The following is a 49,763-nucleotide window of genomic DNA, read 5'->3' as shown; positions in this document are numbered from 1 at the left end:
GAAAGGCACCGACCTGTCACGCTACTCGCAGACAGACTTGAACAAGATCGCGTTACGATTGAATCAACGGCCGCGGAAGACCTTGGGATTTCAGACGCCAGCGGCTATATTGGACGCAGGTGTTGCGCTCACCGGTTGAACTCACCGCGATATTCTTTGCGCGGGAGTCGCCATGAAGTACCAATTCATTCAAATCCATCAGCACCACCATCGAATTGGACGGCTCTGTCAGGTGTTGGCCGTCAGTCGGAGTGGGTACTACGCCTGGCGCCACCGTCCGGCGAGTCCGCGCGCCCAGGCCAACGCTCGGTTGGTGGAACGGATGATCCAGCTCCATCGGCAGCTGAAGGAACGGTATGGCGCGATCAAGCTGTGGCGGACATTGGTGGCAGCCGGAGTGCCCTGTGGGCGCCATCGGGTGGCGCGACTGCGTCGTCAGCAGGGGTTGCTCGCCAAGCGGACCCGGCGATTCCGCGTGATGCACGCGCGCCATGAGTTCGCGCCGCCGGCGCCCAACCGGCTGCAGCAGCGGTTTGTGGCCGCAGCTCCCAATCGCATCTGGGCCGGCGATCTGACCGCCATTGCGACACGCGCGGGCTGGGTGTATTTGGCCGTGATCCTGGATCTGTACTCGCGCCGCGTCATCGGCTGGGCCATGAGTCCACGCCCGGATCAGCAGGTGGCGCTGACGGCGTTGCAGATGGCCCTCACCCACCGACGCCCACGACCGGGGCTGATCCATCACACGGACCAGGGGGCCACGTATACAAGCCTGGCCTACCAACGACAGGTGAGGCAGGCGGGGCTTGTGGCGAGCATGAGTCGGAAGGGCAACTGTTACGACAACGCCGTGGTCGAGAGCTTCTTCAGTACGCTCAAGAATGAATTGGTGCATGACCAGGACTTCTGGACTCGCGAGGCGGCGCAGGCTTCAGTGTTTGAATTCATCGAAGTGTTCTACAATCGACAGCGGCTCCATCAGGCTCTCGGCTATGTCAGCCCAGTGCAGTTTGAAGCCGCTCATGTGTCCTAACTCAGTGTCCATGAAATCGGGGCCAGCTCAGTTCCATTCGATCTCGCGGTCAAGGGGGAGTGGGAATCATTCTGAGCAAACAATAAAGACGCTTTTGATATCTCGCGTAGCCTGGCGTCACGAGATGGGCTAATCCGGGGCTGATGTTCTCCATCTGCCTGTTTCTGAAGCTTACGGATACACGACTACTGCCCCACATTCGGATAGGGAATGGGCACGGATCCTCCAGGCGCTGGGGTGTTGTTCGTATCGGGAAACGCGAGGCTCACGCAACGGACCTTGTAGAGTTTGACGTTGCCGGAGTAGTTGCCTGAGAGCGGATCCCGCGGATACGTCGGTGAGAGTGTCATCCATTTGGGATTCGGCGCGTTGGGCGTCAGATTCGTCACCTGTACATCGACCGGCCGAGCTTTTATGGTGCGGACCCACGACAGGCCGAGGGCGGCTGGCGAATACGTGAAGGTTTGACCTGCTGAGACGTATTTGGTCACCGTTTGGTTACCTGCTTTGAACTCGACGGCGCATTCGTTGGCAGCCCAGCTCATGAAGGGTGCGTACAGGAGGCTGAAGCTGAACAGGACAGCAACCTTGATCCACCGGAGAGGGTATTGACGACAGTTCATGGTGTTCTCCTTGTACATGCGGCCAAGGCCTGGCTACGTGGCCAGCCGTTGTCCATCACAGAAATTCCGGCACGATTTTCTCGCAATACATCTCCGCCTGGACATAGCCCGGTTTGGAGGGCAACCGTACGACGCTCAGAATACCCAGACCGAACAGTTTCAGTTTCAGGGAGGCCTTTGACGGGTTCTGCGGACTCATCCATTGAATGAGTCCGTTCCGCTCTTGTTCCCCGCCGGGGAGCCTTTTGACGATAACATCGTTGTGCCAGGTGTAGAGATCACTGGCCTTCGATTCCGGGAGCTGGAAGCGGAGGGTAGACAATTCCCGAGGGGTCGCTCCCTGATAGCCTCCGCCCTGGGGAGCCGGAATGAGGTTCATGGAGAGCACCATCGGGTCGATGCGCGTCACGTCGTTGATCGACAGGCTTTGAATGCTGAGGGTAAACAAGTGTTTCAACGGCCCCTTCGACGGGTCGGCCTGCAAAGGGGCGATGTTCCAACTTGCTCCGGGGTGCCACTCCGCCTGCTGAATGGCGAGAGTGATGCGCAGGGGAGCGGGCATCTCCGATGCGCGATCTGCCTCGGGGAAGACAATCTGTTTGACGAACGCTCCGGCAAAGGACATATGGCTGCTGTAAGAATTGGGAAGCACGTTTCCAACCCCGCCCGATGGGCCGCCCCGGATGTGGATGCCTCCGCCGACAGGTGGAACTTTTCCCGCCAGACTGTCGAGCAGCCAGACGTTGATCGCCGCCCCTTGCACCGGCAGGTAGTAGAACACGATATCCCGGTACTGAATGCGTGAAGGCTTCTTCGGAAAACTGCCGTCTGCGGCTGCAGGATCGGTTATAAACTGAGCGACGGGTTCGCCTCCGTAAAATCCGAATACTTGTACGGGGGGACCGGTGCCCAGGCTTAACGCATATTGCTGCGGCGATTGAAACAGGTTGTAGTCCGGCGATGTGCCGGAACCAGAGGGCGGTGGAGGGGCTGTCGCCGAGGGAAGCGAGGTGGCCTCCAGGGAGAGATCCTGGATTTCAACCGCGGCAAGGGCTGACGTGGCCCATCGGTGTGCCAGCCATGGGAGGGCCGCCGCGGCGATTCCAAGCGATCGGGCCTGCGTTAAGAACTTGCGGCGGGAGAAGCTGTTCGGCGGTTTGGTGCCGATCGTTTCCGGATGGTCCATAGGTGCCCTCCATCAGAGCCTTTTCATTGCCTGCCCCTGCTCAAAAGACTTGCGGCACGATCTTCTCGCAATACATTTCCACGGCCAGATACCCTGGCGTATTCGGAATTCGTATCGCACGCATGCCCCCAAGTTCTGTCGCTACAACGAGATGTACGAGTCTGCGAGTGTGTGGCACCTCCATCTTTCTTTGCCTTCCGGAACGTCCTGTCAGTCGGGTCGGAATTAAGGAAAATTCAAGCCGGGAGGGCCCACCAATTGGATGGAATCAAGGATCAACCGTACCCCATGGTCGTTCGTGGCAGTGTTGCCGCATTGTAATCTGGTCCACATCGGGAGGAGAACGGTGAACAATCCCCCTGACGTTCCGTCATAGGCGAGGGTGTTGTCGGGTGTAAGAATAGGCAGATTGTGGCTTGTGATGGAATAGCCGACGCCATTGCTTCCGCCCGGCCACGATTCGGGGTTCAAGATGATCGCGGCGCCCCGGTTGAACGGCTCTCCCATGTGAGAGGGCCCTCCGTAGGTACAGCCGTCTCGGCTGGGGCAGACTCGACACGTGCTTTCCTGGACCCCCGACTTGGCCGTTTTCCAGGTCAAGCCGAGAAGGCGAGTTCCGTTCGGAAGGAGCCTCACTTTTGATTGGAATTGGCAATCCGGGCCGGCCGGCCCGCTCCGAACATTCAGTGATAGGTCGTTGTTGCTTTCGACGACACCCACCGGATAGGAAACTGTCGAGGGAGGCCCGAAATTGTTCATCTTGACACCCATAGAAGTTCCCGAGCAGACACCAACAGCTCCGGTATTTTCAAAGCCCAGCAGATTCTTCCATGACCAAGTGTTGGAGATGGTGTACACGGTAGGTGCCGCAATAGGTACGCCGAGATAGACGACATCGAACGTATTGCCGAATACCCCATTCTGTTGAGCCAGTTGAACGCGGGCGCGCACCGCGCAGTTTCCATGTCCCGGGGATGTTCCTTGACCCTCAAACCATCCGGCGATCATCAGTTCCGCGCGTCCTTGAGAATCGATCAGAGGATAAGAGGCATTGACTTGGAACGGGTTCACTGGGCTTTTATGTTGCTTCGTCTGGAAAAAGCAACCCGTATAGCCCTGTTGCCCCGCTGCCATCAGCGGGGGCTCAAATCCGAGCACTCGAATTTGCTTATAGGGAGTCGCGGCCCCTCCATTCATCGTAAAAGTCAGCTTGAGTATAAGGTTCAGGTAGGGAACCGGCTGGGCAGGCCAGACAGATGGCAGCATTGTCGAGACGGGAAAAACCGCGGGGGAGATGGTATAGGCCGTTATCTGAGGGGGAGTTAGCAATGTAGTCTGCTGCACCGTGAGGTGCTTGCTAACTTGAGTTTGAGACAGGGTTTGAGCCGGAGCAGCGGCTCGTGACCGGAGACCACTGATCGAACCGATGGCTTCCAAGCCTGTTCCATCGGGAAGCAGGATGAGCAGATGTACGTCGTCCGTGTTTTCGAGGACTGACATTGCGACAGATTGTTCTAGCGATTCTGTGTGCCGCGTTTTAAAAGCCTGCAGTAACCATCCGTCGGTTCGAGCGCGATCATCAGCAGGCAGGACTCGAATCGATGTGTCGGCTGCCTCAATCGCGTAGGACCCTGCGTCGAGCACGACGTCCGCGCCTTCTGCCGTCGAGAAGTGGGCCGGTTGGTCCAATTTCAGCGTTGTGTCAGCCAAGGCCTGGCTGACGATTGATGCCAACGATGACACCAAGGCCATGACGATGAATACGAGTCTCGCTGTTGTTCGTGTTCGCATGAGGCACCTTTCTGTGTCCGAAGGCAACAGGTTGTAAAAAAATCAAAACGCCTTATTCTGCCTGATGTTGTCCCGGATGTAGGGGTACCGCGCATCCGTGGTCTTCATTCCGCCCCCACAAGGGCCCCCGTTGACGAAACACTTATTCGACGGCATGAACCAGTGCGCCACGATGCTGGCTTGCTGTTCGATGTTGTACTGCCCCCAGGATTTTCCGACGGTATAGGCATAGGCGGCGGAGACATCTCCTCCGTTCTGAATGGCGCTCAATGTTTGATGTGCCGCGGAATTCAGGGTGATCGGCACGAGGTGTTGCGCTTGCCAGACATGAGTCAGTTCGTGGATCAAAAGACGCCTCCGGTCGTCGTCCGCGGCAAGGTTAGGGTAATCTCCGCCAACATTCAGCATGTAGAGCGGCGGGCTATTGGTCGTCCAAGGCCTCCCGCCGAGGCCGAGTGTGTTCGTTACCCTCACCATGCTGTAGTTGAGGGTGTTCTGAAACACGCTCTTCGCCACTGCGATTTCATCTGGTAGAAGCGTGCGCATCTTCGGGACTCCCCTTGATTCAACACCTTCATTGTCGGGAAGAGCAGAGACGGACTCGGTTTGAGTGGCTGGTTGACCTGTACTCTCGGGAGCAGGGTCGTTAGCCAGCGCGGCCGATGTCATGGTGAACATAAATCCTATTAAGAAGCCTGATAACCATGGGCGCATAGGGTCCTCCTTCAAGACAATGTGATGGTCGGTAATCTTTCCGTCCTCATGCTCGATCGCTGAACTACTCGTTCGCTCTAAAGCAGAGCCCGGTTAGTTCCCTAGAATTGTCCCGCTTCCGGTCAGCACCTTCCCGTTGCCGACCGCGCTGCCGACCGTCGCAAGTGGTTTGGTGCCGCCGTTCATTGTGATCAACGGGGCTTTCAGATCAAGCGGGCCTTTCCCCTCGACGAGCACTCCTCCATTGCTTTGTATGGCCACATTTTGGCCGGCTCCGATGGAGACGCCCTTGGCGGCCTGAATGACGAGGGAACCATTGCTGTGAATGGTGACGGCGCTTGGCGTGATATTCACAATCGCCTGCAATGCGGACACCTGCATCTGCAGTGCTTGAATCTGTTGCTGCATTGCGGCAAGCCGCTGGTCCACCGTGAGGGGAGGGATGGTCGTCCCTGAAGGCTGCGCGGGCTGCTGAACTATCATGGATGAGTTCGGGACCGCCCGCTCGGTCACCTCGTCCGCAGCACCAGCAACAGCCGGTAGAACTGCAACGATCCATGTCAATGCTGACGCCAAGAGGATGGGTCTCATAGGGGTCTCGCTTTCGTGTTGGGTTGGGTATGACGATTTGAGAATACCATCGCCGAGGAAGGCTTGTTCCGAATATATCGATGGACGCTGATGACCATACGAATCACCTCACCCTCTCATATTCCGAATGATGGCGTCTGCGGCAGCGGACATTTTCGCCGTGATGTTGGCGCGCGCTTGCATGAGTTGATTGATTCTCGTCATGGCATCTTGGAGGGCAACGGACATGTCCTGACTGGCCTGCCCAAGCGCAGCCTGTTGTTTGCGGAAGTTTTCTGTCAGTGTGCGTCGTTGTGTCTGATTATGCACATCTGCTCGTAGCCGGATCTGCTCAACCATACTCCGGACGTCGAGCGGCTGTTTGTTCTGAATGCGTCTTGTGACAAAGGTCTTCCAGGCGTCGAGAATCTGCTCATCCGGTTTTCCGTCGGCCATCATGACACTGATGGGCTCAAGTTCAGGGCTGAGCGGGGTGATTCCGATATTTGGATAGGGAACTGGAATGGATGCCGGTGCGGCTGGTGTCATTTGTGTCCCCACAGGCGATTGAGTGGTTGATGGCGGGGCTTGCGCGGGATTGAATTTGGCTTCGACGGTATAGGGCCGGTCCATTCTCAACGTACAAGGAGCCGTCCCTCGGCAGGCGCCACCCCATCCGGCGAATGTGGAGCCAGGCGCCGGGACGGCTGCAAGGACGACTGGAATTCCCTGCGGATAGGTTGCTGAGCAGGCAGGAGGGCAGGCTTTGGCCGGCGGCAGGGTCACTGTGCCGCGCCCATCTCCTACTATGCGTACTGCAAGGGGTTGCATGATTGGCGGAGGCGGTGGGGCGGGAACTGAAACGCGCGGGAGATTCAGTCCGCGTGATTCAATAGAATCTTCCGTCGCGGCTTGTCCGGAATCGCTCAAACTGGCGAGGCTGAGCAGGCTCATTGACGCGAGCAGGAGAATTTGTCGTGTCGTAGTCATAGCGCACTCCATCGCTCCGTGAAGAGCGATCATTGTAGATGGGATTACAGGTTGATCTTCATCGTCTCGCAATACAGATCGACCTGCACCATGCCGCCGGCCTTTTGCGATGATCCGAGGATCACCGGTTCCGGGGCATAGCGAACAATGCCAAGCCCGTCGAGCTGCACGGAGGCTGCGACCTTCATTGACTGGTCCATCCATTCCAGGAGACCTTTGCGCTCGCCGCCAGGCTTTGCTTTCACGACCAGGTCATCGAACCACTGATAGAAAGGACCGGCATCGGCTTCCGGGAGAATGACGCTGACGTTGGCGCAGTTCCAAGGGCCCAGCGGATTCTTCGGCTGGCGAAAGTCTCCGACTGAATTGCTGCCGGTGAATCGACGGGTAATCAGCGGGTGCACTTTCGCAATGCGTCCACAGGCCTGTTCCAGTCCTTGCACGTTCAGCCGGAAATTGCTCGAGAGGACATTCGCTTGTTTCGCGCCGAGCGGGGCCTTGAGAGCGCCTCCTGATGGTCCGAGAAGTTGGGTGCTTTGCGGAGTGAGGCGCAGAAACAGCATGGCCTGGGTTGTGTCTGCCGCCGAGGCTTGGGGGACCACCACTTCCGAAAGAAGTGTGCCGGTAAACCCCAGTCGCTTTATCTCTTTGCCGTCCGGTCCACCGTAAATGATGGCCCCGTTCTTGGCCGATGGACCCGGTTTGCTCAAGGAGTTGGTGAGCCAGTCGCCGAGCGCTTTCGAGCCGGTGCCCATCGGCAGGGTGACCAATAGATCCTCGTATCGAACCGCCCCCGGTCGCTTGACCGCGATCCCTTCCGGGCCGACCGGCTCCGAAATGACGTCGGCCACGGCATGACCTCCTTCAACGGAAAACAGAGGGATGGACTGACCATCGAGTTCCAAGGCCAGGCTGGTCGTTCCAGCGTAGACACGGGTGTCCACGGCGGCCTCCGCATCGCCGGCCCATCCGCCTACGAACTTAGGCAGACCGAGGAGTACGGCACCGCCAGCCGCGAGGCCAGCGGTGCGGAAGAGATCCCGGCGGGACAATCCCGACTCGACATTCTTGGAGGGATGATCCTTGGACTTGCTCATAGAGACTCCTTCTCAGTGATAAATGCTATTTCCCGTTGTCGTTCTGTGTTCAGCACGATCCCCCTTCACATCCCTCTTCCTTTCAGGGCACCATAAATTCACAAGGCCCCTTTTTTAATCGCAAGCTTTCTGTGTCTTGAACCACCAGACATAGACTGCGTTTTGCCAGGCAGCGATATTGGCCGGTGGTGCGGCCGGGCGCCCTGGCCCTCCTGGGAGCTGCACATTGCCCTGTTGATTTGGGTTGATGGCCCACAAGATCAGCTTGTCTTGGGTCAGATGCTGGAATCCCGACGCTCCGCCGGCATTTTGCTGCGCCATCGAACAGAGTTCAGCATTGGTTCGGTTGCGGAAATCCATGGCGGCAGGAGCCGCGTGCCAGCCGGGATTGATGGTGCCTTGAGCAGGTAACAAGTTGTTGGTGTGGCAGTTGGCGCATCCGCCACTGTTGTCCATGTTGGCGTTGACTTGCGGGTGATTGCTGGGCAATCCCCCGTTCGGATTGTTCGTCGGATCGTTTTGGAAATTCTCGGTGGCGACCGCGTGGCAGTTGACGCAGCGGGGATGCCGAAATGTCGGTGCGATGACCGTCGAAAAGAAATTAGGCACTCGCATGGATCTCCATGAGGTCAGAAGCTGGCTGCAGCGGCGGCCCTTGTTGGGGAAATTGCGGCAGTTGGCGACCGTCCATTTGATCGCCGGGCCGAGCCCAAGAGGCAGGTCCACCGCCTGATTGCTCACTCCAGGATTCAATGACATGCTGAGGCCTGGAGGATTCGCGACGGTGGGGTTGCTCATTGTGAAGACGGATATCTGGTTCGTAGGGATGCCATCCGGAAGGACGATCAGTTGCGGTCCTGCGTCCGCCTGCTCATGGTTGGTCCATTGGAAGGTGACGCGTCGGTTGTTCGGGATGATGGAAGGAACATTGGGAGAAAGTGTCGCTGAGGGCAAGAGCACAATGACTTGCTGGAAAGGAGAAGCTTGCCCACATTGCGTCGGGTTCGGACCGGTGCAAGATTTCACTTCCCATTGAATTCTTCCGCCCTGGAATCCGTTGGGAATCGGAAGAAAGAACTCGATGGTCTCTCCAGGCGTGGCTGGAGGGAGCGGTTGGGGTGCGCTTGGATTGATCCTTGCCGTGACGGCAAACATCGACTGCAGAGGCGGGTTGAATTGATCCTGGCAGATGTTCCCTGGCGCTCGAAAGCAAATATGGTAGAAGGTGGCGCCGGCGACATGGGTAAACGCCACCCGTGCTCCATCGCCAGTTGATATCGCGTCGCTGCCCGGCACGTTGGGAATACCGTTGGTGAGGGGGCGAAGGAGTGTCGGCGGTGGAAGGGGATTCTGCGCGAGGGCCGTGGACGTTCCAGTGATCAGAGTGAAGAGTCCGCCTAATGCCAACAGCCATGCCAAGCATGATTTCATCGTTTCCTCCTCAGTGAAGATCGCTCTCCGGCAATCCCATGACTGCTTCCAGTGCACCCAAAGGATAGTCATCTTCATTTAATCGGTTGCGGGGGCCTGCTTCCCACATACGTGATAAAGGCTGGCTTGCCGTCTTTCCCCTTCACCAGGTATGCGTCAGCAGGTAATGGGAATCGAGCTCCCTTCGGCTCTTGTATGACCAGGATACCTTTTATTCGCGTCACTAACGCTGATCCCATGGTGGCCTGTTGGCCTTCCCTGATCTGCAACGCGGCTTTAGGGAAGTGGATCTTTTGATGACTATTTTCCTTGTCCTTGGCGTAACGTTTCTGGTCAGCTGGCTGGGTATGGCAAGCATTGCAATTGACGATTGGGATGCACTGGCCTCCTCCGCACAGGATGGCTGAATCAGAGCCACCTGAGACTCGTCCCACTTGTTTGATGTTTCCAAAAAAACCAACCTCGTAGATGTAGGTATCGGCTGCCGCCTTGACAGCCGTGAAAATCGCCAGTATTGCGAGGGCCAATAGGATCGTCCTTCTCATGGTTGCCTCCTTCTCAGACGGATGTAAGTTTTCGTTGGAGAAGCCAAGGATACCGGCGGACCGGATCCACCGAAGACCCTGAGGTGTTCCGACCACAGGCGAATGTCATGACTATTCATGTGCCCTCCGGGATCTGGTGAATGATTTAAGTGAAGTGATCTTTGCTGGATTGCTCGTCAGAGCCCGCGTGGATCGTTCGAGGACTTCCAGATGGGTGCGGAAATTCACCCTGGCGGCAGGAATTCCGCATACGATGCTCTTGACGACGAGTGGTGCTGGACTGGTGCGCATCAACGACCCCTCAGCGTGACCTGAAACAGACGAGCGAATCTGTGAAGTCAGTCGAGCGGATGTTGGAAAAGGTTCAATTGGGGAGCGTGCAAGAGCGGGGAAGAATGGTTTGATAGAGGGGCAGCCTCTCAATCTGAGCCTCCGTACCGGCCAAACCTGTGTCTGCAAGGCGCGACAAGGGTATGCGACAAACAGGGGCCGGGTCAATCACGGAATGGGAAACACAAGCAAGAGGGCCTTCGGTGCGATTGTTTGGGGAATACGCAGCTACAGCGTGAACATGTTGGTTCACAGGATGGCGTTCCTTCGCACCCTCCTCCGGACTTTCGGCAGACTGGCATGACAAGGTTGTCTCAGGCAGTTGCCCCCCACCGCTCACTAATCTGATTGCCGCTGCGCGCCGGTGTCAGTCCGGTGTTTCGGGGGTCGCAAGGTGTTGGTTTTCGAGCGGTTGCTCCCCCCTGGCCCGGTTCACTGCAAGCTCAGCGGAGACGCCAAGCCATACACGACTAATTGGAACTTCTCATTGGCCGTCGAGGCGCCGTCTCTCCGTGTCGTCAGCAGAGTGCGTCCCCCTGAGTCTTTGTAGATGCCCATGACGAAGCCGCTCGTCGTTTGAAGGGCATAGGTGCAGTTGCCCTGATCGAGCACTCTGAATTTCTCCCAGGCTTGTACCTGCTTCGCATCGGTATGGAAGATCGTCGAGTAGCCCTCGAGGCAGGCGCCAGATAACCCTACGTCGCATTTTTGATATTTCTGAACTTGTCCCCCTCCGCCGAGGGCGGTAACGAAGTTCGCGCCGTTTGAGGTCTGCAGTGCATAGGTTCCGTCGCCTTGCCTGATGAACTTGAATCGGGTCTGTGGCCCTGCATAGGAATCGAGCCAAAGGTCTCCTTGTGCTCTTCCCGCTGCAAGCTCTGCTTTGAGAAACGATCCATTCGCCGCCAGGATGCCGTACTCCAGTCCTGAGCCGATATCGCCGCACTTGACGACTCGAAACTTCTCCCAATCCTGGATTTGCTTGGCGTCGGTGTGGAAGGCATCCGCGTATTTACCTCCGGCCCCGACGGCTGTGACGTAGGATCCTTTGAAGGTTTGAAAGGCATAGTAGCTGGGTGCAAAATTGTTGACGCTGAGGTCGAGCAGACGAAACCGTTCCCAATCTTTGGCTTGCGTTGCATCGGTATGAAAGGCGCCTCCGGTGAGTCCCCCTCCGTTCATGGAGGTGAGATAATTGCCGCGGCTGGTTTGAAAGCTCTTGTCGTGGGGGGTGTTGGGGTACGTCAGTGCGATGCGGAATTTCTCATAGGCCCCCGCGGACACCGAGGCGGTGACGAGGACGGGATCAGCTGTGCGTCCGCCCCCGTCAAGTCCGGTAACGTAGTAACCTTTTGTGGTGCGGAAGGCGAACTGGCCCGGCAGCGCTGCTATGGCTTGGATGGGAGCGATATTGAGCATAGCCAGGTTCTGGCCCAACAGCTTCGAAGACACTCCACGTTCTTGCACCTCTGTTCCGATTCCCTCGGATGGAGCGAGTTGGTCGGGTCCCGGCTCGTCTGGAATCACGGGGACTTCCATCGGCGATTCCGTGACCGCTTGGGTCACGGCAGGAGGTCGCTCCGCGGTCGAGCACCCGGCGATGAGGAGGCACAGGCCATATATGAGTCTCGGTGTGAGTATGCGGATATTCATATGCTTCCTTCTCGCGACAAGTGTTGTGGCAATAACTGCACAGGGACTGATCTCATTACTTGGTCGTTCCACTCGATGGTGTCGGTGCTGTGGGTGCCTCTGGGCTTGGCTCGGCTGCCTGACCCTCCTCGACGCCGCGACGCATGATCGGGGCGTTCATGCCCGGTTGTGAGTACGGGGAACTCTTCCGTGTCGGTTGCATCGGCTGAAGCACACCGGGACGGACCGGTTGGCTCACACCCCCGAGGTTGCCACCGGGCTGGCCCGACGAGCGGGCCGGCGTGCAGATGATGTAGCCGTCCATGCACAGATCCTTGCAGCGTTGGATATTATTGTCGATGTCGATCATTGTCTTGTCGCACTTGGTCTTGCAATTGGCCAAGTCCGCTTTGCACTCTTTTTCAGTCTTTGGAGTGCTTCCGGTGTTCGGCGCGGCGATGGTCACCGGTGATGTGGCCAGTCCGGCGATTCCCAACAGCACGGCCAGCCCAAGGGCTCTTACGGCGAAGACGCTCTGGTTTGTTCTCATGATTCTTCCTCTCGCAGCAATAGTGTTCATCATTTGTTCTCTTGCGGGGAACTCAACTCTCCGGCATTCCAGGCAGTCTCGGTTGTAGGCCCGATCCATTGAAGGAGTCAGACCATCCGGCCTATTCCTACTTTCCTGCTTCCGTAGGGACTGTCGGTGACGGAGTTGAGGAATCTCCCTCGACCCCGCGCCGCATGATTGGCGCATTCTGTTGTTGGAAGATCGACGGATTCTTCGTGACGGGGTTTCTCCCGGGTTCGAGCACGGTGGCACGGGGACCTAAGAGGTTCTTGAGTGCTCCGCTGATGGCACTGTTCGTGGGATTGGTTGGGCTCGCACAGTTATACGTTCCATCCCCGTTCGGCGGGCAGCACATCCAATCGCCGCAGGTCCCGTCGGAGTACTTGGGCCGGATGAGCAGATCGTTGGCCCCAGGACAACTGTGTCCCTGGCCGTCGCCAGACGTTTGGTTGCACTGGTCTCTGATGATGGGGAGGGCAGCTACTGGACTCACGATTCCAAGCAAGCTGATGACCCCTAATACCCCCCAAAGGCTTTGTTGCAATATGTGCATGGCCTCCGTCCTTTCCAGTTCGATCGTTGTTGGTTCGGCTCAGTCTGCATCCCGAGAATGAGGCACAGGGTATCTATGGTTTGGCTCCATCCGCTGGGTCAAAAGGACTGGGTTGTTCCACGATCGGTTCCGCGGATTGCTCTTCCTCAATACCGCGACTCATGATCGCCATGTTCCCTCCTAAGTTTCCAAGGGTCCCCGCGGTCAATACGTTCCCGATCTGGCAGGTGAATTCACGGGACGCTCCTGCTGGAAGCACCCCGAAGAAGCTGGCGGTGTTTCCGGAAGCGGGAATTGTTTGCACCTGGGCTGCACCGTTCACGGTCGTCCTTACAGTGAGGCCGGAGAGCACCGGCACCAGCTTTCCCACGTCTCCCTGGTTCTTATCCAAGTTGCACATGACCGTCTGCGTTTGACCGGTTTCGCACATGTTGCCTTCCTCAACGCCGACCACATTGAGCGGGCCCCATATCGTGGGATTCGGGAGGCAGCCGAGACCCATCACGCCGCGTGCCGTCCGGCCACCCCAGCGGACCCGGGTGTTCCAGTTGTCGCTCTTGCCCATCGTTTGGAGGATCCACCCCCGGAAGGCAAAGACGTCGGTGAACACGGCTTCACCGGAGGGCGTCATGCAGGTGCCGACTGAGCCTTGCGAGGCTACCCCGCGCACAATCGCGCGGCCGGACTCGACCGTCACGAAACCCGATCCGCTATCTCCCGGGCACAACGAAGCACCGGCAGCAATGGCCTGAACAAAAAGTTTTGTCGGGGAGTCAAGTTGGGAGACGGGGCCGCGGAAGATAGCGGCTTGTCCCGCAGGGAGTGTGCCTGTGTGACTGAACGACGCAACCGTCCCCACCATCCCCGGGTTGCGCGAAATTCTCGGCAATCCGACAGTCTGAAGGTAAGGGCTGATCGTGAATGGACTTGCCAGCTTAATCAGTGCGATGTCGTTGGCCTGATCGTTGCTCGGCGTGTAATTTGGGTGGATGAACACGCCGTCGCGCCGAGCCCCAACAGCAGCAGGCGCGCGAGTTTCCGTGCTGACGGAACCGGTGTAGGGATCAGTCCGAGTGTATATGAGCTTGCCAAATCCGATTCCGGGCGTGACGCAATGCGCGGCGGTCAGAACCCATTCTGCATCGAGGAGCACCCCACCGCAGCCGTTCATCCGCACAACCCATGGGTATTTGTAGTTGGGCTCAAAGGTGCCGCCTACAACAGGCAAAGGTCCCGTAGGCCCCGAGGCAGCAGGGGCAGGCGGTGGTGCGACCGGGGTCATGGTGGCACCTGGTTTTCGGAAGACTTCCCTATCTCGAATTACCGCGCGCTCCTGGACGTCGGCAGGATTACCTTCCGGCTTCTGCATGTCCGGGGCGCTCGCGGTAGGCGCTGACGACTCGGCAGCCCATCCGAGCGCGGCAGAACTAATGCCAACGACTCCTGCGATTAGCAAAAGACGGAAAATCCTAAATGTTGTCCGATGGCTAGTCATATTGCGCTCCTGTGAGTATGAGATGAATTGCGATGCTGCTTGGTCACTTGGTCGTGTACGATCTTGCCACAAGGTCCTTCAGTCCTTTCAGGTCCAACACTCCCGGGAGGAGTCCGGTAGAGACAATGAAACCGGGTGTCCCGGAGATGCCGAGGCCACGTGGGAGAGCTCAATGGCGATCGCTCGTATTCCACGCCCCATAGCTGCCATGGCAACCACTCCGGCCGGCAGTTCTTTGCCGCGCCTACTTTCCTTTTTCGGTAGGCACCGCCGGCTCAGCCGGCTGCTCGCCCTCGACGCCGCGCCGCATGATAGGCGCGTTCGTTCCCCCTCTTTGGAATGGGGAAGTTCTTGGTGGAGGGTTCGTCGGCGCGACCTGGAGCTGGCCTCTCTGAGTTTGTCCCGCTCTACCTATGGCACTCTTGGCATCATCTTTTTCGATTTCTTCACACTCCGTGCCCGTCTGGGTCTGAACGCAGCACATGTAATCTCCGCTTGGTAAACACCGAATCGTATGCCCTGGACTGTCGGCACAGGCGTTCAGTCCTTTTTCTCGCCCTGTGGCTGAGCAAGTCGCCCCTTGTTTTGGTACAGCCAGGCTGATTCCGGACGTGACAAGCAATGTGGTGAATCCGACGGTCAAGGCTAGGAACAGGGTGTTGCCCTTACCGTGTGCTGTTCGGCGCATGATTCTCATGGTGTCTCTCCTTTGTGTTATCGACTGATGGAGCAGTTATCAGGACCTTTCTCAATTGTTCGGCAAGACTGGTCAGATGGAGCAGACCCATCTCTTTGGCATCGCCGTTCACTGTCCTTTCTCCTTCGGCGCAGTTGTCGACGGCTCCGGCTGCTCGTCCTCGACGCCGCGCCGCATGATAGGCGCGTTCACTTGGGGAACGGTTTGCTGGAGTGCCTGAGTTCCACCAGGTTTGTAGCCTCCACAATTCTTTAATGTTCCCGTGCTCACTCCTCCGGTTTGCGAGTTGGTGTAGTTGCAGGTCTTGCCAAGATAGACTCCGCATGACACCCCGGCGTTGTTGTTGAAGTGCGAAATGCTGCCGACGATATCTCCCGGAGCCACGCATCGGCAGGCGCATTGGTTGTAGATCGGTTGCTTGGGCTTGGCGAAGCTTTCGGTTGCAAACGCCATGACGGCACCGAGCCCTACGATCAGGGCAAAGAATATGAGGTGCTGCTTCCGGCCTGTCCCCAGTGTTCCGATTGTCATGATCGTCTCCGTTATTTAAGGTTGAGAGACCAATGCTATCGACGGTGTGAGCTTGCCTGTGGAATCAGGGCTTTGAGCTCTTTCAGGTCCAACGCCCCCCCCGCACCAATTCCATGCCGACGATGAGCGCCGGTTTGCTTCTGGGAAGAATGTTCGCGGCCCGGTCACTTAGACGGTTTCGCACCTTCATGCTCTTTCAGCCACGATTCCGTCAGCCACGACGGCACCGGAGTCTCTTCACCGACATCCTCCGCGCCTTCAACGCCACGGCTCTGTATAGATCCAGGTTGCGGAGTCATAGGAGTCAACTGTTGAAGCGGCTGCCTCATGGCGGCGGACCCGGCCGGCCTTCGGCAATTGAGAATTTGTCCTGAACCGTTACTGACCGTGCAACACTTCTGTTGACCTCCCTCGCAGATCATGACGTGCGTATAAGAATTGCCCTTCATAATGTCCTGTTCAGCCTGGCTAACGCATGAACTGCCGAAGCCGGTGTTGAGATCTTCCGTCGTACATCCGAAGACGCTGGGTCGTTTGGGCTTGGCTGAGACATCGGCCGGCAGGCCATATGCCCAAAAGAGCAATCCAAAAACAATTGCAGCCGTAGTCTGTTTCTTTGTCATAGAGGCCTCCATCTAGTGAAATTGGGTGGTGTTGTCATAGAAAGTGCTGGCTCTATCATCGAGCATTCACCCCGCCTATTGAGGATGACATTCCCGCCCGCGCGATTAAGTCCTTCAATCCCTTCAGATCCAACGCTCCCGGCACGAGTTCCGTTCCGACGATGAAGCCCGGCGTTCCACTGATGCCAAGGTCTTTGGCCAGGGCCCGGTTGCGGTCGATGATTGTTTGAAGATCGGGTGTGGCCATGTCGGCATCCAGCTGTTTAGCGTCGAGCCCGACTTCAGTGGCGATGGCCAAGATCGATTCTCTGGTTATGTCGCCCTTGGAGGCCAGTAAGGCTTCATGGAAGGCCTGGTGCTTGCCTTGGTTCCTCGAGGCGAGGGCCGCCTTTGCGGCGAGTTCCGAGGCTTCGCCTAGAATGGGGAGATCTTTATAGACAACGCGTACGCGCGGATCTTCCTGCTGCAATTGGGTCACGGCGCTGGCGGCGCGCTTGCAGAAGCCACAGCGATAATCGAAGAACTCCACCAGAGTGACATTGCCGGAGAGATTACCGCTGATAGGGGAGCCCGGATCGTTGAGCAACTCATTTTGCTTGGTGGCGAGGGCGGCCTTCTGCCGTGTCTTCTCTTCCGCTTCTCGTTTGGCCTCCAGTGCCTGGAGCGATTGTTCAATGACCTCCGGATGCGTTTGGATGTAGCGCTCGATGATAGGGTCGAGAGACTGGTGGTTGGCCTGATGCGCGGGTGTCGCTGGTCCCGCGCAGCCGATCATCGTTGCCAGGCCAATGACAGCGACTGTAGTGCAGAAGTGCTGTAGGCGATGGAGGAACATCTGAGATTGCATGATCATTCGTGGGGCTCCTGTGATGAAGGATGGTCCGGGACCGGTGGAATAGGACATTGTTTTCCCTGGGTGTTGCCGGGCGAGCGGACGATCCGGCTGAGAAGAGCGGTCACGACCCCATTGGATGGAACCGTGCCTTCGCAGTCGGGAGCCTTGCCTTGTGAAACGGGTGCGGGAGTGCTCGACCAGCCGGCGCCATTGTTCTTCGATGCGGCATTCAAGGATTGTGAGGCTTGTGAGTCGGTGATAGCGGCAGGAGGGGAATCCGCCAACGTAAAGGTCGCGTGACCTTCCGTCAGGAGTGCCGTGAGGATGATGGTGAGGATAGTCGATAGTTTCATGTTTCTTCCTGCTGTGTGACGACAACCGCGATGCGTTCTGGGGGTACGTCGAAGGGATGGTCGGGAAGGTTCAATGAACGAGAGCGTGCTGAGGAAAGGAGGAGCGCAGACTGCGTATAGGGTCTCACTCTCAAGCCTAGCCTCCGTGCCGCCGAGAAGATCGACCAAATTTCACCTCTGCGAAAATCTGGCGAGGGCGATCAGGATAGGGGAGAAAGGGGCAGCGGGTCAATCACGGAAATGGGGAATGCCAGCACAAGGTGCGTCTCGCTGTGGTGTGGAGCGAGTTCGAGCGGCGAGTCAATGAGTTTGTCGCCTGAGTCATGAAGCTCTGGCGACGTTCTGCGCCATAGTTTGCAGCTTTTCTTCGTCGCTGCAGGAACGGCGACGGTCCACCGGTTCAGCGCACGGAAATCCCTTCGTACCGATAGCCTTCGGTGCGTGTGCAAGGAGGAAAGTCACAGATCTTTGGAACATGGATGATTCGAACGTCTCGGGTAAATCCGAGGGGGCCGCGGACTTTTTCAGCTTGGACGGCCAATTCGTAATCATGCGCCGCATGGGGGCTAATGAATCTTTTCAGACGCGGAGGTTGGATCGCACCGGGAAAAGGGAGATTCGGTGGGCAGAGGCCACCGCCGTCTGGAAGATATCCCCCGCCGCAATCACCGAGAGGTGTGCACATCGGAATGGATGGTGCAGCGGCATTGAGACTCAGGCCGGGATCCGCACAATTGTCGAGGCAGCGGAGAGTCACGGCGTAGGACGCCTCAGGGTCAACATTGCAGACCGCATAGGGGATTTCCCAGCTATTCATGTGAGGGACCTCCTGCACACGAGTGGATCCTGTCGCGATGAACGGTTTCGGCGGCGAGCCAGGCGTGACATCAAAGGATAGTTCAAATTTGTTATTGGTCAGGAATTCGCTCCCTTCCCCGGCAACATTCGCCATATCCACCTCGATGGCAAGGGCTGACCGCCCACTGCGAACAGGAAAAAGACTGATGCCATCACGATACACCGCTCCGGGCTGAAGCGGAGCGATTTGTTTCTCCATGACGACCTTTGATCCATTGGCGGACCTGAATATGCCTTTGACCGAAAAACGTGGCGCCGCCACCGGACCGATATTGGCGATCTCTACAATGACCTTTCCGTCAGAATTCGTCGCAAGGGGGCCTCGGTCGAGCGTCAGCGATCGAACCTTGAGCCGATCGCCCGCCCGCACCTCATAGGGGAGCTCCTGAACTTGATTGAGGCCCGCTGTATTTCCGGACACCTTCCACAGGATGGCGAGACGAATAACGTATTGCCCGATGGGCAAGCGCACGAAAGCGTCCAGCGCGCAGGTGGGATCCGCTGGCCCTTGCCAGGTGCTGCCTGTCCCGTTGGCCGGACGCACTGACAGCGCACACATCTTCTCAGCAATCGCAGCCGTCCCCGTGGGAACGGGCTTCAATGTAATTGTGGCGCTATCGACACCGCGCGTGGGCGGACTTACGTCGATCCGATAGGGAGCCACGGCTTTCTGCGCAAAGTCCCGAGCGGGCATCCGGTTATTTGCAACGCCCTGAGCCTGTGCGACTGTCTGGTCGAGGATCGTCACATCGCCTCCAACGAATCCCCACACCAGTAGCCCAATAATCAGACGTTGAATCATCGTGATCGTGCTCCCAAATGTGAGTCGGTTCTTGCCAAGAAGACGTTCAATGTTATCAAGGGAGACGCCATCACATGGATCGTTGCCCTCGTGCGTGCGATCTTCATCTGAACACCTTTGAACATCTTAGGCTCTCTACTGGATGCGATTGAGCAAGCGAAAAGGATCGGAGTATCAGAAACGTCCCAGGGCCTTCTTTGCCAGGGTCTTGAGCTTATCTTCGTCGCCGGGCGATTCTCTCATGGAGAGTTCGATGGTCACGGCGCCTTTTTGATGAAGAAGTCCAGAGAATCGACTCCATGATTGCCACGGTCCATAAAGGCGTCCTCGCCGAATCCTTTTAAGGTTACCGCTTTCTTGGCATATTTCCGTCCGCGCTCCAATCCCTCGGCGGGAAACACCCAGACCTCCATCGAGTCTTTGCCGTTCGCGAATTCGTAGATGCACCAGGCGGCGCCGCCTTCGCGCTCCAGCTTTGGATTGCCCGTCATCTTGCCGACCGTCTGCTCGGCTTCAGCCTTGGTGACGAGACTGCACGGGTCGATGCTTGGAGGTGCGGCACCAACCGGTAAGCTAATTGCCAGAGATGATAATGAAAGAACAGCGAACGCCAGCGCACATGGACACCTTGCCGAATTCATACGGTCTCCCGATTCATGATGCACTTTATGAAGCCAGTCAGACAGGTTCCCCTTGTCACGGGTTCTTTCCCGGTTCTACCGGCTGATCCATAGGCTGACTGCCGTCTGTCCCTTGTTCACCCTCGATCCCACGCGGGATGATGAGCTTGGGTGGGGGAATGGGTCGGAGCTGGAACGGGCGTTGTATGCGGAGATCCTCCAAGGCGCTGACAGGGTTGTCTCCGGCCGGCCCTCTGAGAACCAATTCAGTGAGGCTGGCATCCCGCTCTCGATCACAAAATTCGGTGCCTCCCTGCGCTCTCGTTCCTGACAGAGCAACATAACCGTAGATTTTTCTCACCCAGGAAAATTCTCTCGTCGGCGATTGCTGGCAGCCGTGCGGACAGCCGCTCTGGCCGAACTTCTCATACACCATGACCGTATTGTTCCGATTGGGATCGAGCGGACCGGGTGGAACGTAATTGGGAAAGTTCGGGTGTTCGGCTTTGCTTTGCTCAATCGTCCAGAAGGGTCTCAGAAGCAGAGGTCCCCCAAAGACTTCAAATTTAGCCGTGACCTCCTGGTCAAGTCTGTTCTTGTCGCCCCCCAAGGGAGCTCTCGGATTATTAAAATTCTCCGGCCACAGGCTGTAAAACCCTGGTCGGCACCGATCGGCGCGTTGGAACACATTCATCTGCGTTCGGAATTCGTACCCCCGTGCTTTGGCTTCCGTGACAAATTGCTCAAGAGCCGGTCCTTTGAGCGTGTGAGTCTGGAAGTTGGACGGCGCCAGGACTACCGTCACCAGTTGGGTTCGACGAGCCACGCACCCATTGCTGTACCGCCGGGTTTGGACATAAATGGTATGGTTTCCGTATCCCGGTTCGGTCAAAGTGAAGTTGATGGTGGCCGAGGTTGAAGCCGGATTAATAACCGGCGTCCACTTCACGTTCTTCTTCGTGAAAGCCTCTCCGGGATCGAGCCAGCCTGACGGATTTGAGCCGGCAAGGACTTCTTGCGGGGAGAATTCCGTAATCCGATAGGCGTTCGTTGAATTCTTGAAATTCAGCGTGACGGCGACTTCCCGATTGGTGACGCGCGTTCCGATAGCCGGCAGGAGCGAGGCGATTGTATCGCAGGGATCCTCGGCCGGAGTGGTTGTCGTGGCCGTCGTTGTGCCGCAATCAATCGGGAACGGCTGAGTTTGACCTGGGGGCAGCCGGAGTTGCCGCACCAGCTGCTGCCCATTGGCCATGGCGACAGTCTCTTGCCGGTTCTCGTATCCATCTTTCTTCGCATAGACCGTGGTTTGGCCCGCAGGGAGAGAGGTCACGTAGCGCCCGTCCTGGTCGGCTTGCCTCTCCATCACCTGGTTTGACATCTGCAGGCAGAGTTTCGCTCCGGGCAGGGGAACGTTATTCGTGTCGGAGACGATGATTTCGATCGAGCCAAATCCGGTTTGGGCACCGGCCCTCGTATTCGAAAGCATCAACACAAGACAGAACGACAGGGCACAGACAAAAAACAGATATCCTCCCCGACAAGACCGTGTGAATCTCATACGTCGGCTCCTCCCATATTCCGATTCCTTTCGTACATCCGCCTACCGATCGATCAAGTAAAAGCAGGCCTCGTTACGGCTCCTTGTCGCCCTCAGAGGCGCATTCACCCTGTGATTGCCTTCTGTTCCTGCGATGCATGACACTCTCCGGGAACCACGATTGACGCGAGAGAAGGCGCCTCGCGTTCTCAGCCCTTGCATTACAACCATGAGTCGTCTGTTCATGCGTCAAGGTTCAAGCGGTTGCGAGCACATGGGTTTGAACGGGAAACGGCTGAGTTAGTGATTCGTGTTTGCTTCAACACAGCCTCATGAGTCTTGGCGTCCAGTCGTCTGACGGGGGTAGAGCGTGTCCCCTCAAGTCTATCTTCCTTCAGGGTGATGGAATTGCCCCAGGCGTAGTGCCTGGAGCATTTCCACTGTTTCTCTGCCTCTTGTCTTCTTGACCGAAAAGGTTCGGCCTACTTTCCGATATTGCCGACCAGCTCCTCCTGTACGCTTTTTCGTTTGGCAGAAATGCAGCAGGGATTTCCCGTCTGAGCCGGCACCGCTCGCTTGAGATAGCATTGTCCTGCCGAGGTGCCGGCTGGCGGTTTCACAAAGGTGAAGGCCTGACAGGTATTATCAGCCGAACAGATCACTCGACAGGCTTCCGGGCTGACCGTGGTCCGATGTCCGAAATCTCCACCGGGACGGTCGGTGTTGTATTCAAGATGGAATGGTTCGTTCTGCGCGGCGGTAATATTCGTGGTGAGCTGCACAATCTGTTGGCGCTGTGAGAGGAGTGATTGGAGGTTGATCATCTCAAGCTCGGATTCTCGTTGAACGGTGCCGACGGTGCTCAGTGCCCCGGCGCCGACGCGAGAACGGGACATCGCTTGCGAGGGGCTTGCCGGGGGCCGCTGTCCAGCGACACCGTCGCCGAATTGCACCTGACCGGTTGTCTGATCGAGTTGGTAGGCGAGGTGATAGTGCCGGCGTGGCCGGACGAGGTCGCGTGACTGAATACCGCTCAGGGAGCCGGCGGCATCGAGCGCCGTGCCATCAGGAAGCAGCAACACCAGATTGCGGGCATCTTCGTTGAGGGCTAGCAGGAGAGGAAATGGTTTTGATACCTCGATGTCATGTGTCGTCAGGGCTGCGGCAAGGAGGAACGGCCGGTCACCCTTTTGGGGAACCAGCCGAAGTTGCGATTCCGTCGTCTGCTCGACTCGATACTCATCCGGCTCGACAACGACCGCCCCGCCATCAATTGTGGCAAAGTGCACCGGTTGTTCCATCATGATCATGGTCGACGGGATCGTCGTTGACGACGATTCGGCCTCGGCGGAATGGTCGAAATGTTGCGCCGCGCATCCGGCGATCCCTACCGCCAGGAACAACGCGAGCAAGACCTTCCACTTCACCATGGCACCCTCCTCGTTGACAGTGAGTCGTGACCACGCCTTCGTAGGTCCCAAGAAATTACTTCACGGTCGTCTGTAATGCATCGGTCCATGAGTTGGCCACCTTCGCCTCTGTCGCTGCCGGCATGGTGCATTTCTTTCCGCGCACGCCGTACGCAAGAGTATCCGCCAAAATCGGAATGGTCCCTGGGAGTTTCTGTCCTACAAAAATGGACGAGATGTCATAGGCCCGGGTAGACCTCTTTTTTTTAAGGAACAATACAGCTGCCGCGTGGCCCGGTTACAATCGACCCGCTTGGGGGAGATGACGTGTTAGGATTTGCCCCTATATAGGGGGTATTGGCACACTTCGGAAGCTGGGCTGGCGCTGCGGGTCCGGTGCGCGGGCCTGCGGCCGGTAAGGCGATCACGATACCATCGATCACTTCAATCTGAAATGTGGTGCTTTGTCCCTGTGGGTTACGCACGGCAAGAATTCTCTGTCCACGTTGTGTGGCTTGGAAGGTTTCCAGATAGACCTCAATGCAGCTGCCAGCCGGACAATCAACGATCTGTGAGCCCACGCCGGGGATGCGTCCCGGTCTCACGGGGATATCGGGTGGGCCGGCAGCAATGCCGACTGTTGCTCCAAGAAGATTTTTCCCTTTGATTTGGAGTTCATGAAAGGCGGATGGCTCAGAAGTGCTGGACGTGGGTGTGGTGCGGACGCAAGGTTTAGCCGCTTGGTAGGTTTGCAGTTGCCGCGTGTCACACGGCGGACGGCGGGTGAACTTGAAGGATTCGACCACAGGGACTGTTGAGGGAATCGGGGCAGCAGAGGCTTGGATCTTGTTGAATTTTGCCTCCACTGTGAAGCCCCGATCCATTCTTAATGTGCAAGGCGTTGTGCCACGGCAATCGCCGCCCCATCCAGCGAAAGTCGAACCCGGTGCGGGAACAGCGGTCAAGACCGCCGGTACACCTTGCGGATAGCTGAGTGAACAGGCGGGAGGGCAGTTGTAGGCCGAAGGCATGCTGACGACTTTTCCTGCTCCCTCGCCGGTGGTCCGGATATTCAGCGGTTGCGTAGCAGGGGGTGGCGGCAGCGTCGGTTTCGGTAATGTCAGCCCGCGCGATTGGACATCGGTTTCAGCCTGAACCGGCGGGCTAGTTTCTTCGGCCCGAACCTGGTTTATGGCCATGATGGCCAATGCCATGAAGACTCCTGTCGCAATCAGAGCTGCCCCTCTCTGTGCCCGTCTCATGTCGCCTCCTTCGCGAATTTGTACCCTTGTCGCGCGCTTCTCTGGTACTGAGTCGAGCGAACGCTGCGAAAGGTTCAATTCTTTACTTCGCAGGAGTCCGCAATGCCTCCATCCACGATTTAGCCGCCTTCGCATCCGTCGCCGCCGGCTTGGTGCATTTCTTTCCGCGCACGCCGTAGCTGATGGTATCGGTCCGGATCGGGCAGGTGCCGAAGGGGGTGCCGAAAGACACGACGCCTTCAATGACGGTGAGGATGCTCTGGCCGTCGTCCTGGACTTTCAGATTGAACTCGGTTTCTTTGACCGCCGCGGTGGCGACTGGCGTTTCGACTTCAAACCGCTTGGGGCCGCCATTGGTCTTGGCCCAGACTTCGCCTTGCTTCAAACGGAGAATCCGGACGACGGGCATGTCCTTTTCCCAGCGTGACAGGAGCTTAAAGCTTGTGTTCTCATTGAGGGCGACCGTGACGCCGTCGACGAATTCGATCATAGCCTGACTGCTGCTGTCGGTCTTGACGATATCGCCTTCGTATAGCGGCACGTTGCCCTTTCCCTGCAATCGTTGCTGCACGCCATCAGTGCGAACGATCACGAGCTCACCGATGGCATTGGTGGCGTTCCCGACCGGCGCATTCTGCGCGTGGACGAGTGGGCTGAGACTGAGGCACAGGATGGCAGTGGTTGCTGATAGTTGTCTTAGGGTCATGACCGTGACTCCTTCTTCTATACACTCTTGTCGTTAGTGGTTCGGTTGGTTAGCGTGACACAACGACCCGAATGGGCTTCCGTCCCACCGGGACTGTCGCGATGGTCTGTCCCGTGCCGGTGTCGATGACACGGATTTCGTTGCCCTTGTCATGGGCGACGAAGAGACGCGTGCCTTCCTGATTCGACCAGATGCCGTTGGGCCCTTCGCCAACCGCGATCTCATCGACAATCTTGAGTTCTTTCGGATCGCCCGCCAGGCCGATCACCTTGTTCAGGCTTCCGACCGTCACATAGGCCAACGGGCCCGTGGTCCCTTTGTAAGCGAAGGCAATCTGCTGGGGCTTATCGCCGACGACGAAACTTCCGACCTTCTCATGGGTCTCAGGATCCAGGACGTAGATGTCGTTTTGTCCCGTGTTCACACCCCAGACATGCCCGTCTCGGGCAACGACCATGAAGTGAGGATTGGCACCGACGGGAATTGTTTTTACGGTTTGATGGGTGGCCGTGTCCACGACGCCGACGCTCTTATCTCCCTGGCCGCTCACGAAGGCAAATCGGCCATCGTGTGAGAAGGTGAGTCCGGTCGGGCCTTTGCCCACAGGGATCGTTCCCAGAATTCTGAAGGTCTTGGTGTCGACGATCGAAATGGTGTTCTCGCCGATGTTCGCCACCCAGAGTTGGGCATCGTCGTTGCTGAGGGCTACGACATGGCACCGTTCGCCGGTATAAATGGACGCGATGGTCTCACGCTTGACCGTATCGATGACGGAGACGCGGCCGGAGGCCAGGTTTGACGCATACAGCCGGCGACCGTCCCGACTCACAGCCAGGTCATGGGTTGAGTGGTTCAGGGAAGGAATGGTTCCGATCGGCTGAAAGCTGGTGGCATCGATGACGCTGACGTCGTTGGTGCTTTCGTTGGCGACGTAAATCCTGGGCGGTATGGATTGCACGGTGTCCTGCTTGAGGGCATACGAGCCGATCTTTGCAGGCTGCAGGGAATCGGCGCAGCCGGCGAACGTCATGGCGAGCGGTGCAATCAGCAGAGAAAGAAGACGATGATATGATAATGGCCTCATGATTCCTCCATTGGTAACAGTCATGCTCTTTATTAGTGCACCTGGCCGAGGACCAGCTGGCCCTCGACTTCTCCCTTTTTAACCGGATGCTGGTTCTGGCCGGTCGCTTCCGGAACTTTCTTCGAGACGTAGCTGTAGGCTTCATCCACGGTGACGATGCCGTCTTTGTCGGCATCGGCTTTGCCCTTCAATCCCTCGAGGAGATAGTAGGTGAAGACGCCGTGACCCAGGTCTTCCCGTTCTTCGCTCACTTCGCTCGCCTTGCTCGCGGTCAGCACGACGCGGCCTTTGCCTTTTGAGAGACGGGAGAGGAACGTCTCTGAGACGACGGCGCGGCGTGACGCCGTCGCAAATGTCCGGCCGGCGGTGGCCCCGCTATAGCAAGAATCCGAAATGAAGATGATGCGTTCAGGGCTGAGGCGTTGGAAAATCGTTTCAACTTCGCGCATGGGTAATCCCGTAGAATAGAGGTCGCGCGGATCGGCGTCGTAGGGAACAATGTATTTTTCGAGTCCGTCGTCGTCACCGGCCGAAGCGTCGGCTTCCGGTGCGCCGTGGCCGGCATAATAAACGATGACCGTGTCTTTTTCTCCCGCCTTCCGCTTGAGCTCCGTGCCGAGTGTTCGCTTGAGGGCCATCAGCGTGGCATGGTCGTTGAGGAGCAGGGTGATTTGCTCTTTGGGCACGCCGATGTGCTGTGTCAGATAGTCATAAAACGCGAGCGCATCTTTGTCGGCGTAGCGGAGCGGTTGCACGCCTTTATATTGTGAAATCCCGATCACGACTCCCCAAATCTTGCCGCGGTCCAGGACTCGGTTGACGGTGAGAGTGCGGCTGGCTGAAAGATTCTCGTGATCGACGGCGGTGATGACGATCTGATTCTTTCCTTCGTGCAGGACCACGCGCTCGGTGAATTCGAGGTTCGTCTGGATCGCGGATTCACCCGGCTTCACGGTGATCCCGCGGCTTTCCCGTTGGGTCACGACCTGTCCGTTTACACGAATTTCGACGCGCGCGACGCCCCGTTCACTGGCGGCGGCACCGGTGATGCTGAGGCGGTCGGTGTTGACGTCCACACCGTCGCTGGGGGTGGCCAGTGCGATGACAGGCGGCGCCTTCTGGAATAGTTTGACGACGGGAGCGCCGCTGATCGCGGGTATCGGAATTTCTCCCTTGGCTTGTAAGGGAGTCTCTACGACATCGCGTTTGGCGATCCAGCCGGTCTCGCTGCCGGAGATTTGCACCCGATACCACTCATTCAGTTCGCCGGTCGCCGCAAGCGCCTGGTCTTTGACGGCTGAGGCGATGACGCTGGTTTCCGTTCCCGCGCCGCTATGGATTTTGGCGGCGGCCGGGCCGATGGTCACGAGCTTATTCGTGGCCACGACCTGCGGCGCGAGCCGGTGATCGATCGCCATCTTGACGGTCTCATCCAGCGAGCTGTTGACACTCCGCTCGCGGATAAAGAGGCGGAGGGGCAGTTGGTCGTCTTTAATATCGCGTCCGACGAACAGATTGACCCGAGCTTGCTTGGTTTCGTCCGGTTTCAGAACGCCCAGATCGAGTTGGCTTTTTCCAAGTCGCAGGTGCTGGGTAGGCGGCACGGAAAGATCGACGGTGGTGTGCTGGGCCACGGTCGCGCCGACGTTCTTGATGGTCAGGAGCACATCGACCGCTTCGCCTTTTTGGATGCGGCCGTCGCCGTTTCCGACCGAGGTGCCAGACCCATCGTCGAGGATCTGCACAGTATAGGCAAACCGCGGACGGGGAAGTCCTTTGAGGGCCAGGATCGCCTTCAGCGGCTCCGGCACAAAGCTATTATATTCTTCGAATACCAACCCAACCGGGATATCGCCGTCCGGATGGTCGGAGGGAATTTGAACGGTGACGGAATCTTCTGCGGACTGACCGCCCTCAAGTCTTCCAAAATAAAAGAGGTGGCCATCAAGCACCGGGTCGGCACTCTTCGTTTTTGCCTGGAAGCGGTAGAGCGGTCCCTTTCCTTTGTTCCGTGCGGTGAGCGTAAGGGTTACGGTACCTCCTGCGCGGAGTTCCATCGGGTGAATGGCCAGTTCCGTTTCCGGAAGGGGCGGAGGAGAGGGGGGGGCGCCTATGTCATTCCCGCGCTGTTTGATCTTGTCATGCAACATGGCGGTGACGGCCGCGGGCACGACCGGTTGGAGCTTGACGGCTCGATCCCGGCCGCCTGAAACCAAGACGGTGCCATCGGGAGACAAGGCGACCGACCAGACCGGGCCTTTGTGGCCGCTGAGTGCATAGCGCTCATTGCCGGTGCCCACATCCCAGACACGCAGCGTTCCGTCGGCGCCTCCTGAAACCAGCGAGTGCCCATCGGCGGTGAAGGCAATGGTATTGACGTCGCCCTTGTGGCCACTCAGGGTCAGATGTTCCTGTCCTGTTTCCAGATCCCACAGGCGGATCGTGCCGTCAGATGAAGCGCTGGCCATGAGGGAGGCGCTCGGCGAAAAGGCGAGGCTTCGAACGGCGCCGGTATGACCGGCGAGGACGCCGCGGCGCTGCGCCGTCGCCAGGTCCCACAGATGAATCTGCATGTCGCTGGTGCCGGTGGCGAGTAGCTTGCCATCGGGCGAAAAGGCAATCGCGAACACAATGCCAAAGGCTCCCCTGACGGACTTCAGCTCCTTTCCTGAGCCGGCGTCCCACAGACGAAAACTCCCGTCGTTGCCACCCGTTGCGAGCATCTTGCCGTCTTTTGAAAAGGTCACAGAGCGAACGGCTCCAAAGCTGGTCGTGACGGCCTTCAGTTCTCGTCCGCTGTCGACCTCCCAGATTCGAATCGAGGTATCAGCGCTGCCCGAAGCCAGGACCTTGCTGTCCGGTGAAAAGGCCAGGGCATGAATGGAGCCGACGTGGCCGCGGAGGACGCGCAGATCGCGCCCGGTCTCGGTTTCCCATAGGCGAATGGTTTGATCGGTTCCGGCCGATGCGATCAGGCGTCCGTCTGGCGATGAGGCAACCGCCAGCACTTCGCTACTGTGGCCGGCTAAGAGGCGGGGTGCCGTTTCTGTCGCGCATGTGACGGTGGCAGGGCTGCTCACCAGGATGATGAGTAGCCACAAGAGAAAGAACTGCGACCTGCCCAGGACTTCGACCGGGTGCGGTCTAGTCATGAGAATCTCCTTGCCAGAGCGTCCGCCATTGTCCGGTAGGTCGAGTGTCAACTGCATTCGGTTCAACTGAGGGGGGTAGTCTATGTACTCTATTGGATCAATGTCAAAGGCCAGCGGCCGAACCCTTCTTAAGGAGGGCACGGCAGATTGATCCTCAGCGGGGCCTCAACACTTGACGGATGGGGGTGAAAAGCATAACACTTGCAACGCAATTATCGTGTTTCGATGGTCCCGTTTCAGGTCTTTTGAACGAAGTGCTCCGTATCCCTGGTTTTCTGCGCGCCCGTAGCTCAGTTGGATAGAGCAACGGCCTTCTAAGCCGTAGGTCGCTGGTTCGATTCCAGCCGGGCGCACCACGTTGGTCAGCCATTCATGCGTAGAATCTTCCGTCCTCTTCCTCTCGCTGTCATCGGTGGCGTCGCACTGCTGCTCTATACACTGCTCGGCTTTTTCCTGCTGCCGTACCTCATCACGACCTACGCGGTGCCGAAGGTCGCCGAGACGATTCGCCACCCGGTGGTCGTGAGAGAGGTGGCGGTGAATCCCTTTGAATTGTCTTTGCGGATCGCCGGATTGGAAATTCGTGAGCCCGATCAGACGCCCATGGTCGGGTTTGAGGAGTTCTTCGTGAATTTCCAGGCGGTCTCGTTGTTCCGTCTGGCCTACGTATTCGATGCCATCCGTCTGACGATGCCTTATGTGGCGGTGAAGGTGGCGCCGAACGGCCACCTGAATTTGCTCGACCTGGTTCCTCCGGATGCGCCCGCGGACCAACCGCCTCCTGCCAAGACGCTGGAGCAGCCGGGAGGAATTCCTGCCGTACAGATCGGGGTGTTTGAGATTGCCCAGGGCATCGTGGAATTCCGAGATGAATCCAAACCCAGGCCGGTGGCGATCGATATTGTGCCGATCGGCATTGTGCTGAGGAATTTTCATACGAAGCCGGGTGGAGACAATACCTATTCGTTTGCCGCGGAATTGGCCAAAGGAGAAGTGCTGGACTGGAAAGGCACCATCACCTTGGAGCCGATTCGCTCTGAGGGCACGTTGGCCTTGAGCGGAGTCAAGATCCCCACCGTCTTTCAGTCTGTGGAAGGCCAATTCAATTTCGACATTCCCACCGGCACGATCGATGCGAAGGTGCCGTACCGGCTTGATATGGGGGCGGCTCCGATGGACTTCACCGTCTCGGAAGGGTTTCTGCACCTCGCGGATGTCAGCCTGGTTGAAAAAGGCGATGTGGATCCGGTGATCTCCGTCCCGGCGTTTGGAATCGACGGCATTCAGGTGGATCTGCGGCAGCACAAGGTGTCAATTGCATCGATCAGCGTGGCGAACGCTTCGGACCGGGTTTGGCTGAATCCCGATAAGAGTCTGAATCTGCAAGCGCTCTTCGCGCCACTCGAGAGCGCGCCGGCGGCCGGGAAGCCTGCTCCGGCATCCTTGCCTAAAGAGCCGGCTAAGGAAGCTCCTCCCTGGTCGGTGGCCGTCAAAGAAGTGCAAATCAAGAATCATACGATTCGGTTTGAGGATCGCTCTCTTCCTTCCACCATGCAGGCCAAGGTCGTCGTGAAATCTGCGCGGTCACATGATCTGGCCTGGCCGATCACAGGACCGATTCCGCTCACCGTCGACCAGACCATCAATGACACCGGCACCTTCACGCTCGATGGTCAGATGGTGGCGTCGCCCTTTCAGGCGGACTTTACGCTGGCATTGAAGAACCTGGGATTGGCGCCGTTCGAACCCTATCTGGAGCAGGCGACCCGCGTCGGAATCGACGACGGGGCGTTGGATATCGAGGGCTCCCTTCATCTGGCGGTCGAACATCCGAAGGCTCCGCTGATGACCTTTCGGGGAAATCTTGGCGTGAAATCGTTGGCGCTGGTGAACCGGGAGGAGGGGCTCCCGTTTGCCTCCTGGAAGCATCTTCTGCTGAAGCAGATTGCGCTGACCGTCGATCCGACGACGGTGGCGTTGGACGAAGTCGGACTCGAGCAGCTGCGTGTTCAACTGGTGGTGCAGTCGGATGGCACGATGAATCTGGCGCACCTGGTCAAAGCCCAAAAGGAGACTGAGGCGAAGCCGGCGCCAGCGCCTGAACCGTCTCCGGGCAAGTCAAAGCCGGCGCCAGAGATCACGATTAAAACGGTGAAGCTGATGAAGGGGGCCGTCACGTTTCAAGATGACTCCATCGTACCGTCGGTGCGGACGGGGCTCGAAGAATTGACCGGGACGGTGAAAGGGTTGTCCTCGAAGCAGGTGGCGAAGGCGGACGTCGACTTGTCGGGCAAGCTCGGCCGGGTGGCCCCACTACGGATTGTGGGCAAGATCAATCCGCTCAGCGAGGACGCGTACACTGACCTCTCAGTGAAGTTCGACAATATCGATCTGACCACGGCTGGTCCCTATAGCGGGAAGTATGTGGGCTATTCCATCAGGAAGGGCAAGCTCTTCCTGGATCTAGCGTACAAGCTGTCGCAGCATGAGCTGGAGGCGGAGAACAAGGTGCTCATCGATCAATTGGGCTTTGGTGAGAAGACCGAGAGTCCCGATGCCACCTCGCTGCCGGTTCCCCTGGTCGTCGCGCTGCTCAAGGATCGAAAAGGCCAGATTGCGATCGATCTGCCGGTGCGCGGAAATCTGAAGGATCCGGACTTCAAGTACGGGAAGCTCCTGTTGAATACGGTGCTGAATCTGCTGGGCAAGGCCGTGACTTCGCCGTTTGCCCTGATTGGGTCGCTTGTCGGAGGCGGCGGTGAAGAGTTGCACGCGATCGACTTTGTGCCCGGCCGCAATGACCTTTCGGAAGCCGAAACGAAAAAGCTGACGACGCTGGTGACGGTGCTCACGGAACGTCCGGCTCTGTCCTTGGATGTGGCAGGCATGGCCGATAAGCAGGTCGATGGGCGGGTGCTGGCCGAAGAGCAGTTCCTTGAGCGGTTGCGGCAGCTCAAGCTTGAGGAGGCCGGTAAGCCGGCAGGCAAAGAGCCGGTTCCTGCACCTGCGCTCTCACCGGAGGATGAATCACGCCTGACGATTGCCTGGTATGCCAAGCAATTCCCTCCGATGGCGGGTCAGCCGGACGCGCCGCCGCCCTCAACGGCTGAGATGAAAACTCGCTTGCTCCAGACGATCACGATCGAAGAGGGGACACTCCGCCTTCTAGCCCAACGCCGAGCGGAACGGATCAGGGAGTGGCTCACGCAGCAGGGGCAGGTCGAAGAGGCGCGAGTCTTCATCCTGGAGACAGGGTTCAAGGACGGGAGCGGAGCGACCGTGCCAACGCCCCTCGCGCTGGCCGCGCACTAGGCTAGGCGGCGCCACGCCTTGTTAGCGCTGGAGTGGCTACATCGAGGCAAGTGGCTACTTCGAGTACCGCATCCGGATGCCCTGCAAGAGCGAGAGCTCGATCTCTGAGGCGGAAAGCTCTTCAGGAAAGAGGACGCCGGAGATCTTGCAGGCGTTGATGGAGGCGCCCCGCAAGTTGGATTGGCTGAAATCGATGCCGCGAAGATCGGATTGGCGGAAATAGCAATCGCTGAAATCCAGCCCGGTGGCATCCAGGCCGCGGAGATCCAGGCCTCGCAGATCGCAGCTTTTCAAGTCGCACTTGTCGCCTGCGGATTTCTTGACGTTGAACTCCTTAATGCAGCCTTCGCGGAGCAATTTGTACATCGGGTCGTTTGAGATCCGCAGTGCGATCGGACTAGGCTTTGCCTGCTCCATATATCCTCCTATGCCGGTGGGCTCTGGCCTATATCGGATGCGGCAGGTGAATGCTTAAGCGGAGAAGGCCTGTTGGTCTGCCTGACGGGGGAGGGGTTGAACTCTTTGGTCTGAACTCAGTAATGTAGAGCATTAGGCGTGTTGTTCAATAAACGAACTTGTAGGTCTCTGAGTTAATGAAAGGAGTGTCATATGGCGATCCGCTTAGGAGATGAAGCCCCGAATTTTACAGCCGATACGACCGAAGGCCCGATCAACTTTCACGAATGGCTTGGCGGAGGGTGGGGGATTTTGTTCTCGCATCCGAAAGACTATACGCCGGTCTGTACGACTGAATTAGGGACCGTGGCCAAGATCACTCCTGAGTTTAAGAAGCGGGGAGTGAAAGTCATTGCGGTCAGTGTCGATCCGTTGGACTCCCATAAGGGCTGGATCAACGACATCAACGAAACTCAGCACACCACGATGAATTATCCCATCATCGCCGATCCGGATAAGAAGGTGGCGACCCTCTACGACATGATCCATCCGAATGCGATCGACAACATGACTGTCCGTTCGGTGTTCATTGTCGGACCCGACAAGAAGGTGAAGCTGACCTTGACCTATCCTGCATCATGTGGCCGTAACTTTGATGAGTTGTTGCGCGTGATCGATTCGCTCCAGCTGACCTCGAAGTTCAAGGTCGCGACTCCGGCGAACTGGAAAGATGGCGAAGATTGCATCATCACTCCGGCCGTCAATGACGCGGAAGCCAAGACTCTCTTCCCGAAGGGGTTTAAGACAGTGAAGCCGTACCTGCGCTATACGCCGCAACCGAATAAGTAACGAGCGTCCATATGTGATGCAGGGGGCGGGAGGTGCTGAGCATCTTCCGCCCTTTTGTATGGGGGCGATCAGTCTGGTGAAACGCTAGACCAATAACAGACCAGCGGTACGGGCGTTTCTCCAGCCGGGACTGTCTAAAAATGTGACGAAATCGTTCGCTGTGCCTGGAAAGCTGGCTTGTATGTCTCGAACCCAGGGATAAGGTGTTGTTTTATTCTTGCGCGGGGTCGCTTGCTTGATGACGGTTTGAAACCACTGCCCCTGTGAGTGGGGGAGCTGGATGACCGCCTTGGCAAATCGTCCTTGCAGTGTCAGTTTGACTTGTCGGGTTTGTGTCACTGAGACCGGCGGATTGCCGAGCCACACCAATCGGCGTTCAAGCGGTAGATGGTCAGGCTCTATTCGTTTGCGGAGAAGGCTCCGTACCCAGGTCTTGGGGACGTGCGGCTCAGGTACGTCATGGTCGAACCACTGCCGAACATCCATCGTGAGCCCTCGCCCTTCCAGAAAGTTCAGCATGGAGCGACGCAAGCCTTCGCCCAGCCAGGCCGGTGTCTTTCCGACAGGGTCGCGGTGAATCAGATCGTTATCAGCAAAACCTTCAAATGTCGGTCCGAGGATGCGGAGTCCATGGGCTTTGGGGTCAAGGCCGACCGGGCTGTGGGCCGTCGTGGTAAAGCGATGCCAGAAGGCCGATTGCATCAGGTCCGCTTTGAAGAGTTGCCGCACGCGTTCGAGAGCATCCACTGCCTCTTGGATCGTTTCCGAGGGGAATCCGTACATGAGATACGCATGAATCATAATGCCGGCCTCTTTGAAGGCGGCCGCAACGAGTGCGGTCTGATCGACGGTGATCCCTTTTTTCATCTTGTCGAGCAGACGATCCGAGGCCGCTTCCAGTCCTGCTGTCACGGCGATACAGCCGGAGGCGGCTAAGAGTTTGCATAGATCCGGTGAAAAGGCCTCTTCGAACCGGATGTTTCCCCACCAGGTGATCGCGAGCTTCCGTTCCAGTAATCCCAGTGCCAGCGCCTTCAGCGCCGCAGGCGGGGCGGCTTCATCCACAAAGTGGAATCCGCGTTGCCCGGTTTCGGCGATCAGTTGCTCGATTTGTTGGATCAGCCGTTCGGTTGGCGTCATTTCATACCGGCTGATGTAGTCGAGCCCGACATCGCAAAACGTGCACTGCTTCCAATAACAGCCGTGCGCGACGGTCAGTTTGTTCCAATGACCTTCGGACCAGAGGCGATGCATGGGATTCGTGCTGTCGAGGATTGTCAGGTAGCGATCCAGCGGCAAGCCCCGATAGGTCGGACATCCGACGTCATTCATGCTGAAATTGGACACGGACCGATCGTCGGCGAAGCGGACGTGATGCTCGTCTCTGTAAAACGTCCGGCAGAGCCTGGTTCGCGGGCGTTGGTCCGCAAGATGTTCGAGGAGCGAGAGAAGCGGTCGTTCCCCGTCGTCCAAGGTGATGAAGTCCACGTAGTCGAACACGCGAGGATCGCGGACACGACGCAACTCCGTATTCGCATAGCCGCCGCCGAGCACAATCGGGAGGTTCGGCCTCCGCTGCTTCATCGCCTGGGCAATCCGAAATGCGCCGTAGAGATTGCCGGGAAAGGGGACTGACAGACCCACGAGGGTCGGATCCACACGGTCGAGGTGTGGCCACAGGGCATCCAGCAGGAATTCATCCGTCAGGCTGAGCGGCTCGGCGAGAGCCGAGGCTAATCGGTCGAATGAGGATGCGGAGTGAGCCAGATGTTCGGCGTAGCGGCTGAGGGCGAAGGATGGGCTGACCGTGGCTTGGACCAGGTCGGCGAGGTCTTCGAGATACAGCGTGCCCCAGTGCTTCGCTCGATCTTCCATCGGAACAGATTTCGGAAATCTCGTCTTGCCGTCGAACCGCGGACCTTGCGGAAGAAATCCAGGATCGATGAGCAGACTCGCTGCCTCTGGAGTCTTGCCCTGCAGGAACGTCACCACCGTGTCGATCGTACTCAGGTACGCGTCTTCGTCCGCGAGCATGGCGAGGGCTTGTGGGGGAAGATCGTCTGACTGTTGCCGCACAAGACGAAAGACATCCCGAAGTCCATCGGGACTGAACAGCCGCAACACCATCTCGATCCCAAGATCGGCCTGTTCAGAAGCGATTCCCTGAGACTGCAAGAATCCGGTGAGATAGGCGGTGGACGGGTACGGGGTATTGAGCTGGGTCAGCGGGGGAATCAGTAACAGGACTCGGGGCGCGGTCATGACCTCGACATAGCATACTGTCAGGCGGGAATGCTATGTCGCCGGGCCTGATGGCACGGATGGCTGGCGCTGGAACTTACCGCTTCGTGTCGATAATGCTCCCCAGCATATCGTCGGCGGTTTTCAGCGTGCGGAGATTGGCTTCGAATCCGCGCTGGGCGACGATCTGGCTGACGGCTTCTTCTCCGAGATCGACATTGGACAATTCGACCTGGGCCGCACCGTATCCGCGGTCTTTCAGCACGCTCGGTCCGGCGGAATCGTCTTTTTGGACGACCGGCAACACGCCGCCGGTTCCGACCTCGACGGACTCAACCCTTGATTTATGGAATCCGTCGGTATTCACATTCGCCACGTTATGGGCGGAGACATCGAGCTTCTTGGCGAAATTCGTCAGGCCCGATAAGGCTGTGTCGATTGCGGACATCATAAAGCACCTCCCAGTCCCGTTCCGAGATAACCGCCTCGGTGCCTGCGGAGGGAATACTGTTCCGGGAGAGAGCTGGCACGCCAGTGGCGCTGGAAGAGGACTGCGTTGTGGCGGCTAGGCTGACCCTGGAACATACGTCCCTCGTTAGGTCCCTTGGCTTTGCGTCCCACCCTCTCGAGTGGTTTGCCCTTGTCACGTGGCCGGCATTGATCGGGATTGATCAACCTGGCCTCTGTTTCAACTGGCTTAAGTGTAGCAGATTCTGCGGGATCGCAGTGCAGCTGACCGGCGAGGAAGCAGCAACAACCAGCCTCAATGAGCAGCGGAAAAGTTATTGAGACGTTGCATGAAATGCTCGCAGGATGCAGCGATGCCTTCCGGTGATTCCCGTATCTGGCTTCCTAGAACGAAGACACAATCACGGCCGTAGACCTCGCACATCTCTCTGATGCGGTCTTCTCCCATGCGACCCGCGGCGGTGGGGAAGATGGGCCGCAGTGATCCCCAGGACTCTGTGCAGGCCGCCGCGATCTGCGTGCAGTCTCGGCGGCTGATCGTAAAATTGAGGCCGTAGGTTGGATAGATGGTGATGTCTGCGCCGGCGAGTCGGGGAAGGCGACCGTAGAGCACGCTTGGAGCGAGCCCCTGTGTCGGAGCCATGGCGTAGGTGCCGAGGAATGCCGGATGAGACATGATGGGCAGCGCGTCAGACGCGTGACGATTCAGATCGTGAAGCGCCTGGTATCCCACCAGCCCCGGTGAGAGGAGGATTCCATCCGCGCCTGCCTGCCTGGCGAATTGTGTTTGTGTCCGGATGTCTTCGAGCGATCCGACGACGTGAGTAAAGTAAAGGCATCTGCGGCCAGTGGAGCGGCTGGCATCACGAATGGCGGCAAGGCAGCGCTGGACGCGTTCTTCGGAGGGGCAGAAGGCATGATCTCCAAGACCCTGGTCATCCTTGATGATGTCCACGCCGCCGAGTGCGAAACTGTGGGCCAATTCCGCCAGCGCCTCAGGAGAGAGCCCTAGTGGCTTCAAGACGGCACAGGCCAATGGACGATGGGCCACGTCAGTCATTGTACGGATGCCTGAGATACCGTGCCGAGGGCCGGGCCAGCTTTCCGGCAGCTGGGTGGGGAGATGAATATCGGCGACTTGGACCTGGGGGCTGAGACTGGCCGTGCCGAACAGGGTGTGCAGCATCTGCGCGAACGAATGGCCAAACAGTTCAACGGGAAAACTGATCCGGGCTCGATGCCGCGTTTCCTCCACTCGTGAGAAATCCTCGACCCGGCCCAGGAGTCCTTCGGGAATTGGGCAGGTGCGTAGCAGGGACAGCGGGGCTTCTATGGTCTGATCGGCGCACAGGCGCTCGGCCATGTTCCGCCCCTGCGACTCAGTCCCCGTGAGATGGTACTCGACCGAAAAGCGGTCCCCCGACAGCCTATGTTCATGCATCGTCGTTCTCCCGATATTACGAAGCTCTGCTGGTGAGGCATGTGCGTCGGTCATCATACGTGTCTGTCGAGAACGCGTAAATCCCCGAATCCAACAGAACGCACAGCACTCTGTAAAGACGGATACAGACGGCCATGAACACTAAGGGAAGACCCTCAAGTTTGTGCCTGAATCAACCGAAACATGAGAGCTGAACGTTTGTGGTCCGCGTGAAGGATACAGTTCGATATGGCGCATCGCACAATTCCGCTCTCCGACCTGAAAGTCGGGATGTACCTGATCGGGGTGGACCGCTCTTGGCTTCACACGCCCTTTCTTCGGCATAAATTTGAAATCAGCGCGCAATCGGAAATCGACACCTTGCGGGCATCGGGCATTGCTCAGGTGACCATCGATACCGGCCGGGGCCTTGATGTGACGATTCCTGAGGTGAGACCGTCCGATCCCGTCCCTGTGTCCGAGTCTCAGCTGGAAGGGCCCAGTCCGTCGGCTACGCATCCCGTCTCGCTGGAACGGACGGCGGTGATGCTGGCGGACAATCTTGCGCTGGCGAAGCAGCGGCGGACGGAGTGGATCAATCGGCTCAATCACATTTTTGACGGCACGCGGGCGACAGGGCTGGTGTCATACGCAGAAGCCAGTCAGCTCGTTGATGAGATGATCGGTTTCATCTTCGAACGCCAAGCCGCCTGTTACGCCGTCATGGGCCTGCGGGAGCAAGACCCGACGTTGCATGAGCATGGACTCACCGTGTGCACGCTGTCCGTCATTATCGGGCAGGCGTTATCCTATCCTCGAGAAGTGCTGCAACACGTGGGCGTGGCCGCGCTGCTCCATGATGTGGGTCTTGTCCGTCTTCCCAAGAACCTGCTGAAACGCACCAAGGCAATGCCTCCGGCCCAGCAAGCTCTCTACGATAGCCATCCGGCGCAGGGCCTCGTGTTGTTGGAGAAAAGCGGGGTCCGCGATGCGGAGGTCCTGTCCATCGTCAAGCACCATCATGCCGCACCGACAGGTCCGGTCGGTACCGAAGGGGAGGCAGGACAAGACTGGGCCTATGCTGCGCTGGTGGGGATTGTCGACCAGTATGACGAATTGCTGACCGGCCAAACGGGCGGGCCACCGCTGTCGTCCAATCAAGCGATGACGCAGTTGTATCAACGCTACCGTGATCAGCCCTATTTGCTCGATCACGTGTCGTATCTGATCAGAGCGATCGGCGTGTTTCCCCTCTACAGTCTCGTGGCGTTGAAATCAGGGGAGGTCGGCGTCGTGGGATCCATTACCCCCGGCAAGGCTCACCTTCCAATCCTGTATCTCTGTCGGGATGCGAGAGGTGTGTCTTGTGCCCCGCCCCAGGAATTGGATCTTGCTCAAGAACCGGAAGGCGGACGAAGTATTCATGACATTCGGGATCCACGACGGGAAGGAATCGATGTGGAAGACATTCTGAGGCAGGTGGCCGCATGAGCGCCCGGCCTCAACCGGAGCCGAACGCGCGCGGGGCGGGTCAGATGTCCTGGTTGCCCACGCGAGAAGATAGCTTTCTCTTGATGGAAGCGTCGGGCGACGCAGTCTTCGTCACCGACCGAAGCGGGCGGATCCTGTCCGTGAATCCGATGGCCCAGCAACTGGTCGGACGTACCCGCGATGTGATCGGCCAGTCGTTTCAGGAGCTGATGGATTGCCGGTTACCGGAGCCGAATGGATTGGGCGGAGCTCCGTTCCAACAGATGATGAAAACCGGCGAAGTCACGATGGTGCCATCCCACCAGTGGACGCGAGGGGATGGGACCCGGTTCGAGCTCTCGACGACGTTTTGGCCCCGAGTGCAGCTGACCGAGCGAGTGGGAGCGGTCATCGTCACGCGGGATCTGACCTCTGCGATGGAAGTGCAGCGGGATGTGCAGCGCGTAGCGCGACTGGCCGAGGATTCACCGAATCCGATTGTCGAATTCGATGGCGCCGGCGGAATGCTCTATGCCAACACGGCGATGGTCGAGCTTCTGACCGTCTGCGGGGCGCTGGAGCGTGGGATCGAGGCAATGCTTCCTCCCGATCTTGAAGGCATTCTCAAGGAGTGTCTGCGCACCCGCTCGGCGACCTGTCGTATTGAGCATGTGATCGCCGAGCGAATCCTTGCCTGGTCGTTTTTCCCCCTGGGTGACCTTGATCAGATTCGAGCCTATGGGTTGGATGTGACGGCCGACGTGGCGCTGCGTCGAGCGAAGGACGTGGCCGAAGAATCTGCCCGTGCCAAGGGGATCTTTCTCGCCACCATGAGTCACGAACTCCGGACGCCGATGAACGGCGTGTTGGGCTGCACACAGTTGTTACAGGACACGTCATTGACCGATGCGCAACGGCAACTGCTTCAAACCATGCATCGGTCTGCCGAAGCGCTCTTGGTATTGGTGAATGACATCTTGGATTTCTCAAAGATCGAAGCCGGCAAGATGTCCCTGGAAACAGCGGACGTGCATCTTCGTTCCCTCATCGACGATGTGTTGACCCTCGTCTCTGGACTGGCGAAGAAGAAATCCCTGGAATTAACGGTGGAGGTTGCGCCGGAGGTCCCGGAAAGTCTGCGAGGAGATCCGGTGCGCCTGCGCCAGATTCTCTTCAATCTGGTCGGCAATGCGATCAAATTTACCGAGCGTGGCCGCGTGGCGGTTGCCGTGACGTTGCAGCAAGCGCCCTCGCATCTGCCGGAGAGCATCCTCCTGGCATGGAGCATCACGGATACGGGCATTGGCATGACAGAGGTACAGCAGGCCAGACTGTTTCAGGCCTACTCGCAGGCGGAGGCGTCGACCGCCAGGAAGTTCGGCGGGACGGGCCTCGGGCTGATGATCTGCCGCCAGCTTGTCGAACTGATGGGGGGCGAGATCGCGGTCGAAAGCCAGGCCGGGAAGGGGACAACATTCCGTTACACCACTCTGGTATTACCGGCGATCCAGCGAGAACAGGTCGAACCCGTCATCAAAACGGTGAGCAAGTCTGAAGCAGGAGCCAACGGTCCGAAACGCATCCTGGTCGCCGACGATAACGAGATCAACCAGGTGGTCGCGTGCAAATTTCTCCAGAAGCTCGGCTTCGAAGTGGAGGTCGCTCGGAATGGCCGTGAAGCGCTGGAAGCCGCGTCGAGAACACCCTACGACGCGATCCTGATGGACTGCGAGATGCCGGAGATGGACGGCTATGACGCCACCCGTGCGATCCGGCAACGGGAGACCGGCCAAGGCAGACACATTCCCGTCATCGCCCTGACGGGTCATGCCTCCGCAGACGACGAACGAGTCTGCTTGGATGCCGGGATGGATGGCGTCCTCACGAAGCCGGTCACGCTCCCGGCGCTGCGCGGGATCCTCGACCGGATTCTTCGGCGCGAATAGGGATCGTCTCGCTCGCATCCTCCCAATAACCTCATCCTCCTCAGGCCACTGGACGCATCGCGTCTTCATCGGGTACGTTCGCCCATCGGAATGGGGGGTAACCGATGGCGCACGACTATCTGCTGTATGGCGACTTCAATTGCCCGTTCTGCTATGCGCTGCATGAACGACTGCATGAGCTGCAATTGCTCGATCGTTGTGCGTGGCGGGGCGTGCAACATGCGCCGCATCTGCCGCGCCCGATGAAGGCGTGGGGAGGGTCGTTAGGGGCGGAGTTGCGCCATGAGGTGGCCGTCGTGCAGCGGTTGGCCCCGGGACTGCCGATCGCGCTGCCGCCCGGCAAACCGAACACCGGACCGGCAATTGCCCTGGCCGCATCGCTGTTCCAGCGCGATCGTGAGGCAGGAATGCAGATGGTGCGCGCCTTGTACCACGCATTCTGGGTGAAAGGACAAGACATCTCGAACCCCCTCGTTCTAGATGAATTCGGGATTCCAGACGGGAGTGATCTCGACCAGGTAATGGGGGAGTGGGAAGCGGCCTGGCACGAGACTGGCCAGGCCGGAGTTCCCCTGGTGGTTTCACCGGGAGGCGTTGTGCTGGTCGGGTGTGTGCCGACCGAGCAGATTCAGGCGTTCTTCAGTTTGCCGAACTGACATCACCCGATGTCGAGCGTCATGACGTAGGTCTGCAAGTCCCGCCGGTGTTCTTCTTCCGTTCCTTTCAGCGACTCGATCTCTTTCCGGAGTTTCTCCAGTTCCGTTTCCTGTCCATCCAGCTTTTTGACATAGCGATTGTACAGATCGGAGTTCTGCTGGAGCCGCTGCATGTTCTCGCGAATGCGGCCGTGCTCTGCGGTGATCTCGCCGATCCGCTGTTCGAGTCTGGTGCGTTGCGCGCGGGTGTCATCGAGTTTGCTGCGGAGGTGCACGACCCGTTGCAGGGCCTCTTTCACTTTGGCGCTGACCTCTTTGGCCTGTTGAAAATAGACGATCTGGTCGAGGCCGCTTTCCATCAAGAGAATCGATTCCTGGATCGGGAGCGTCTCTTTCACGCGCAAGGTCGCGGTTTTTCCCGCATCCACGGCGACGCTGAAGCGATAGAGATCTCTGGTCCGTTCCGTCGCCTCCTTCGGCTCGACCAGTTTCCAATCGGGACGAGAGGGTTGCTCGATCAAGACCGTCCTGGCTTTGTGGTCGCGATTCCTGACGAGATAGGTCCGATCCTCAACCAGCCGGCGAGAGACCAACATCGTGCCTCTCTTGAGCGAGGCGGTCGCGAGCTCCTGGGTGCCGCCTTCGAGCTTGGGCTCGACTTCCGTTTTCAAGTCGAGCGCATAACTGATCAGCCGATCCTGTCCCGGCGCCAGATCGTGGATCTGCGCATCCCCGGCGTAGGCGCCGCCATCGAATACGGTGATGGGGCCTTGCATGAGATGGAGGGTGGAATTGTTTGTGAGGCGGTAGCCGTTGAGCGGATGTGTGGCATTCACGGACTGGTTATAGACGGCGAGTTTCTGGCCCTGGAGCGATTGGCCGATGATCGGCAGCAGCGCGCTCTGATGTTTGCCCAGCGTCACCGGTTGATCCAGACGATACTCGAACAGCTCTCCCTTGTCTTCGGCCATCGCCATCGCGGCGACGCCCTGGTCGAGGCGCCCCATCTCCATGTCCGCGGCCATGGCCAGTTCAGCCGGCGCGTTGGCGCGGCCGCCGGCAAAGCCTTCGGCCAGCTTTCCCAGTAACCGATCCTTCTTCGTCTCGCTTCGGGCCGGAGCGGCGGCAGCGGGGGAGGAGGGCTTCGCCTCATCCATGGCGTCCCCGTAAGTGTGGGGTTTTAGGTTCGCATAGAGCTCCGGTTGTACGACCGGTCGGGGATTGTAGAGCGGCTGATAGAGATCCATCGTGAAGGAAATGGGCCGACCGGAAATGAGCGAGAGCTTCACATTCTGCCAGTCCTGATGCGTCTGATTCTCCACGATGGCCCAGCCTTGCAGGTAGGGCGCTTTCTCCTCATCGAGCACCAGACGGTAGGTCGTTTTCCAGACCGGCGTTTCGGTCAGATAGGCGACGCGAGCCTGGCGGCTACCCGTGCCGTCGAACTCAATGGAGACCGTCTTATGTTGGGCATCGTGGTTGGTCGCCAGGGTGGCCAGCGCCTGCTGCAGTTCGGCATTCAAGGCCGCATCCAATAATTTGACCCGCTGGATCTGCGCGAAGGGGAGCGAGCGAAAGCCCTCGTCCGTCAGAAGGTTGAGATATTCCTGCTCGATCGTTCGACGAGTTTGGCCGTCACTCAGGGATTCCGTTTTCTTTTCCACGCCCAGGATAGTGCCCAGCAGGGCATTGGGCGCCGTCACCTCGACCCGTTCGCCGCGCACCTGTGTCAGGATCTGGCCCAGGGTCGGGTGTCCGTTGAGATTGATGCCGAAGCTGCCGAGGGTCTTCGTCACCGGGTCGCGTGATCCGTAGGTGACGGTAGAAACCTTCCCGCCGCCAAAATCCTGGACCACGAGGCTCTTCAAGAGATCGTTGATCTGATTGGTCTGGAGCCGCAGCTCCCACTGCGTTCGGTCGGTCACCGTGCCGTCATGCTGGAAATAGCCGACCCCGCTGGAGTAGAGGACGATCTTGGATAACGGCAGTGCAACCGCCGTGTCTGCGGCCGGGCTTGGCGCAGGAGCCAGCAGGGCGGAGAACCCGGCACAGGAGAGCAGGACCGAAGTGAACACTGCACGCCAGCCACGTCGCATGGGAGCCTCCATCGTCAAGAGTGTCACCCTGGATCGATCCGATCCGGGGCGTAGGTGATATGACCTATCCCGGATATGTCGTCAAGGGGCCGATCCTTTCACCCGTTTTCCGCAGTCCGTGGCTCATGGTAGGGTGGGGGCCATGAACAAGTCAGAAGGCGAAACCATTCGGCAGATTCTGGCGGACTGCCGGACGATTGCCGTGGTCGGCGCGTCATCCAATCCCGCTCGCGCATCCAATCATGTGGCGGCCTACATGAAGGCGCAAGGCTACCGGGTCATTCCAGTGAATCCCAACGAACAGACCGTCGTCGGCGAGCCGGCCTATCCGTCGCTCACGGCTGTGCCGGGTCCGATCGAGCTGGTCGATATCTTTCGGAAGTCCGAAGACGTCCGGCCGATCGTCGAAGAAGCGATCGCGCGTGGCGCGAAAGCCATCTGGATGCAGGAGGGTGTCGTCAACGAAGCCGCGGCGCAGCTCGCGCGAGAGGCCGGCCTCGCGGTCGTGATGGATCGCTGCTGGCTAAAAGACCATCTGGCGTGGCGAGCGCATGAATAATTCCTCAGCGATCCCTCCGCCAGAGCCCTCAGGAGAGGCCCTCCACCGCCAGGCGTTGGTCGAGGCGGCGGAATTATTGGCCAAAGTGTTGGATACCACGGTTAAGATTCCCGGGACCTCGCTCTACCTCGGACTCGATCCCCTCATCGGGCTCATTCCGGGCATCGGCGATGTGTTGGCGAATCTAATCGGGACGGTCATCCTGGGGATGGCCGCGCGTCTGGAAGTGCCGCGCATCGTCATCGCCCGAATGAGCCTGAATCTGCTGATCAACGGCGTCATCGGCGCGATTCCCATCCTCGGCGATCTCTTCTCCGTCTGGTTTCGCAGCAATAGCCGGAATGCGGATTTGCTGCGTCAGGCGGCGACGCAAGCAGCCAGGGGCACCCACGCCGATTGGTCCTATGTCGTTGGCATCATCGCCGGGACAGTGGGGTTGCTCCTCGGTCTCGTCGCCTTCGTGCTGTGGATGGCGATCAGCCTCTGGAGCCGGTTTGCCGGAATCCAGTAGCGCGAGTCCGTGCCGGTCAAAACCCATCTTGTCCTTGGTTCCTCCTGGCTTCCATGGTACATGTTGAGCGGTTTACGCAAGGAGGTGCCATGAACGGTTCGGGTTGTGTGCAGCCGAGTGCGACGGGAGAATCCACCACGCAGGGGACGGTCTTGGTCGTCGATGACGACGCAGCCGTGTGCCATGTGACCGGCCAGATGTTAGAGATGCACGGGTATCGGGTGCTCTATGCTGAAAACGGCGAACAGGCGATGGCGTTGTTCGATGAAAATAGCGATCAGATATCCATTCTGGTGGCGGATATCGTGATGCCGAAGATGTCCGGACCGCAATTGGCCCATCTGTTACGCATCCAGCGGCCGGAGTTGCCGGTCCTGTTTGTGTCGGGTCTGGTATCGTACTCGAATTTTGAGGGTGTCATGGGTGGATGGATGCTGAAGAAGCCCTATTCTCCCTCGATGCTGGCGTCGAAAGTCCGCGATGTGTTAGCGACAGTCGAATCGAAGTCCGAGATGGCCTCCTAGCCCAGCCGGTCCTTGAAGGTGAGTTCGGCGACGGCCGATTTATCCAGCTCGCCTTTCCCGCTCGCCACCAGCCGTTGATATTGCGCCAGCGTTGCGTCAGCCACGGGGAGTGAAAGACCGGCGGCACGGCCCAAGGCCACCGCGATGCCGGAATCTTTCGCGGCGTGGGCCGCAGAGAAGTAGCAGTCATGGGCCCGCTGTTGCATATCTTCTCCGTCGGTCTCCAGGACGCGCGAGTTCGCGCCGGTCTGGCTGAAGACCTCGCGGAGCATCGTCAGATCCAGCCCGAGCGCCTGGCCTAACCCCAATCCTTCCGCCAGCGCCGCCGTATTGCAGTTCATCACCATATTCACCAGCGCCTTTACTTCTGCCGCCGTTCCGCTGGCCCCGACGTAGCGGACGGTCTTCCCCAGCGTCTGCAGCATGGGCTTCGCCCGTTCGAACGTCATTTTCCGGCCCGCGCACATCAGATAGAGCGTGCCCTGCCGCGCTTGCGGAATACTGCTCGCCATACAGGCTTCGAGCGAAGCGCCGCCGAGTGCGGTCACCCGCTGTTCCACGTCGCGATGGATCGATGGAGAGACGGTGGCGCAATTGATGAAGAGCCGGTCCTTCGCGTGGGCGAGAAGGCCGGTGGCATCGTTCACGGCAAAGATCTGATCCATCGCCGCATCGTCGGTGACGACCGTGATGACGGTCTGCGAGGATTCGGCGACGGCCGCCGGATTGGCGGCGACCTGACAGCCGAGTTCCTTGGCCAGTTCCGTCGCGACGGCCGTATTCCGGTCGTAGACGGCGGAGATGGGAAAGCCGAAGTCTTTCAGGCGGCGCGCCATGTTCGCGCCCATGCGACCGACGCCGACAAATCCGATCGTCTCATGCGTGTTGGACATCGCAGTAGCTCCCTACAGGGGCACGGGATCTCGCGTGCCCGGTATGACTAGAGTGGTTGTGGGGTTTCCGGTGGCGGCGCGAGGCGGGTCCAGCGCAGGCTGGTTTTCCCGTCGCTGGTGGTGAAGCCGCCTTCCTGCGTGGCGACGATGCCCAAACTCCGCTGCCGCTTCTGCGTGGGCTGCAACTGCACGAGACCGCTCTTCGTCACCACCGTGCCGCGGGTTTGATCCATGATGAACAGATCCGTGGCCGCGGAGGGTTTAATGGTCCAGACAAAGGTGGCCGGCCCTCCGGCATAGGTGCCCGTGCTTTCCCAGACTCCGACCAGCGCGCGATCCACGCTCTTGAGTTGAAACACCGGGACGCTCGTGGTGTTCTTCCGCAGGCTCCACAATTCAGCCGGGATTTTGCTGGGGGGCTGATCGCCATCCAGCCTGGTCCAGGTGCTATGGAGACTACCGGTGGTTACAAACGAATCAGGCTGCCCCGTGACGTAGGTGCCCTTCCACGATTGGCCCTTGAACGTGTTCGCGCGGTCGAGCGACCAACGGCCGGACTCGGCATCCAGCACCCCGTCGAACTGCGTCAGGGACGAGAGCGTCCAGGAGTGATTTTGCCCAATAACCAACAGGTAGTCATGCTTCGTCGTGCCCTGGAGGACGTGCGCCTGCCAGGTGCCCACCAGTGTGCCGGTGTCGATCGCCGAGGCTTTAGTGGGGCCGGTCGAGTCCGTTTCACCCACATGTCGTGTCTGCGTGACCGTCACCGGCGACGTGCGCAAGAGCGACGAGGATCCGGTCTGGCGATCGGCCATGGCCGCATTCGTGGAGGCCGCGGGAGAGGCCGGTGGAATCCGGGACGCCACGACGGCAGCTCCATACCGTTCCGCCGCGCTTCTGCCGATGGTCATCACGGAATCTGAAAGGTTCGTCGCATGAATGGAGGAGACCATGACGGTGATGAGATTGTCGCTGCTCAAAAAGGTCAGTCGCGATAACGAGGGCGGGGAGTCGATTCGAATGGCGCCGTCTCCCAGGCCCGCCACGAGCACGCTGTCGCGTCTGAGCCGGTCCTTGTTGAATCCGGCGCGCCGGTCCTTGCCCGGGGTTTCGTCCACTTGCACCGTCACGGCATTGGCGCTGTCGCGGGTTGATTTGAAGACGCAGGTGGTCGCATCGGTGCGCTGGCCTTCCTGGGCCGGTTCGCCCAGCGCGCGTTCGGCCTCTGCCGACGTAATCAGGGCACAGGGGTCGGTGTTCCAGGCGAACGGCGAGAGGCCGTTCCCGCAGGAGATGAGGGTCAGACTAGAGAGGCACAGACTGCCGAACGAGAACCAGCGAGACATACAGACACAGGCTCCAGAGAGATGTGAATGGGATTGTACATGGATCGCGGGGCATGTGCTACCCGCTCCATTGGGGGGAGCGGGTAGTGCCTGAGAGGATTAACCTAGGGAGGTTCACGCCAATGACGAACAAGGAGCAGACGATTAGCTTGCGATGAATTTTAGCGAGACGCCGTTGATGCAGTAGCGGAGTCCGGTCGGCTTCGGACCATCATCGAAGACATGGCCCTGATGGCCGCCGCAGCGGGCGCAGTGGACTTCGACGCGGGTCATGAAGAATTTCGAATCGGTGCGCGTCTCGATCACCTTCGGATCGATCGGCTGCCAGAAGCTGGGCCAGCCGGTGCCGCTGTCGAATTTATGCTCCGACGAATAGGCGGGGAGATCGCAGCCTGCGCAGTAATAGATGCCGGAGGCGTGATTCTCATGGAGCGGGCTCGTAAACGCCCGTTCCGTGTCTTCATGGCGCAAGACTTGATAGGCCGCCGGCGACAAGAGCTTCTTCCATTCCTCGTCGGCCTTCGTCACTTTGACAATGGAGGGGATTTCAACTTTGGGAGGCATAGAGCTTCTCCTTTATCGGTCTGAAGAGGGAATGTGCAGGTCTGTCGGATAGCAGGGGTAATCCTTACATAAGGCCATACGGAAGGGCAAGGAGAGTGGATGTGGGGCTGGGGCTCAACTGCTCTCGCACCTCCCGGAGGGACCCATTCGGGCTCCGCTCAGCGGAAGCCTTCGGAAATTCCCTCGCAGACTCGGTCAGTTTCCGCTTTCCTTCTTAGCGCAGCCTCGAAGGGTTCCCGCTCCTCCGGTGACGTTCGCATTAAGCCCCGGCCCCTTAGGGAGAGAAGGGTGAAGAGATACGCCTTCGTACAAGTCGCAGGTAGGCGCGCCAATTTTCTGGAGCAGGGGGGGCGGTGTCGTTCGAATGAGGTAAAGAGTTTGATTGCCTGTGTTAGTTCTGAGTGATGAGATGAAACCATCTTGCAGATGGCTGCGCCAATGGCGTATGATCGGGCATGCGGTTCGTCGAGACTCCGGTATTTACAACGGCGCTTCGCCGTCATCTTGACGATGAGGCGTATCGAGCGCTTCAGTTGGCCATGCTGCTTCGGCCCGCACAAGGCCCCCTAATTCAGAGCGGTGCGGGATTGAGAAAGCTTCGTTGGGCGGCACCGGGTCGGGGGAAGCGCGGGGGAGTTCGTCTCATCTATTATTGGGAGCCAGCAGGCCAGACATTTTATATGTTGTATCTCTATGCGAAGAACGAGCAAGGCGATTTGACGGCCGCACAGCTCAAGGGACTGGCAAAACTCGTTCGGGAGGAATTCTCATGAAGGATACGGCGTTTCAGGAATTACTGACGAGCATCCGACAGGCGGGGAAGATACGGCGAGGCACCCTGAAGCCTGCTCGGGTGACGACCTTTCGTCCGACTGATGTGAAGAGCGTTCGAGGAAAGCTCAAGGCGTCACAAACCGAATTTGCCTTGATGATTGGCGTGAGCGTGGCGACGTTGCGTAACTGGGAGCAGGGAAGGCGAACCCCTGATGGTCCGGCGCTCGCGCTTCTGCGCGTTGCGTCTCGGAACCCCCGTGCGGTAGCCGAAGCCCTGCACCGTGAACCGCGCAAAGGCGCAGTCTAGGTCTACCGAGCCCATTGTTTCTGGCGAAGTACACGAGGGGCAGCTAAGACTGTTGCTGTGTCAGGAGGTCGAGAGTCAATTAGATGGCAAGGCCTGAATTTAGGAAAGGAAGGTAAGGCTGTGCGACCCTGCTCCGTTGGTGACGTGTGCTCTACGCTCCATGCGCTGCTATATGATTTCAGGAATCGTTTCCTACCTCATCAAAACGTCCATGAAGTTTGCACTAAGCGCTGCGTACTGCTAGTGTGAAGCACAGCTGTCAAGGGTCACCCAAATTTCCCCAGTTATGGTCATCGAAAATTCCCCACCCTGGTTAGGTCGCCGTTGAGGCGTCGTCCACCCGCACGAGTCCGGCTTTGAGCTTCTCCTTGAGCCGGTAGGAATGGCCGCGGATATTG

45 protein-coding genes, 1 tRNA gene and 1 riboswitch are annotated in these 49,763 nt (G+C 58.5%); of the genes, 13 read left to right on the top strand and 33 right to left on the bottom strand.

The annotated features are described in order from the left end of the window. Nucleotides 1-139 (top strand): IS30 family transposase (locus tag Q7U39_18030; protein ID MDO9119860.1); only part of this gene is annotated, 139 nt, incomplete at its 5' end. Between the two features lie 12 nt (nucleotides 140-151). Continuing rightward, complete coding sequence (locus Q7U39_18025) at nucleotides 152-1,033, top strand: IS3 family transposase (GenBank protein MDO9119859.1); 882 nt, start codon at nucleotides 152-154, stop codon at nucleotides 1,031-1,033. 185 nt (nucleotides 1,034-1,218) lie between these two features. Here the strand turns inward: Q7U39_18025 and Q7U39_18020 are convergent, their stop codons facing one another. From Q7U39_18020 to Q7U39_17900, 25 genes are all read right to left on the bottom strand, one after another. Then, complete coding sequence (locus Q7U39_18020) at nucleotides 1,219-1,656, bottom strand: hypothetical protein (protein MDO9119858.1); 438 nt, start codon at nucleotides 1,654-1,656, stop codon at nucleotides 1,219-1,221. A 55-nt stretch (nucleotides 1,657-1,711) separates the two neighbouring features. After that, a complete protein-coding gene (locus Q7U39_18015; protein MDO9119857.1) occupies nucleotides 1,712-2,842 on the bottom strand; it encodes a hypothetical protein in 1,131 nt (376 codons plus the stop codon). A gap of 225 nt (nucleotides 2,843-3,067) precedes the next feature. Continuing rightward, nucleotides 3,068-4,633 (bottom strand): hypothetical protein, encoded by a 1,566-nt coding sequence (locus Q7U39_18010; protein MDO9119856.1) that lies wholly within the window; start codon nucleotides 4,631-4,633, stop codon nucleotides 3,068-3,070. Nucleotides 4,634-4,675: 42 nt separating this feature from the next. After that, nucleotides 4,676-5,179 (bottom strand): hypothetical protein, encoded by a 504-nt coding sequence (locus tag Q7U39_18005; GenBank protein ID MDO9119855.1) that lies wholly within the window; start codon nucleotides 5,177-5,179, stop codon nucleotides 4,676-4,678. 261 nt (nucleotides 5,180-5,440) lie between these two features. After that, a complete protein-coding gene (locus Q7U39_18000; protein MDO9119854.1) occupies nucleotides 5,441-5,938 on the bottom strand; it encodes a hypothetical protein in 498 nt (165 codons plus the stop codon). A gap of 108 nt (nucleotides 5,939-6,046) precedes the next feature. Beyond that, nucleotides 6,047-6,907 (bottom strand): hypothetical protein, encoded by an 861-nt coding sequence (locus Q7U39_17995; protein ID MDO9119853.1) that lies wholly within the window; start codon nucleotides 6,905-6,907, stop codon nucleotides 6,047-6,049. Between the two features lie 44 nt (nucleotides 6,908-6,951). After that, nucleotides 6,952-8,004: a hypothetical protein gene (locus Q7U39_17990; GenBank protein ID MDO9119852.1), complete on the bottom strand. Its 1,053-nt coding sequence runs from the start codon at nucleotides 8,002-8,004 to the stop codon at nucleotides 6,952-6,954. 114 nt (nucleotides 8,005-8,118) lie between these two features. Continuing rightward, nucleotides 8,119-9,435, bottom strand: a complete 1,317-nt coding sequence (locus tag Q7U39_17985; GenBank protein ID MDO9119851.1) for a hypothetical protein — start codon at nucleotides 9,433-9,435, stop codon at nucleotides 8,119-8,121. A 74-nt stretch (nucleotides 9,436-9,509) separates the two neighbouring features. Then, nucleotides 9,510-9,980, bottom strand: coding sequence for a hypothetical protein (locus tag Q7U39_17980; GenBank protein MDO9119850.1), 471 nt, complete (start codon nucleotides 9,978-9,980; stop codon nucleotides 9,510-9,512). Nucleotides 9,981-10,742: 762 nt separating this feature from the next. Further along, complete coding sequence (locus Q7U39_17975) at nucleotides 10,743-11,963, bottom strand: hypothetical protein (GenBank protein ID MDO9119849.1); 1,221 nt, start codon at nucleotides 11,961-11,963, stop codon at nucleotides 10,743-10,745. 55 nt (nucleotides 11,964-12,018) lie between these two features. Further along, the gene (locus tag Q7U39_17970; protein MDO9119848.1) at nucleotides 12,019-12,492 is read right to left on the bottom strand and encodes a hypothetical protein; all 474 of its coding nucleotides are present in this window, start codon (nucleotides 12,490-12,492) and stop codon (nucleotides 12,019-12,021) included. Between the two features lie 127 nt (nucleotides 12,493-12,619). Continuing rightward, nucleotides 12,620-13,066, bottom strand: coding sequence for a hypothetical protein (locus Q7U39_17965; protein ID MDO9119847.1), 447 nt, complete (start codon nucleotides 13,064-13,066; stop codon nucleotides 12,620-12,622). Nucleotides 13,067-13,139: 73 nt separating this feature from the next. Next, a complete protein-coding gene (locus Q7U39_17960) occupies nucleotides 13,140-14,348 on the bottom strand; it encodes a trypsin-like serine protease (protein ID MDO9119846.1) in 1,209 nt (402 codons plus the stop codon). Between the two features lie 1,018 nt (nucleotides 14,349-15,366). Further along, on the bottom strand, nucleotides 15,367-15,789 hold the full coding sequence (locus Q7U39_17955) for a hypothetical protein (GenBank protein ID MDO9119845.1): 423 nt from the start codon (nucleotides 15,787-15,789) through the stop codon (nucleotides 15,367-15,369). 164 nt (nucleotides 15,790-15,953) lie between these two features. Next, a complete protein-coding gene (locus Q7U39_17950; protein MDO9119844.1) occupies nucleotides 15,954-16,412 on the bottom strand; it encodes a hypothetical protein in 459 nt (152 codons plus the stop codon). 55 nt (nucleotides 16,413-16,467) lie between these two features. Continuing rightward, nucleotides 16,468-17,265: a DsbA family protein gene (locus tag Q7U39_17945; GenBank protein ID MDO9119843.1), complete on the bottom strand. Its 798-nt coding sequence runs from the start codon at nucleotides 17,263-17,265 to the stop codon at nucleotides 16,468-16,470. Further along, on the bottom strand, nucleotides 17,262-17,600 hold the full coding sequence (locus tag Q7U39_17940) for a hypothetical protein (protein ID MDO9119842.1): 339 nt from the start codon (nucleotides 17,598-17,600) through the stop codon (nucleotides 17,262-17,264). The genes Q7U39_17945 and Q7U39_17940 overlap by 4 nt, the downstream gene beginning before the upstream one ends. Before the next feature lie 400 nt (nucleotides 17,601-18,000). Then, on the bottom strand, nucleotides 18,001-19,260 hold the full coding sequence (locus Q7U39_17935; GenBank protein MDO9119841.1) for a CARDB domain-containing protein: 1,260 nt from the start codon (nucleotides 19,258-19,260) through the stop codon (nucleotides 18,001-18,003). 257 nt (nucleotides 19,261-19,517) lie between these two features. Continuing rightward, entirely contained in the window at nucleotides 19,518-19,901 is a 384-nt protein-coding gene (locus Q7U39_17930; protein MDO9119840.1) for a hypothetical protein, read from the bottom strand. 55 nt (nucleotides 19,902-19,956) lie between these two features. Further along, nucleotides 19,957-21,441, bottom strand: a complete 1,485-nt coding sequence (locus tag Q7U39_17925; protein ID MDO9119839.1) for a carboxypeptidase-like regulatory domain-containing protein — start codon at nucleotides 21,439-21,441, stop codon at nucleotides 19,957-19,959. Nucleotides 21,442-21,902: 461 nt separating this feature from the next. Further along, nucleotides 21,903-22,850 (bottom strand): PAN domain-containing protein, encoded by a 948-nt coding sequence (locus Q7U39_17920; protein MDO9119838.1) that lies wholly within the window; start codon nucleotides 22,848-22,850, stop codon nucleotides 21,903-21,905. A gap of 245 nt (nucleotides 22,851-23,095) precedes the next feature. Next, on the bottom strand, nucleotides 23,096-24,091 hold the full coding sequence (locus tag Q7U39_17915) for a hypothetical protein (GenBank protein MDO9119837.1): 996 nt from the start codon (nucleotides 24,089-24,091) through the stop codon (nucleotides 23,096-23,098). An 82-nt stretch (nucleotides 24,092-24,173) separates the two neighbouring features. Further along, on the bottom strand, nucleotides 24,174-24,797 hold the full coding sequence (locus tag Q7U39_17910) for a FecR family protein (GenBank protein ID MDO9119836.1): 624 nt from the start codon (nucleotides 24,795-24,797) through the stop codon (nucleotides 24,174-24,176). A gap of 49 nt (nucleotides 24,798-24,846) precedes the next feature. Then, nucleotides 24,847-25,881: a cytochrome D1 domain-containing protein gene (locus Q7U39_17905; GenBank protein ID MDO9119835.1), complete on the bottom strand. Its 1,035-nt coding sequence runs from the start codon at nucleotides 25,879-25,881 to the stop codon at nucleotides 24,847-24,849. Nucleotides 25,882-25,913: 32 nt separating this feature from the next. Then, nucleotides 25,914-29,033 (bottom strand): caspase family protein, encoded by a 3,120-nt coding sequence (locus Q7U39_17900; GenBank protein ID MDO9119834.1) that lies wholly within the window; start codon nucleotides 29,031-29,033, stop codon nucleotides 25,914-25,916. Nucleotides 29,034-29,312: 279 nt separating this feature from the next. Between Q7U39_17900 and Q7U39_17895 the strand changes: the two genes are divergently transcribed. Continuing rightward, nucleotides 29,313-29,389, top strand: a tRNA-Arg gene (locus Q7U39_17895). Between the two features lie 16 nt (nucleotides 29,390-29,405). Further along, a complete protein-coding gene (locus Q7U39_17890; GenBank protein ID MDO9119833.1) occupies nucleotides 29,406-32,345 on the top strand; it encodes a DUF748 domain-containing protein in 2,940 nt (979 codons plus the stop codon). 54 nt (nucleotides 32,346-32,399) lie between these two features. Here the strand turns inward: Q7U39_17890 and Q7U39_17885 are convergent, their stop codons facing one another. Next, nucleotides 32,400-32,762, bottom strand: a complete 363-nt coding sequence (locus tag Q7U39_17885; GenBank protein ID MDO9119832.1) for a pentapeptide repeat-containing protein — start codon at nucleotides 32,760-32,762, stop codon at nucleotides 32,400-32,402. 192 nt (nucleotides 32,763-32,954) lie between these two features. On the opposite strand from Q7U39_17885, the gene Q7U39_17880 reads away from it, so the two are divergent. Further along, complete coding sequence (locus Q7U39_17880; GenBank protein ID MDO9119831.1) at nucleotides 32,955-33,590, top strand: peroxiredoxin; 636 nt, start codon at nucleotides 32,955-32,957, stop codon at nucleotides 33,588-33,590. Nucleotides 33,591-33,674: 84 nt separating this feature from the next. Here the strand turns inward: Q7U39_17880 and Q7U39_17875 are convergent, their stop codons facing one another. The 3 genes from Q7U39_17875 to Q7U39_17865 form a co-directional block, all read right to left on the bottom strand. Further along, nucleotides 33,675-35,852: a radical SAM protein gene (locus Q7U39_17875; protein MDO9119830.1), complete on the bottom strand. Its 2,178-nt coding sequence runs from the start codon at nucleotides 35,850-35,852 to the stop codon at nucleotides 33,675-33,677. 76 nt (nucleotides 35,853-35,928) lie between these two features. After that, a complete protein-coding gene (locus Q7U39_17870) occupies nucleotides 35,929-36,282 on the bottom strand; it encodes a flagellar basal body rod C-terminal domain-containing protein (GenBank protein ID MDO9119829.1) in 354 nt (117 codons plus the stop codon). Nucleotides 36,283-36,388: 106 nt separating this feature from the next. Continuing rightward, a riboswitch (cyclic di-GMP riboswitch) is annotated at nucleotides 36,389-36,480 on the bottom strand. 114 nt (nucleotides 36,481-36,594) lie between these two features. Continuing rightward, nucleotides 36,595-37,740 (bottom strand): RuBisCO large subunit C-terminal-like domain-containing protein, encoded by a 1,146-nt coding sequence (locus Q7U39_17865; GenBank protein MDO9119828.1) that lies wholly within the window; start codon nucleotides 37,738-37,740, stop codon nucleotides 36,595-36,597. Nucleotides 37,741-37,968: 228 nt separating this feature from the next. On the opposite strand from Q7U39_17865, the gene Q7U39_17860 reads away from it, so the two are divergent. From Q7U39_17860 to Q7U39_17850, 3 genes are all read left to right on the top strand, one after another. Further along, the gene (locus tag Q7U39_17860) at nucleotides 37,969-39,210 is read left to right on the top strand and encodes a DUF3391 domain-containing protein (protein MDO9119827.1); all 1,242 of its coding nucleotides are present in this window, start codon (nucleotides 37,969-37,971) and stop codon (nucleotides 39,208-39,210) included. Next, complete coding sequence (locus tag Q7U39_17855) at nucleotides 39,207-41,135, top strand: ATP-binding protein (GenBank protein MDO9119826.1); 1,929 nt, start codon at nucleotides 39,207-39,209, stop codon at nucleotides 41,133-41,135. The genes Q7U39_17860 and Q7U39_17855 overlap by 4 nt, the downstream gene beginning before the upstream one ends. A 104-nt stretch (nucleotides 41,136-41,239) precedes the next feature. After that, complete coding sequence (locus Q7U39_17850) at nucleotides 41,240-41,791, top strand: DsbA family protein (GenBank protein ID MDO9119825.1); 552 nt, start codon at nucleotides 41,240-41,242, stop codon at nucleotides 41,789-41,791. 2 nt (nucleotides 41,792-41,793) lie between these two features. Here Q7U39_17850 and Q7U39_17845 read toward each other — a convergent pair whose 3' ends face one another. Beyond that, the gene (locus tag Q7U39_17845) at nucleotides 41,794-43,887 is read right to left on the bottom strand and encodes a hypothetical protein (GenBank protein ID MDO9119824.1); all 2,094 of its coding nucleotides are present in this window, start codon (nucleotides 43,885-43,887) and stop codon (nucleotides 41,794-41,796) included. Nucleotides 43,888-44,029: 142 nt separating this feature from the next. Between Q7U39_17845 and Q7U39_17840 the strand changes: the two genes are divergently transcribed. From Q7U39_17840 to Q7U39_17830, 3 genes are all read left to right on the top strand, one after another. Continuing rightward, nucleotides 44,030-44,446 carry a CoA-binding protein gene (locus Q7U39_17840; GenBank protein MDO9119823.1) on the top strand — a complete coding sequence of 139 codons (417 nt, stop codon included), beginning with the start codon at nucleotides 44,030-44,032 and terminating at the stop codon, nucleotides 44,444-44,446. Then, nucleotides 44,439-44,957 (top strand): DUF4112 domain-containing protein, encoded by a 519-nt coding sequence (locus Q7U39_17835; GenBank protein MDO9119822.1) that lies wholly within the window; start codon nucleotides 44,439-44,441, stop codon nucleotides 44,955-44,957. The genes Q7U39_17840 and Q7U39_17835 overlap by 8 nt, the downstream gene beginning before the upstream one ends. A gap of 89 nt (nucleotides 44,958-45,046) precedes the next feature. Continuing rightward, complete coding sequence (locus Q7U39_17830) at nucleotides 45,047-45,481, top strand: response regulator (GenBank protein ID MDO9119821.1); 435 nt, start codon at nucleotides 45,047-45,049, stop codon at nucleotides 45,479-45,481. Here Q7U39_17830 and Q7U39_17825 read toward each other — a convergent pair. From Q7U39_17825 to msrB, 3 genes are all read right to left on the bottom strand, one after another. Continuing rightward, a complete protein-coding gene (locus tag Q7U39_17825) occupies nucleotides 45,478-46,374 on the bottom strand; it encodes an NAD(P)-dependent oxidoreductase (protein ID MDO9119820.1) in 897 nt (298 codons plus the stop codon). The two genes, Q7U39_17830 and Q7U39_17825, sit on opposite strands and share 4 nt — an antisense overlap. A 47-nt stretch (nucleotides 46,375-46,421) precedes the next feature. Further along, nucleotides 46,422-47,720 (bottom strand): hypothetical protein, encoded by a 1,299-nt coding sequence (locus tag Q7U39_17820; GenBank protein ID MDO9119819.1) that lies wholly within the window; start codon nucleotides 47,718-47,720, stop codon nucleotides 46,422-46,424. A gap of 144 nt (nucleotides 47,721-47,864) precedes the next feature. Further along, nucleotides 47,865-48,284, bottom strand: coding sequence for a peptide-methionine (R)-S-oxide reductase MsrB (gene msrB, locus Q7U39_17815; protein MDO9119818.1), 420 nt, complete (start codon nucleotides 48,282-48,284; stop codon nucleotides 47,865-47,867). A gap of 455 nt (nucleotides 48,285-48,739) precedes the next feature. Here msrB and Q7U39_17810 point away from each other — a divergent pair, with 455 nt between their 5' ends. Together Q7U39_17810 and nadS are read left to right on the top strand one after the other, a co-directional pair. Beyond that, nucleotides 48,740-49,057 (top strand): type II toxin-antitoxin system RelE/ParE family toxin, encoded by a 318-nt coding sequence (locus Q7U39_17810; GenBank protein ID MDO9119817.1) that lies wholly within the window; start codon nucleotides 48,740-48,742, stop codon nucleotides 49,055-49,057. Then, nucleotides 49,054-49,365: a NadS family protein gene (nadS, locus tag Q7U39_17805; GenBank protein ID MDO9119816.1), complete on the top strand. Its 312-nt coding sequence runs from the start codon at nucleotides 49,054-49,056 to the stop codon at nucleotides 49,363-49,365. The genes Q7U39_17810 and nadS overlap by 4 nt, the downstream gene beginning before the upstream one ends. Nucleotides 49,366-49,763 lie beyond the last annotated feature (398 nt).

Source organism: Nitrospira sp., from assembly GCA_030653545.1.
GTDB lineage: Bacteria > Nitrospirota > Nitrospiria > Nitrospirales > Nitrospiraceae > Nitrospira_D.
The sequence above is the reverse complement of the archived record's forward strand: the minus strand, read 5'-3'. Positions and strand labels throughout refer to the sequence as shown.

Bases quoted from the DNA above. Each gene is read 5' to 3' on its own strand.
- Q7U39_18020 (MDO9119858.1), bottom strand. From the start codon at position 1,656: ATGAACTGTCGTCAATACCCTCTCCGGTGGATCAAGGTTGCTGTCCTG.
- Q7U39_18015 (MDO9119857.1), bottom strand. From the start codon at position 2,842: ATGGACCATCCGGAAACGATCGGCACCAAACCGCCGAACAGCTTCTCC.
- Q7U39_18010 (MDO9119856.1), bottom strand. From the start codon at position 4,633: ATGCGAACACGAACAACAGCGAGACTCGTATTCATCGTCATGGCCTTG.
- Q7U39_18005 (MDO9119855.1), bottom strand. From the start codon at position 5,179: ATGCGCACGCTTCTACCAGATGAAATCGCAGTGGCGAAGAGCGTGTTT.
- Q7U39_18000 (MDO9119854.1), bottom strand. From the start codon at position 5,938: ATGAGACCCATCCTCTTGGCGTCAGCATTGACATGGATCGTTGCAGTT.
- Q7U39_17995 (MDO9119853.1), bottom strand. From the start codon at position 6,907: ATGACTACGACACGACAAATTCTCCTGCTCGCGTCAATGAGCCTGCTC.
- Q7U39_17990 (MDO9119852.1), bottom strand. From the start codon at position 8,004: ATGAGCAAGTCCAAGGATCATCCCTCCAAGAATGTCGAGTCGGGATTG.
- Q7U39_17985 (MDO9119851.1), bottom strand. From the start codon at position 9,435: ATGAAATCATGCTTGGCATGGCTGTTGGCATTAGGCGGACTCTTCACT.
- Q7U39_17980 (MDO9119850.1), bottom strand. From the start codon at position 9,980: ATGAGAAGGACGATCCTATTGGCCCTCGCAATACTGGCGATTTTCACG.
- Q7U39_17975 (MDO9119849.1), bottom strand. From the start codon at position 11,963: ATGAATATCCGCATACTCACACCGAGACTCATATATGGCCTGTGCCTC.
- Q7U39_17970 (MDO9119848.1), bottom strand. From the start codon at position 12,492: ATGAGAACAAACCAGAGCGTCTTCGCCGTAAGAGCCCTTGGGCTGGCC.
- Q7U39_17965 (MDO9119847.1), bottom strand. From the start codon at position 13,066: ATGCACATATTGCAACAAAGCCTTTGGGGGGTATTAGGGGTCATCAGC.
- Q7U39_17960 (MDO9119846.1), bottom strand. From the start codon at position 14,348: ATGACCCCGGTCGCACCACCGCCTGCCCCTGCTGCCTCGGGGCCTACG.
- Q7U39_17955 (MDO9119845.1), bottom strand. From the start codon at position 15,789: ATGACAATCGGAACACTGGGGACAGGCCGGAAGCAGCACCTCATATTC.
- Q7U39_17950 (MDO9119844.1), bottom strand. From the start codon at position 16,412: ATGACAAAGAAACAGACTACGGCTGCAATTGTTTTTGGATTGCTCTTT.
- Q7U39_17945 (MDO9119843.1), bottom strand. From the start codon at position 17,265: ATGATCATGCAATCTCAGATGTTCCTCCATCGCCTACAGCACTTCTGC.
- Q7U39_17940 (MDO9119842.1), bottom strand. From the start codon at position 17,600: ATGAAACTATCGACTATCCTCACCATCATCCTCACGGCACTCCTGACG.
- Q7U39_17935 (MDO9119841.1), bottom strand. From the start codon at position 19,260: ATGATTCAACGTCTGATTATTGGGCTACTGGTGTGGGGATTCGTTGGA.
- Q7U39_17930 (MDO9119840.1), bottom strand. From the start codon at position 19,901: ATGAATTCGGCAAGGTGTCCATGTGCGCTGGCGTTCGCTGTTCTTTCA.
- Q7U39_17925 (MDO9119839.1), bottom strand. From the start codon at position 21,441: ATGAGATTCACACGGTCTTGTCGGGGAGGATATCTGTTTTTTGTCTGT.
- Q7U39_17920 (MDO9119838.1), bottom strand. From the start codon at position 22,850: ATGGTGAAGTGGAAGGTCTTGCTCGCGTTGTTCCTGGCGGTAGGGATC.
- Q7U39_17915 (MDO9119837.1), bottom strand. From the start codon at position 24,091: ATGAGACGGGCACAGAGAGGGGCAGCTCTGATTGCGACAGGAGTCTTC.
- Q7U39_17910 (MDO9119836.1), bottom strand. From the start codon at position 24,797: ATGACCCTAAGACAACTATCAGCAACCACTGCCATCCTGTGCCTCAGT.
- Q7U39_17905 (MDO9119835.1), bottom strand. From the start codon at position 25,881: ATGAGGCCATTATCATATCATCGTCTTCTTTCTCTGCTGATTGCACCG.
- Q7U39_17900 (MDO9119834.1), bottom strand. From the start codon at position 29,033: ATGACTAGACCGCACCCGGTCGAAGTCCTGGGCAGGTCGCAGTTCTTT.
- Q7U39_17890 (MDO9119833.1), top strand. From the start codon at position 29,406: ATGCGTAGAATCTTCCGTCCTCTTCCTCTCGCTGTCATCGGTGGCGTC.
- Q7U39_17885 (MDO9119832.1), bottom strand. From the start codon at position 32,762: ATGGAGCAGGCAAAGCCTAGTCCGATCGCACTGCGGATCTCAAACGAC.
- Q7U39_17880 (MDO9119831.1), top strand. From the start codon at position 32,955: ATGGCGATCCGCTTAGGAGATGAAGCCCCGAATTTTACAGCCGATACG.
- Q7U39_17875 (MDO9119830.1), bottom strand. From the start codon at position 35,852: ATGACCGCGCCCCGAGTCCTGTTACTGATTCCCCCGCTGACCCAGCTC.
- Q7U39_17870 (MDO9119829.1), bottom strand. From the start codon at position 36,282: ATGATGTCCGCAATCGACACAGCCTTATCGGGCCTGACGAATTTCGCC.
- Q7U39_17865 (MDO9119828.1), bottom strand. From the start codon at position 37,740: ATGCATGAACATAGGCTGTCGGGGGACCGCTTTTCGGTCGAGTACCAT.
- Q7U39_17860 (MDO9119827.1), top strand. From the start codon at position 37,969: ATGGCGCATCGCACAATTCCGCTCTCCGACCTGAAAGTCGGGATGTAC.
- Q7U39_17855 (MDO9119826.1), top strand. From the start codon at position 39,207: ATGAGCGCCCGGCCTCAACCGGAGCCGAACGCGCGCGGGGCGGGTCAG.
- Q7U39_17850 (MDO9119825.1), top strand. From the start codon at position 41,240: ATGGCGCACGACTATCTGCTGTATGGCGACTTCAATTGCCCGTTCTGC.
- Q7U39_17845 (MDO9119824.1), bottom strand. From the start codon at position 43,887: ATGCGACGTGGCTGGCGTGCAGTGTTCACTTCGGTCCTGCTCTCCTGT.
- Q7U39_17840 (MDO9119823.1), top strand. From the start codon at position 44,030: ATGAACAAGTCAGAAGGCGAAACCATTCGGCAGATTCTGGCGGACTGC.
- Q7U39_17835 (MDO9119822.1), top strand. From the start codon at position 44,439: ATGAATAATTCCTCAGCGATCCCTCCGCCAGAGCCCTCAGGAGAGGCC.
- Q7U39_17830 (MDO9119821.1), top strand. From the start codon at position 45,047: ATGAACGGTTCGGGTTGTGTGCAGCCGAGTGCGACGGGAGAATCCACC.
- Q7U39_17825 (MDO9119820.1), bottom strand. From the start codon at position 46,374: ATGTCCAACACGCATGAGACGATCGGATTTGTCGGCGTCGGTCGCATG.
- Q7U39_17820 (MDO9119819.1), bottom strand. From the start codon at position 47,720: ATGTCTCGCTGGTTCTCGTTCGGCAGTCTGTGCCTCTCTAGTCTGACC.
- msrB (MDO9119818.1), bottom strand. From the start codon at position 48,284: ATGCCTCCCAAAGTTGAAATCCCCTCCATTGTCAAAGTGACGAAGGCC.
- Q7U39_17810 (MDO9119817.1), top strand. From the start codon at position 48,740: ATGCGGTTCGTCGAGACTCCGGTATTTACAACGGCGCTTCGCCGTCAT.
- nadS (MDO9119816.1), top strand. From the start codon at position 49,054: ATGAAGGATACGGCGTTTCAGGAATTACTGACGAGCATCCGACAGGCG.